The organism is Paenibacillus qinlingensis, from assembly GCF_013204845.1.
Lineage (GTDB): Bacteria > Bacillota > Bacilli > Paenibacillales > NBRC-103111 > Paenibacillus_E > Paenibacillus_E qinlingensis.
Genome location: NZ_JABMKY010000012.1, coordinates 115,344 through 173,014 on the forward strand (window position 1 = coordinate 115,344; position 57,671 = coordinate 173,014).

At 47.0% G+C, this 57,671-nt stretch carries 49 protein-coding genes and 1 pseudogene (2 of these 50 cut by a window edge); 14 read left to right on the plus strand and 36 right to left on the minus strand.

The genetic code is table 11. The features are described from left to right. The 6 genes from HQN88_RS21065 to HQN88_RS21090 all read right to left on the minus strand — a co-directional run. Window positions 1-51, minus strand: the 5' end (the start) of a protein-coding gene (locus HQN88_RS21065; protein WP_173116193.1) for a CLC_0170 family protein. Its footprint begins 150 nt before the window's first position; 51 of the gene's 201 nt are visible here — the first part of the coding sequence; the start codon lies at window positions 49-51; its stop codon lies beyond the left edge, outside the window. A gap of 15 nt (window positions 52-66) precedes the next feature. After that, complete coding sequence (locus tag HQN88_RS21070; protein ID WP_173116195.1) at window positions 67-1,287, minus strand: Ger(x)C family spore germination protein; 1,221 nt, start codon at window positions 1,285-1,287, stop codon at window positions 67-69. Continuing rightward, window positions 1,268-2,383 carry a GerAB/ArcD/ProY family transporter gene (locus HQN88_RS21075; protein ID WP_173116197.1) on the minus strand — a complete coding sequence of 372 codons (1,116 nt, stop codon included), beginning with the start codon at window positions 2,381-2,383 and terminating at the stop codon, window positions 1,268-1,270. The genes HQN88_RS21070 and HQN88_RS21075 overlap by 20 nt, the downstream gene beginning before the upstream one ends. Window positions 2,384-2,386: 3 nt before the next feature. Next, on the minus strand, window positions 2,387-3,949 hold the full coding sequence (locus HQN88_RS21080; protein WP_173116375.1) for a spore germination protein: 1,563 nt from the start codon (window positions 3,947-3,949) through the stop codon (window positions 2,387-2,389). A gap of 328 nt (window positions 3,950-4,277) precedes the next feature. Then, window positions 4,278-4,838 (minus strand): methylated-DNA--[protein]-cysteine S-methyltransferase, encoded by a 561-nt coding sequence (locus HQN88_RS21085; protein ID WP_246320371.1) that lies wholly within the window; start codon window positions 4,836-4,838, stop codon window positions 4,278-4,280. A gap of 30 nt (window positions 4,839-4,868) precedes the next feature. After that, complete coding sequence (locus tag HQN88_RS21090) at window positions 4,869-5,411, minus strand: bifunctional transcriptional activator/DNA repair enzyme AdaA (protein ID WP_173116199.1); 543 nt, start codon at window positions 5,409-5,411, stop codon at window positions 4,869-4,871. A gap of 153 nt (window positions 5,412-5,564) precedes the next feature. On the opposite strand from HQN88_RS21090, the gene HQN88_RS21095 reads away from it, so the two are divergent. Further along, the gene (locus tag HQN88_RS21095; RefSeq protein WP_173116201.1) at window positions 5,565-6,509 is read left to right on the plus strand and encodes a DNA-3-methyladenine glycosylase family protein; all 945 of its coding nucleotides are present in this window, start codon (window positions 5,565-5,567) and stop codon (window positions 6,507-6,509) included. A gap of 817 nt (window positions 6,510-7,326) precedes the next feature. Here the strand turns inward: HQN88_RS21095 and HQN88_RS21100 are convergent. The 5 genes from HQN88_RS21100 to HQN88_RS21120 all read right to left on the minus strand — a co-directional run bounded on the left by HQN88_RS21100 (window position 7,327) and on the right by HQN88_RS21120 (window position 13,822). After that, entirely contained in the window at window positions 7,327-7,485 is a 159-nt protein-coding gene (locus tag HQN88_RS21100; protein ID WP_173116203.1) for a hypothetical protein, read from the minus strand. Window positions 7,486-7,672: 187 nt separating this feature from the next. Beyond that, entirely contained in the window at window positions 7,673-8,539 is an 867-nt protein-coding gene (locus HQN88_RS21105; protein WP_173116205.1) for a hypothetical protein, read from the minus strand. A gap of 100 nt (window positions 8,540-8,639) precedes the next feature. Beyond that, complete coding sequence (locus HQN88_RS21110; protein WP_173116207.1) at window positions 8,640-9,848, minus strand: multidrug effflux MFS transporter; 1,209 nt, start codon at window positions 9,846-9,848, stop codon at window positions 8,640-8,642. A gap of 248 nt (window positions 9,849-10,096) precedes the next feature. After that, window positions 10,097-10,465: a hypothetical protein gene (locus HQN88_RS37375; RefSeq protein WP_216855775.1), complete on the minus strand. Its 369-nt coding sequence runs from the start codon at window positions 10,463-10,465 to the stop codon at window positions 10,097-10,099. A 63-nt stretch (window positions 10,466-10,528) separates the two neighbouring features. Beyond that, window positions 10,529-13,822, minus strand: a complete 3,294-nt coding sequence (locus HQN88_RS21120) for an OmpL47-type beta-barrel domain-containing protein (RefSeq protein WP_173116209.1) — start codon at window positions 13,820-13,822, stop codon at window positions 10,529-10,531. Window positions 13,823-14,564: 742 nt separating this feature from the next. On the opposite strand from HQN88_RS21120, the gene HQN88_RS21125 reads away from it, so the two are divergent. Then, window positions 14,565-15,002, plus strand: coding sequence for an AbfB domain-containing protein (locus tag HQN88_RS21125; RefSeq protein WP_173116211.1), 438 nt, complete (start codon window positions 14,565-14,567; stop codon window positions 15,000-15,002). Window positions 15,003-15,056: 54 nt separating this feature from the next. Here the strand turns inward: HQN88_RS21125 and HQN88_RS21130 are convergent, their stop codons facing one another. Then, complete coding sequence (locus HQN88_RS21130; protein WP_173116213.1) at window positions 15,057-16,190, minus strand: NADH:flavin oxidoreductase; 1,134 nt, start codon at window positions 16,188-16,190, stop codon at window positions 15,057-15,059. Between the two features lie 154 nt (window positions 16,191-16,344). On the opposite strand from HQN88_RS21130, the gene HQN88_RS21135 reads away from it, so the two are divergent. After that, a complete protein-coding gene (locus tag HQN88_RS21135) occupies window positions 16,345-16,680 on the plus strand; it encodes an ArsR/SmtB family transcription factor (RefSeq protein ID WP_173116215.1) in 336 nt (111 codons plus the stop codon). 167 nt (window positions 16,681-16,847) lie between these two features. Beyond that, the gene (locus HQN88_RS21140; RefSeq protein WP_173116217.1) at window positions 16,848-17,879 is read left to right on the plus strand and encodes a glycosyltransferase; all 1,032 of its coding nucleotides are present in this window, start codon (window positions 16,848-16,850) and stop codon (window positions 17,877-17,879) included. 76 nt (window positions 17,880-17,955) lie between these two features. Here the strand turns inward: HQN88_RS21140 and HQN88_RS21145 are convergent, their stop codons facing one another. Continuing rightward, the gene (locus HQN88_RS21145) at window positions 17,956-20,046 is read right to left on the minus strand and encodes a glycosyltransferase (RefSeq protein WP_173116219.1); all 2,091 of its coding nucleotides are present in this window, start codon (window positions 20,044-20,046) and stop codon (window positions 17,956-17,958) included. 258 nt (window positions 20,047-20,304) lie between these two features. Between HQN88_RS21145 and HQN88_RS21150 the strand changes: the two genes are divergently transcribed. From HQN88_RS21150 to gmhB, 4 genes are read left to right on the plus strand one after another with little or no spacing between them, the layout of a single operon-like run. After that, window positions 20,305-21,330 (plus strand): GHMP family kinase ATP-binding protein, encoded by a 1,026-nt coding sequence (locus HQN88_RS21150; protein ID WP_173116221.1) that lies wholly within the window; start codon window positions 20,305-20,307, stop codon window positions 21,328-21,330. 2 nt (window positions 21,331-21,332) lie between these two features. Then, complete coding sequence (locus tag HQN88_RS21155) at window positions 21,333-21,917, plus strand: D-sedoheptulose-7-phosphate isomerase (protein WP_274318779.1); 585 nt, start codon at window positions 21,333-21,335, stop codon at window positions 21,915-21,917. A gap of 4 nt (window positions 21,918-21,921) precedes the next feature. Next, a complete protein-coding gene (locus tag HQN88_RS21160) occupies window positions 21,922-22,626 on the plus strand; it encodes a nucleotidyltransferase family protein (protein ID WP_173116225.1) in 705 nt (234 codons plus the stop codon). After that, entirely contained in the window at window positions 22,623-23,174 is a 552-nt protein-coding gene (gmhB, locus tag HQN88_RS21165) for a D-glycero-beta-D-manno-heptose 1,7-bisphosphate 7-phosphatase (protein WP_173116227.1), read from the plus strand. Before HQN88_RS21160 ends, gmhB begins: the two co-directional genes overlap by 4 nt. A gap of 430 nt (window positions 23,175-23,604) precedes the next feature. Here gmhB and HQN88_RS21170 read toward each other — a convergent pair whose 3' ends face one another. The 6 genes from HQN88_RS21170 to HQN88_RS21195 form a co-directional block, all read right to left on the minus strand. Beyond that, window positions 23,605-25,227 carry a helix-turn-helix domain-containing protein gene (locus HQN88_RS21170; RefSeq protein WP_173116229.1) on the minus strand — a complete coding sequence of 541 codons (1,623 nt, stop codon included), beginning with the start codon at window positions 25,225-25,227 and terminating at the stop codon, window positions 23,605-23,607. A 3-nt stretch (window positions 25,228-25,230) separates the two neighbouring features. Further along, window positions 25,231-27,021 carry a cache domain-containing sensor histidine kinase gene (locus tag HQN88_RS21175; RefSeq protein WP_173116231.1) on the minus strand — a complete coding sequence of 597 codons (1,791 nt, stop codon included), beginning with the start codon at window positions 27,019-27,021 and terminating at the stop codon, window positions 25,231-25,233. 107 nt (window positions 27,022-27,128) lie between these two features. Continuing rightward, window positions 27,129-28,478: an ABC transporter substrate-binding protein gene (locus HQN88_RS21180; protein WP_173116233.1), complete on the minus strand. Its 1,350-nt coding sequence runs from the start codon at window positions 28,476-28,478 to the stop codon at window positions 27,129-27,131. Window positions 28,479-28,624: 146 nt separating this feature from the next. Next, on the minus strand, window positions 28,625-29,452 hold the full coding sequence (locus HQN88_RS21185; protein ID WP_173116235.1) for a carbohydrate ABC transporter permease: 828 nt from the start codon (window positions 29,450-29,452) through the stop codon (window positions 28,625-28,627). A 20-nt stretch (window positions 29,453-29,472) separates the two neighbouring features. After that, window positions 29,473-30,417 carry a carbohydrate ABC transporter permease gene (locus HQN88_RS21190; protein WP_173116237.1) on the minus strand — a complete coding sequence of 315 codons (945 nt, stop codon included), beginning with the start codon at window positions 30,415-30,417 and terminating at the stop codon, window positions 29,473-29,475. A 208-nt stretch (window positions 30,418-30,625) separates the two neighbouring features. Further along, window positions 30,626-32,071, minus strand: coding sequence for a DEAD/DEAH box helicase (locus tag HQN88_RS21195; protein ID WP_173116239.1), 1,446 nt, complete (start codon window positions 32,069-32,071; stop codon window positions 30,626-30,628). Window positions 32,072-32,197: 126 nt separating this feature from the next. Between HQN88_RS21195 and HQN88_RS21200 the strand changes: the two genes are divergently transcribed. The 5 genes from HQN88_RS21200 to HQN88_RS21220 all read left to right on the plus strand — a co-directional run bounded on the left by HQN88_RS21200 (window position 32,198) and on the right by HQN88_RS21220 (window position 39,203). Continuing rightward, entirely contained in the window at window positions 32,198-33,784 is a 1,587-nt protein-coding gene (locus HQN88_RS21200) for a spore germination protein (protein WP_420794142.1), read from the plus strand. A gap of 36 nt (window positions 33,785-33,820) precedes the next feature. Next, the gene (locus HQN88_RS21205) at window positions 33,821-35,008 is read left to right on the plus strand and encodes a Ger(x)C family spore germination protein (RefSeq protein WP_173116241.1); all 1,188 of its coding nucleotides are present in this window, start codon (window positions 33,821-33,823) and stop codon (window positions 35,006-35,008) included. Window positions 35,009-35,270: 262 nt separating this feature from the next. After that, the gene (locus HQN88_RS21210) at window positions 35,271-36,371 is read left to right on the plus strand and encodes a GerAB/ArcD/ProY family transporter (RefSeq protein ID WP_173116243.1); all 1,101 of its coding nucleotides are present in this window, start codon (window positions 35,271-35,273) and stop codon (window positions 36,369-36,371) included. A 121-nt stretch (window positions 36,372-36,492) separates the two neighbouring features. Beyond that, window positions 36,493-37,239, plus strand: a complete 747-nt coding sequence (locus HQN88_RS21215; protein ID WP_173116245.1) for an ABC transporter ATP-binding protein — start codon at window positions 36,493-36,495, stop codon at window positions 37,237-37,239. Continuing rightward, window positions 37,236-39,203, plus strand: coding sequence for an FtsX-like permease family protein (locus HQN88_RS21220; protein WP_173116247.1), 1,968 nt, complete (start codon window positions 37,236-37,238; stop codon window positions 39,201-39,203). Before HQN88_RS21215 ends, HQN88_RS21220 begins: the two co-directional genes overlap by 4 nt. 5 nt (window positions 39,204-39,208) lie before the next feature. Here the strand turns inward: HQN88_RS21220 and HQN88_RS21225 are convergent, their stop codons facing one another. The 4 genes from HQN88_RS21225 to HQN88_RS21240 form a co-directional block, all read right to left on the minus strand. Then, window positions 39,209-40,201, minus strand: coding sequence for a sensor histidine kinase (locus HQN88_RS21225; protein WP_173116249.1), 993 nt, complete (start codon window positions 40,199-40,201; stop codon window positions 39,209-39,211). Further along, the gene (locus HQN88_RS21230; protein WP_173116251.1) at window positions 40,198-40,872 is read right to left on the minus strand and encodes a response regulator transcription factor; all 675 of its coding nucleotides are present in this window, start codon (window positions 40,870-40,872) and stop codon (window positions 40,198-40,200) included. The genes HQN88_RS21225 and HQN88_RS21230 overlap by 4 nt, the downstream gene beginning before the upstream one ends. A 112-nt stretch (window positions 40,873-40,984) precedes the next feature. After that, window positions 40,985-41,452, minus strand: a complete 468-nt coding sequence (locus HQN88_RS21235; protein ID WP_173116253.1) for a GNAT family N-acetyltransferase — start codon at window positions 41,450-41,452, stop codon at window positions 40,985-40,987. Window positions 41,453-41,515: 63 nt separating this feature from the next. After that, a complete protein-coding gene (locus HQN88_RS21240) occupies window positions 41,516-41,947 on the minus strand; it encodes a GNAT family N-acetyltransferase (protein ID WP_173116255.1) in 432 nt (143 codons plus the stop codon). 153 nt (window positions 41,948-42,100) lie between these two features. Here HQN88_RS21240 and HQN88_RS21245 point away from each other — a divergent pair, with 153 nt between their 5' ends. After that, window positions 42,101-42,982, plus strand: a complete 882-nt coding sequence (locus HQN88_RS21245; RefSeq protein WP_173116257.1) for an AraC family transcriptional regulator — start codon at window positions 42,101-42,103, stop codon at window positions 42,980-42,982. Here the strand turns inward: HQN88_RS21245 and HQN88_RS21250 are convergent. From HQN88_RS21250 to HQN88_RS21310, 13 genes and pseudogenes are all read right to left on the minus strand, one after another. Continuing rightward, window positions 42,979-43,533, minus strand: coding sequence for a hypothetical protein (locus HQN88_RS21250; protein WP_173116259.1), 555 nt, complete (start codon window positions 43,531-43,533; stop codon window positions 42,979-42,981). The genes HQN88_RS21245 and HQN88_RS21250 overlap by 4 nt on opposite strands. Before the next feature lie 585 nt (window positions 43,534-44,118). Further along, on the minus strand, window positions 44,119-44,904 hold the full coding sequence (locus HQN88_RS21255; RefSeq protein ID WP_173116261.1) for a (2Fe-2S)-binding protein: 786 nt from the start codon (window positions 44,902-44,904) through the stop codon (window positions 44,119-44,121). A 41-nt stretch (window positions 44,905-44,945) separates the two neighbouring features. Then, the gene (locus HQN88_RS21260; protein ID WP_173116263.1) at window positions 44,946-45,797 is read right to left on the minus strand and encodes a sugar phosphate isomerase/epimerase family protein; all 852 of its coding nucleotides are present in this window, start codon (window positions 45,795-45,797) and stop codon (window positions 44,946-44,948) included. Next, window positions 45,797-46,789, minus strand: coding sequence for a DUF6005 family protein (locus HQN88_RS21265; RefSeq protein ID WP_173116265.1), 993 nt, complete (start codon window positions 46,787-46,789; stop codon window positions 45,797-45,799). The genes HQN88_RS21260 and HQN88_RS21265 overlap by 1 nt, the downstream gene beginning before the upstream one ends. A 17-nt stretch (window positions 46,790-46,806) precedes the next feature. Next, the gene (asbD, locus tag HQN88_RS21270; protein ID WP_173116267.1) at window positions 46,807-47,085 is read right to left on the minus strand and encodes a petrobactin biosynthesis protein AsbD; all 279 of its coding nucleotides are present in this window, start codon (window positions 47,083-47,085) and stop codon (window positions 46,807-46,809) included. Further along, on the minus strand, window positions 47,085-48,359 hold the full coding sequence (locus HQN88_RS21275; RefSeq protein ID WP_173116269.1) for an AMP-binding enzyme: 1,275 nt from the start codon (window positions 48,357-48,359) through the stop codon (window positions 47,085-47,087). The genes asbD and HQN88_RS21275 overlap by 1 nt, the downstream gene beginning before the upstream one ends. Beyond that, window positions 48,356-50,206, minus strand: coding sequence for an IucA/IucC family protein (locus tag HQN88_RS21280; RefSeq protein ID WP_173116271.1), 1,851 nt, complete (start codon window positions 50,204-50,206; stop codon window positions 48,356-48,358). Before HQN88_RS21280 ends, HQN88_RS21275 begins: the two co-directional genes overlap by 4 nt. After that, complete coding sequence (locus HQN88_RS21285) at window positions 50,176-51,426, minus strand: MFS transporter (protein WP_173116273.1); 1,251 nt, start codon at window positions 51,424-51,426, stop codon at window positions 50,176-50,178. The genes HQN88_RS21280 and HQN88_RS21285 overlap by 31 nt, the downstream gene beginning before the upstream one ends. Next, window positions 51,423-52,766, minus strand: a complete 1,344-nt coding sequence (locus tag HQN88_RS21290) for a lysine N(6)-hydroxylase/L-ornithine N(5)-oxygenase family protein (RefSeq protein ID WP_173116275.1) — start codon at window positions 52,764-52,766, stop codon at window positions 51,423-51,425. Before HQN88_RS21290 ends, HQN88_RS21285 begins: the two co-directional genes overlap by 4 nt. Continuing rightward, complete coding sequence (locus tag HQN88_RS21295) at window positions 52,759-53,310, minus strand: GNAT family N-acetyltransferase (RefSeq protein WP_274318783.1); 552 nt, start codon at window positions 53,308-53,310, stop codon at window positions 52,759-52,761. Before HQN88_RS21295 ends, HQN88_RS21290 begins: the two co-directional genes overlap by 8 nt. Before the next feature lie 80 nt (window positions 53,311-53,390). Further along, window positions 53,391-55,190: an IucA/IucC family protein gene (locus HQN88_RS21300; RefSeq protein WP_173116279.1), complete on the minus strand. Its 1,800-nt coding sequence runs from the start codon at window positions 55,188-55,190 to the stop codon at window positions 53,391-53,393. Continuing rightward, window positions 55,187-56,713, minus strand: a complete 1,527-nt coding sequence (locus HQN88_RS21305) for a pyridoxal phosphate-dependent decarboxylase family protein (RefSeq protein WP_246320372.1) — start codon at window positions 56,711-56,713, stop codon at window positions 55,187-55,189. The genes HQN88_RS21300 and HQN88_RS21305 overlap by 4 nt, the downstream gene beginning before the upstream one ends. Then, window positions 56,710-57,671: pseudogene (locus HQN88_RS21310) on the minus strand (diaminobutyrate--2-oxoglutarate transaminase); its annotated part runs 406 nt beyond the window's last position; the annotation flags it as partial. The pseudogene HQN88_RS21310 and the gene HQN88_RS21305, both read right to left, overlap by 4 nt.

Genomic DNA, 57,671 nt, shown 5'->3' on the forward strand with positions numbered 1-57,671 from the left:
CAACCCAGAGATCAACAGCAGCAAAACTGTGTAATAGTTAAAGGTAATCATTCGCCGAATCCTTTCCTAGTTGGTTTTCGTCCCAATTCGTCTAATTTTAACCTGCACCGTGACATCAAAGGACATCTCTTTATATTTCTCTTCCCAGGCTTTCTTTGTTTTGATTTCCTTGTTCCAGTAGGCCGGCCGCGTCGCTCGCACATATTCCCCGAAGCCGAAGATGTCACTTCCAGCCTTCTGTGTCTGCTGGATTAACTTACCAAATCCGGTCGTTGCGTCTTCTTGAATTTTCTCCCCCAATTTCTTCAAACTTTCCTTTGTAACGGGCACGTTCTCATTCGATTTCTCCGTCAAATCTCCTTCGATTTGGCATCTTATGATGGTATGTACGTTCCCATTTCTGATCGTGGTCGTTATTCTCGATTTCCGATGCGTGGTTTTGAACATAACCGTCGTTTTCCCGTTTGGCATTTCCTGAAGGACACTATAACCCCCTGGGTTGATTTGTTTCATCGCCATATAATGGCCGATTTGTAAAGCAGTTGAGGTACCGACCATTTTATCCTTTTTAAAATAGGCCATCCCGACAAGTTCAATATTCGATTCCTTCTTTAAATCCAAATAAGGAAGAGTCCCTTCCTGCCCTTTGGCCGAACTGGCACTGAAAAAGACACCCAAGAAAATGTTGGGCAGCTTCCCCATTTCTCTCGCATGTTCCAGGGTCGCTAGTAAATATAAAGTCGGAACACGCTCCAGTTGCGGAGTCGCCTTCATGATGTCAGCCGCATTTCCTTTCGATACGACCATCCAAACGGTTCTTCTTACTTGAGGTTGACGCCGAAAAAAGTCATTTTCATTCTCAATCCCTTTTTTAGCAATGGCTTCCGAAATCACAATCACCCGTAAATGGCCATAAAACAACCGATCTGCAAGTTGCTGCTGAAGATTCATTAAAGCATCCTCAATGGTATCGCCAATACTGCTAAGTACCCAGACCGGTTTCGCCGCCGAAGTACCGTCAGATCCGCCTCCCCCTGTTCCTAACGGAATGCGGCCGGGAATAGCAATTTGAACAGTGATTCGAATAAGTTCCTTATTCGTCTCTGAATCCTGGTTGAGAATATGTGTAGCATTGCTGGTTTCTTTCTCATCCCCCGGCTTCGCCTTATCAATGCCAATAGCCAGGACGACGGCTCTATCTTCGATTTCTAGGCGATCCCAGCAACCTGTAAGCAAAGGGGCAACCAACACGAAAACAAGAATCTGCTTAATCAGATTTTGCCACAAGTTGATCCCCCCGAGGTTTTTTCTTTCGAATCATTGCTACAACTAATAGGACAAATGGATAAGCAACTGTGAGAATTAGCCCCAAGCGGCCAACAGTTTCTATGATTTCATACATCTGCAACAGATTTTGCGAATACATGGCAATAACATAAATAAAAGGAACAAGAAAGAAGACGAACATTTTATGATCTTGGAGACGTAATAGCTGACTTAATAAATTAATGGCTAAATAAAAACTAGTCAACAATGTCGTAAATACCGCGGTGACCCATATCGCGAGAAATGCGCCATCTAAACGCTCCAGGACGTTGGCAGGCAATGAAGTCGTCTTGGCTAATTCCAACGTTGGCCAAATTAATTTTTTAATTTCCTCTGCTCCGAATACGCCTACTGTAGCAATCACGATAAGCACATATAATCCTCCTGATACGATCATGCCTACATACCCCGCAATCAAGGCTTTCTCCGGCCTTCGCATCGCAGGTATAACGATGGTCATGACAAAAGAGCCTTGAAATAAGGCTGCCATTGTAAAAATCCCCCCTAACATGCCGCTTGCCTCATTTCCCCATAGAGGCAATAGGTTGATTACTTGTGCATTTTTTAACGAGAGCACGACAATTAATAATCCCGGAAATACGATAATGGGGAAATAAAAATGGTGAAAATACGTAAAGGTCATCATGTCTGCGCGAGAAGAAACAGCCGCTAGCAGCAGCATGACGATCACTGTCACCTCTAGCGGTGTTTTGGTTAAGACGGAAGTAACAACAACTTCCCCGAATTCACGCGACGCCATTGCTGTAAGCATGCAAAAAAAAGCGATAATTAACACACTACATCCGCGCGCCGCCCATTTACCTATCAAATCTTCGCTATATTCAATAATCGACTGCGTGGGAAAACGCATACCGAGCTTCGTTAAAAGCCAAAGTCCTAATAAACCAATCAAAAAACCCAGCAGCGTTAGCAGTGGCGCCCCGGAATCAGCAGCTCTGACAGCAAATAGCGAGAGACTTAATACGCCCACCCCAATGATTGTGCTAATCAGTATGATCGCCGCTTGAATGGCTGTGATCTGGCGAGGATTCTCCATCGGTTACGTTCCTCCTTGTATGTCTGACTTCTTAGGGTTTAATGCGTTGTTCGGAGCTTCCTCACTCATTTCTTGCGTTATTTTCCCGATGCGGGTGTCATTCGGTGTGTGTAAAAGTGCCGGTCTCTTGGGCATGCTCCACAGCGGCAGACGAGCTAGCACATCCTTCATTCCTTGAAAATTACCTGGAACTAGCGGGCTCAAGTAAGGAACACCGAACGATTTTAAAGACAGCATATGATTGGCAATCAGAATTAACCCGATCATGACCCCATATAAGCCGAATATGCCAGATAAAATCACTAGTGGGAAGCGCAGCAACCTCAAGGCTAGGGCTGCATTGTAAGCTGGTGTTGCAAAAGAACCTATCGTCGTTAAGGCGATGATAACAACCGTGATTGGAGAGATGAATCCTGCCGCAACCGCTGCCTGCCCAACGACAAGCACACCAACAATCGAGAGCGCTCCACCAACCTGCTGCGGCAGTCGAAGTGTTGCTTCCCTAAGTACTTCCATGGATATCTCCATGATCAACACTTCGATAACAGATGGGAAAGGCACGCCCGCTCTCCCCCCAGCTACCGCTACAGCAAACTCAGTAGGGATTAACTCTGGATTGAACGAAATCAGTGCCACATATAACGATGGGAAAATCAGCGAGAAAATCAGGGCCACTAAGCGTGAAAGTCGTATGAAACTGACGAGAATAAATCTCTCTGAGTAGTCTTCGATCGTTTGATAAAATTGACTGAATACCGTAGGCAATATGAGGGCAAACGGAGATCCGTCTACAAGCAGGATAACTCTACCTTCCAACAGATTGGCGACCGCTTTATCCGGTCGTTCGGTGTTTTGAATTTGCGGGAACGGGGAGAAATGGTTATCTTCAATAAACTGTTCCAGATACCCAACATCCAGGACGCCATCGATATCAATCAACGATAGCCTTCTGAACACTTCCTCTACGAGTGCAGGGTTCACAATGCCATCAATGTAGCAGAGCGCCACTTTGGATTTAGTGATACGCCCTATTCGCATCGTTTTTATCCGTAAATCCGGCGTCGGGAGACGATAACGAAGCAGAGCCAAATTCGTACCCAATATTTCGATAAAACCTTCCCTCGCACCGCGGATCACCTGTTCAGTCTCTGGTTGCGTGATCGCTCGCTTGTCCACATGGCGTGTGCTGAAAATAAATGCATCGGTTACGCCATCAACTAATATAGCGGTTTTCCCTTCTACGATGGCTTGGATAATTTCATTCAGCACCGTTTCCGTTCTTCCCTCACACGCATAAAGCGTATCGTTCAGAAGAAACTCTTTCAAAGGGCGGTTTACTGCTTTTGCATAATCGTGTGAAGACGTTAAAATCAAAGGTTTTAAAATGTGATCGTTCAGATATTGTTTATCAACCAAATCAGGGAAAAACATTGCGACAGCAGGTCGATCCTCAAATATGCAAAACCGGCGGATGATGAAATCGTCATTATCACCGAGTAACTTTTGAACGAATGTAATCGTCGCTTCGAGTTGCGTGCTGACACTTGCCTCTTTATTGGCTTCCATCACCTGGTGAGCGGGTGAATTCTTTAGCGGTATCCTCCGAGGCTGCTGACTTTGGGATGTGTGTTTGGTCCGTAGCTTCTTCCAACTCCAAATGGTCACGCAATTCGCCCCCAGTACATACGCTCATGATGATTTCAGCTACCTATTCCCATTCATTTCCTTCCCCGTATTTTTATCTATATTTAGGATTCTATGCATGGGAGCAAAAACGGGAGTGAATTTATTGTTAATAACGGAGAATAGGAGCCGCTTACTGTCATTGATCCGTGACAATAAACGACTCCCTCATAATTGAAAAAACCATCACACATATACATGCATTGTCCTACTACCCTTGTCGCTCCAGTAGTAAGAGCTTCTCCTTATTCTCAAGCCCACCACGGTAACCCGTTAGCGCTCCATTCTTCCCTACAACGCGATGGCAAGGTACAACGATAAGCACAGGATTTGCACCGATGGCGGTGCCGACCGCTCTCACAGCACTGGATTTATCTAACGATTGGGCTACCTGTGAATAACTTACCGTTACACCATGCGCAATCTCATGCAACGCTCTCCACACCGACTGTTGAAACGCCGTCCCCCGTAAATCCAATGGCAATTCAAAACTTGTTCGTTTCCCGCTCAAATACTCATTCAACTGCTGCATGTAAGGCTTTAATCTATCCTCTTGCCGAATCCATCCGTTCGGTTGTCCAATTTTTCTCGCCCATTGGGTGAATTCTTGCCACGCTTCAACGTCAACGCCATCTCTAGCGTCACCTTTCTGAAACTGCAAATAACCCAACCCTACATCCGTTACTGCCATTACCAAATTACGATCCTGCAACCGAACCGCACCCCAATAGATCATATGGTTTACCGCACTTTCCGTAACTTCTCTCGCCATGTTGCAACCAACCTCCCAACTCGGTTATCGTTAATGAACGGGCTGTTGCCGGAACTCTGTCGGCGTAAGCCCGATTTTCTTCTGAAACAACGTCGCAAAATGGGCAGCATTCGCTATCCCCACCTGCGCCCCAATCAACTGAACGGCCAAGTCAGTGGTGATTAGGAGCTTTTTAGCAGCTTCCAGCCTAACCTCTTGGATATACATTAACGGCGTCACGCCAGCTATTCGTTTAAAAGTCCTCTGTAGATGGTACGTACTTGCATAAAAATGGTCCGAAAGCGTCGCTAACGACAACGGTTCGTCGAAGTGCTCTTCGATATGCGCCTTCATTTCTGCAACCCATGCCTCGTCGGGTAGCCTGACACCGTCAGGCCGACACCTTTTACAAGGACGGAAACTTGCTGCCATTGCCGCTTGTTGATGAGGAAAAATACGCACATGCTCGCGCTTCGGAAGCCTTGATTTGCAGGATGGCCGGCAGAAAATCCCTGTCGTCGCTACCGCATAATAAAACGTCCCATCATACGCTGCATCATTCGCTACAATCGCTTGCCAATACCGCTCCTGCATACCGGATTCCCCTCTCCTTGCGTTCCTTTTATAAGCTCAGTATACCCAATCACGCCTGTGGTTGTAAGGGTTCTGAGATGAGAAAGCAAGATTACAAAAGCCGCTCTCGGCGATAATGCATGTAACGACTTCCTACCGATAAGGAGAATGACGATGCCACACCTGCAAGCTTTTGACCCATCCAACCTGCAATGGGACGAACAATCAAGCACGCTTTCGCTTGTTCTGCCTGGGCCTTTTCGTTACGAACAAAATATCGGCTATTTAAGCCGTTCCACCAATGAGTGCCTATTCGTTGTGGATAACTCCAGCATCTATAAGCTGCTGCCCGTTGGGGATAACCTCGCACTTATCGCTGTCCACAGTGAGGATGATGAGGTGCTTCACATCCGAATTGTCCACTATAGTGGTATTCGTTTAACCGCTGCGGTTCGCGATGATATCGCTCGCTATGTGTGGGAGTGGTTTGATTTGGGGACGGATTTTACGCCATTCTATGAGATGGAGGATCCGATCCTGCGGCAAGTGACGGAGGAATTCCAAGGGCTGCGCCTAGTGGGGATTCCCGATTTATTTGAGGCGATGAGCTGGGGGATTATGGGTCAGCAGATTAATTTGACCTTTGCCTATACGCTCAAGCGGCGTCTAGTCGAAACCTTCGGCACCTCCCTAGATTGGGAGGGTCGAACGTATTGGGCGTTCCCAACGCCAGAGCGCATCGCTGCGCTTACGACTGAGGATCTCACCGCTTTACAATTCACGGGTAAAAAAGCAGAGTACCTCATTGGCGTTGCCAATCTCATGGCGGAAGGTACGTTGTCCAAGGCTGGGCTGCTTGCGATGGGCGATTTCCTCGCCATGGAAAAAGATCTGCTGCGCATTCGCGGCATCGGCCCCTGGACGGCCAACTATGTGTTGATGCGCTGCCTGCGCAACCCCGCCGCGTTCCCGTTGGCCGATGTCGGCCTGCATAACGCGCTGAAGCATGTGCTTGGCCTCGAGGCCAAGCCCTCGCTTGAAGAGATCCGCCAGCTCGCGGAGGGCTGGCGGGGCTGGGAAGCTTACGCCACGTTTTACTTGTGGCGGGTTTTGTATTAGCCGCGGCTGGGGGGCGCGGCGCGGACTGAATGGTGCGCAGCACGCAGCAGGAGCGCGGGGGCATGCGGCGCTTAGCGCTCCCCTTTCGCCGGGGCGCACCATCGCACCATTAAAGTTGATCGCCGTCAGTTGCGTCAACTTGTCGCCACCAGTCGGCACCCAAGTACCCCCGTCGCCGCTGACGCCCCCATACACGTTCACTCCGTCGCCGCTGAAATAACTGTATTTCATGTAGCTAAATTCGCCGAATTTCAGTTATAAATCCATTTAACTGTATTTCATGTAGCTAATTTCTCCGCATTTCACCCTTTTGAGCAAAACTGCTGATAATAACTACATGTTATCCAGTTAAATGTTTATTTCAGCGAAATCCATAAAAAATAGCTGTACTTTTTCCATCTAATGTTGGATGACTTGCACTGTTGGGGGAGTGAAGGAGGAAGTGATGGATTACTTACACTTTTGAGGAGCTAGGGGGGGACTTGTTTTATCCGGGATTGAGAACCAAGGTGCTGGATTACGTTGCAAGTTGGAGAGTGAGAGTGAGAATTGGGTGAAGTGTGGATTAGAGTAGATAAGCGTAGAGAAAAAGAAGATGAAGGGAGCGCCAGTAGCAGGCATAACAAATCCCCCTCGGAACTGGGAATTATGAGCAAGCTAATTTGTTCTGACGGGAATCACCAGTTAGCGCGTCTACGTAGTTCTATCGTGAATCAGTGGTTGGAGCAACTAAGTTGTTCCTTACGAGAATCAACGGTTACTAGTTAATACAGCTAATTAAATCCAACTGGAACTCACTAATTAACTCAACTCCCCCTCACTTTTGGGGCTCTACAGTCACATTTTCCTTCTGCTCCTCACCCGAACACTCAAAACATACTAACGATTTATCCGCCTGTACAACGCCATCCAGAAATCCCATTTTGCAATAGATGGGCCTTTCACATGTGCGACAATGACCGATGAGCTCTTCCATTATGGTAACTCCTCCTTCAAGCTTCTCTTCTCTTTCTTCCCCACATGATCTTCCTGTGAAAAACTTCTACGCCAACTAGCCGCTTCCCTCCATCGCACCCGACTTGGCGCGAAAAAGGTTGCCCTCGCTCGATGTTATCGAATGTGGCAACCTTTTGCTATCTCTATAAGTCGATCATGACTACGAATTATGTAGCCGAAGGCGCCTCTGACGGTGACGGCGGGGATGGCGGTGCAAATCTGTGCTCGCCACCACGTCCTGGCTTACCTTTGAATGAACCACCATCTCCACGTGGTTGTGGAACTGGGCGCTCTCCGCCGCCTTTTCGTTCGACGAAGTTTTTCAGTTCATCCGTCAGGCTGTCTTTGAGCTTAGCGATCAACTGATCCTCCGTTATACCTTTCGCAGCAGCGATCTCGGCAAGGGACTTCCCTGCTTTACGCTCAGTCGCCAGTTCCTCTTCGGTGAGGCCAAGGATAGCTGCGATTTCTTTCGGAGCAACCCCAAAACCGCCAGGCATAGGCATGCTAGGCATGTTGCCGCTGCGAGGCATTGGCTTTTTATCGAAATTCATCGCGTGGGGCTTCGCTTCTACGATTTTTTTCAAGCGATCGGCAAGCCCTGTTTTGAGCTTATCCGCCTGTTCTTGCTTGATTTTGCCCTCGCTTAGTGCTGTATCGATCTTCTTCGTTTCCGCTTCTGTCAGTTTAGCAAGCAACGCGTCTTCACTGAGATTAGCTTTCTCCTGCGCGATTTGAACCAAAGTTTTGCCCGCGTCGATTTCAGCTTTAAGAGCCGCTTTATCCATACCGAGGATCGAAGAAAAATCGATTACGCCTCCAATACCGCCGCCTTTACCATAATCAAACCCACCCCTTGGTGGAGCAGGATGCTTCTCAAGTCTATGTTTATCCTGAAACTTCTTAGGTACTGATGACGTTGTTGTGTCTGTGTCGTTAGCGAACGCTTGATTATGCTGAAGTACGAAGCCGCCACTGATTAATAATCCAGCTGCGAGTGTGCCAATAAGCCACGTTTTATGAATGCGCTTCATGCGTGTTAGCCACCTTTTTCACAAATTGGTCAATTCTTCTTTCAGTATAAACCTTAATTGTGAAAAATCCTTGAATTTTTTAAAATAAAGTGAGTCGCATCTACGCTTTTTCTCTCGTCAAGAAAACGAAACAGAGTACGCCGCCCAGCTCCATGACAGCGATGATTATGCCTAGGGGTACAGCTGTCTGACTACCGCCAAGACCAACAAGCGGTGCTACTAAACCGCCGATGACGAAGGTCATCAAACCGAGCAAGGCTGCCGCGCTGCCGGCAGTTTTGCCTTGATTTTGCAGCGCCAAGGAAGAAGTTGATACCGAAACTGGACCAATACAGGCCACGATAAGGAAGAACGCCGGCAATATCAATATGAGCCCTGCCCCGATAAGCGTTGCAACGAGCAACAACAGGCCTCCTAGAACAGCTATCACTAAGCCCCCAGCAAGCAAACGGTGATTGCTGACTTTGCCCGCAAGTCGTCCCGTAATTTGCCCGGCAAGGATGACGCCAGCCCCATTCACAGCGAAAATCACACTGAACATTTGGGGAGACACATCAAATATATCCTGCAAAACAAACGGCGATCCCGAAATATACGCGAACATCCCCGCGAAAACAAGCCCCTGCGTCAACGCATAGCCCATGAACAAACGGTCTGTGAGCAAACCGCGGAATATACGCAGGGTATTCGTAAGCCCGCCTTTGGAGCGACGTTCCGGCGGATGGGTCTCTTTTAGCCCAAGTATAACAATAATTAGCATCACAACGCCGATCAAGCTGAGCACAAGAAACACGCCGCGCCATGAGGTAAATTGCAGCAGCTGGCCGCCAATAATCGGAGCTAGGATGGGAGCCGAACCGTTCACGAGCATCAGCAGCGCAAAAAACTTCGTCAACGCCACGCCCTCATACATATCACGAACGATCGCTCGGGAAATGACGATCCCAGCAGCTCCCGCCATCCCCTGCACAAAGCGCAGGATCAGGAACGCCCAGATCGATGGAGCAACCATACAAAGTGCGGAGGCGATACCATAAATCAGGAGGCCGACCAACAGAGGCATACGTCTTCCGCGTACATCACTCACCGATCCAGCGATGAGCTGGCCTAGAGAGAGACCGAGCATGCAGGCAGTTAAGCTCATTTGTGCGAGGGAAGTTGTTGTATGGAGGTCACCCGCAATGACAGGCAGCGCCGGTAGGTACATATCGAGAGAAAGTGGCCCGAAGGAGGCCAGTAAACCGAGCACCAGCACCATCCATAATCGGCTGCCACTCGTTGTTTCTTTGGCTTGCGAAGCAATAGACATAATGGGATCACATACTTTCTTAATTATCCATTTAACCTACCATTGGGATAAGGGTTTTGTCTAGCTGGTTCATCAAGGAGGAAATACCTGCCACTTTTGGACCTTGCGGGAACGCGAAGGGGAACCTAGGTGCGCTATTTTTGATTAAAACGGCGCATTCGCTGGGGAGGGGAACGTAGGGGCGCTATTTGGTGCCATTTTTGCTTAAATCGCCCTTTTTCTTAGAAATAGCGCACTCTCGTTCCCCATCAGCCCCAAAAACGGGCAATTTCCCGAAAATAGCGTCCTCTCGTTCCCTTCGGGGTTGGGGTCGGGGTCGGGGTCGGGGTCGGGGTTGGGGTTGGGGTTGGGGTTGGGGTTGGGGTTGGGGTTGGGGTTGGGGTTGGGGTTCGGGTTCGGGTTCGGGTTGGGGTTGGGGTTGGGGTTGGGGTTGGGGTTGGGGTTGCGGTTCCGGTTGCCGTTGCCGTTGCCGCTCCCGCTCCCGTTCCCGTTCCCGTTCCCGTTGCCATTCCCATTTCCGTTCCCGTTGCCGTTGCCGTTCCGGTTCCCATTCCCGTTCCCGTTGGCGTTCCCGTTGCGGTTCCGGTTCGGGTTGAAACTCCCCTCATCCGAAACAAATAACAGCCCCTCTGGTCTAAGACCAGAAGGGCTATTTTCTCTGTACCGTTCAGTACCTCCGCTTACTTCGTAACCGTGACACTTACCACGTCACTCGAAGTCACGCCAGCTGCATTGAACAGCTCGACCCGATATTGATAAACCCCAATTGCGCGCCCAGCGATGGCTGTAACAGCACTTTGTGCACTTGGCGATGCGGCTTGCAAACTTTTCTCGTCAATGAGCACGTCATTTTCGTAGAGGCGATACCCTGTTGCATTAGTGCCCCACCACATGTTCATACTCACATTGTAGTTGCCATCCCCATCCCAATTGTTCTGTGATAGGACAGGCTTACCTGGGGATGCGTCTGTGATCGTTACAACGATAGGCTGACTAGTTGTCGTACCGAATAGATTAATAAGTTCACTGGTGTACGTGTACGTGCCGTTTGATTTGCCGGTTACATCCACTTTGGCAATTTGAGCCGCTGGGGAGGCATCGGAAAGTGTTTTAGTAGAAATAAGAACACCGTTCTCGTATAACTTGAAAGTCGAACCATTATTCCCCCACCACATGTTCATGGTGATCGTGTAGTTGCCATCTTTTAAACCGGAATATCCGGCATTGGAGCTTAAAACAGGCTGACCAGGAACTCCGATGGATAATGGCTTCTTAACTACGTTAAATGTCTGCGAGGCACTCGTCGTGTTCCCTGCAGCATCCGCTACAAGGTACGCCACCGTGTGTGCGCCTACAGCTAAACTGCCTGGGGCAATCGTTTGACCACTTGTAATGGCATGACCATCAAGGGTCAGAGATTGCTCTACAACTCCTGAAATAGCATCGTTGACAGCCAAATTTAAGATAACCGGATTCGTATCGGTCACATCTTTGACGGCATGACCCGACTCGGTAAGAGTCGCTGTTGGCGCTGTTTTATCCAGCTTTACTGCCAAGGACTTTGCCACTTCAACATTGCCCGCAGCATCCTTAGAGGAATAACTCAATGTTGTTGAGCCCTCAGAACTAATCGAGATTGGCGCTGTGTAAGCAACTGGCGTTCCACCATTGATGACATATTCAGTAGTCACCGCTCCCGCTTGATCATCAACTGCAGTTAACGTGACGGTAACGTCTTCCTTGAACCAACCTGCTGCATTCGGTGTACTGGAAAGGATAGCTGTTGTTACTGGCGCTGCGGTATCAGCAGCCACGCTGAAATCGCTCAAACCCCGTGGCTTCAATTGGAATACACCTTTGAAAATAGCGCCAACACCTTGAATCGTCACCTTTTGCCCAGCTGTGTAGGGGAAGGTGCTTAAGGATAAACCTGTTCGTGTATCGACACGAATGTGGTTGCTTACGCCATCTTTGATAGCGTCGAATTCAAAAGAGCCCGCTGGCGTTGCCGTGATGATGTTGCTAATCGTTACATCGTTAAGTGTGAGCAATTGCCCTTGGTTGTCCGCTGTCACAGCGGATACTAGGGTGGATGCTGGGAGCGCAGCGACGCCTGTTTTGGCAATCTCTACAGGATCAGCAAGCTCAAACTCGGTGTTGAATAGCGCTGTTGAAGCTGTTACTTTTACCGTATCCCCTTGGTGGAAGCCACTCAAGCTTTGGAATACATACACGCCGCCTGTTGCATCTTGTAAGTAGAAGGCTTGCCCGCCAAAAGCACCCGGCTCTGTCGTAACGACACCCTCAACTGTCACCAACGTACCTGCTGCTTTCGCACGTGCTTCGGAAATGTCGATCTTGGCAGGAATCGGATTCTCCTCTTCCGGCAAGTTTTCCGCAGGAACGTTTCCAAGCGTTACGGCTTCAGTTTTCAGATTCGTGCCGTTCAGGCGCAATCGGAGATTCGCTGGTGCGGTCGTTCCTGGAACTACGCGTACATTCAGGTCTTTCGTCGCGTGTCCGTTAATATCTGCGGTTACGCTAAACGTGGAGCTATACGCATACGCCGTTGGCCATGTGCCATCTGCATTTTGTACCTTGGCGATTTGTGATCCACCGCTGACTAGGTAAATGCCAAGGCTGAATCCCGTTACAGTTGTTGAAGGCGGTAAGTTATCCACAACGACTCTGATCGGGAAATCCACCGCATTCGGCAATACAGCTTGTTTCACGAAGCTGTATGTGGTGCTCGCCGTTGCCGCAGGGCCACCATAGGAGCCTGGTTTGAACGTGCTGCGGTCATACCATTTGTAGCCGGCGTTTGGTGCTGCCCACGGTTCTGGCTGTGGTTCCGTCGATGCCGCCGGAGCTTCGAACGGCAGCAAAGCCGTTGGCTGGTCCAGCTGCAAGCCGCTTACTTCAGCGAGGCTGGTATAGCTCTCTTTGGTCGAAAGCCAGTTCACCATGTTGACGAGCAGCTTGCCGTCGTCCACTTCTTTAAACCCATCGTACGTCGTCTTCTTCGCGCCAGTATCCTCACGCACATATTTCGGCGTTGCATCCTCGACCGGTGAGGAATCCCCGATGAAGGCCGCCTTCCCTGCGCCTGCTTTTGCAACAGCCACGTAAGGCCCTTCTGCCACTCCGCCGCCATTGTACACACCTTGATCAACCGCATTCGCCCAAGCTTCATTCGTTTGCGGCAAGTACACAATCCCCTTCGCCTTCGTTGGGTCAATAATGGCTAGCGTAGATCCTGCGTGCATCGCCACACTGGAGACACCTGTCGTAATCCCAAATGCTTGCGCAGGCGCAACGATGTTATTAGCATTAATATCGCCGAGGGCGTTATAGCGGAAACGCAGACCGAACTGTGTCGCCAGCCAGTCCGAACTTGCTACATCTTGCATCGCCGACGATGCTGACTCTTCCGCACTCATGCCTGCTGCTGGATTCGTCCAGGCTCCACGGCGATAGCCGTTGAATACCTCGGAGCCATCCCAGCGGTTTTTGTTCCGATCGGCATTGTAATGATCGCCGATGAAGAATATGCTGCCGCCCCCCGCCACGTATTGGGCTAGGGCGTTTTGCTCACTTGTTTTGTACGGAACATTGGACTCCGCTACCACGAACACATCATAACCGCTCAAATCGGCCAACGTGATTGGCGTCGTTTTGCGCAGTTCTTTGACATAATAACCATTATTCGCTAACGCATTGCCGAAATCCGAAAAAGCCCCATCAATGACCCAATCCGCTGCGCCAGCTGTCTGCTCATGTGTATTGTCAAAAAGCACTTTCTTCCCTGCATTTCCGTTAACAACTTTGGCTTCAATGAACGGCGCTGGATCTGTCGGTCCCTCCGCCATCACGGCCTGCCAGCTGCTTGTCGCCAGTACTTGGAACGGTATTGCTACTGTCAACGCCAACGTTGTCTTCCATAATCTCGTCTTCCATCCCTTGAGCTTACTCATTACAATTCCTCCTTAGCTTAGTGGCTGAGTCAAAATCTTTTCTACATAAGCGCTTGCTTATCGGACAGACAAGCTATCTAAGAACCATCTTATTTTACCATAGGATAATTGCGAAATTTGCTATTTTATTGTAAAGACATGGAAATTTGTGCAGGATACCAAATAACTAGATACTTTTCCAAAAGAGCTTAGATTCTGCCTACCCACCCGCTATTCTCATCTCCACTAAGCCTTCTGCCACCAATTAATCTCCTCCTCACCTTCCACCCTAATCGCATCTACTCTCGTCTTCACCTACTTGCCTCCATTTACCCTTACCCATTCTCATCACTCCTCCCACACCTGCCTCCATCTACTCTCATCACTCCTCCCCCCACCTAACCCTATCTACTCTCATACCACCTCTCCCGCCTATAGTTAGATGGAAATTCTCCAGTTATTTCAAGCAATTACCCCATTAAATTGGATTTAGATGGAAAAAGTACAGGTAATTCTGCCCGATTCAGTGAAAATGGCGAGAATGACCAAATTTAGCTGCATGTTTTCCAGTTAGTTCATCAAACACCTCGTAAATCATAAATTTAGATGGAGGTTTTCCAGTTATTCCGATGCGGGAGGAAGAGTCAGCCAACCCACATATCAGTTAATTAAAGTTTCCTTCACAAACTTCACTTGTCGCTGAGCAACATTGTTCATGAATATCACTTTCGTTTATTTGTAACCGCTTACATATTTTCGTACGATGAAGTGGAGACCCGATCTCAGAGCATTTGCGTCGTACAATTTCCCTACGTACTTCATACGTCACTCTAATTATACACTTCGCGTAGATCCTAACGTTTCACCAGCTCTGGATTCACAGTTCCGCGTGGTGCCAGGCTTAGCTAATGCATCTAGCGTTTCACTCGAATCGATCAATTTCCCAGGCTATTTTATCCGGAAAAATGCGAGTAATGGGATCGTCCTTGCGCAATTTGACGGCACGACGACCTTTAATCAGGATGCTACTTTCAACCTCGTAGCTGGATGGGCAGACAGCAGCAAGGTCTCGTTCCAATCCTATAGTGCGCCTACCTATTACATCCGCCATTATAATTACGTGCTGCGTGCGGAAGTCATCAACGCCTCTAGCACGGCAACGGTGAAAAGTGATGCGACGTTTACGCGTACAAATTACTAAAGTCGAAAAAAGAGATGACAGGGATGTCATCTCTTTTCTTTGTATATATGAGGATTAGTACAATCGTTGCAGCGCGTCAGGTGAAAAAGGTAGTAATTCATTAAAACGTCCGTCTCGCACTTTTTCAACCCACGCAGGGTCAACCAAGAGCGCGCGTCCAATGGCTACGAGGTCGAACTCGTTCTGCTCTAGGCGTACAAGCAACTCGTTGATGTCTGCCGTGCCTGCGCTCTTCCCTCTGAAGGAGCCCATGAATTCATCATCTAAACCAACGGATCCCACTGCAATCGTAGGTTTGCCCGTTAACTGCTTCACCCAGCCTGCAAAATTGAGATTAGATCCTTCGAACTCAGGTTCCCAGAACCTGCGGGTCGAACAGTGGAATATGTCTACGCCAGCTTCTACGAGTGGTGCAAGCAATTCTCCGAGCAACTCTGGCGTAGTGGCAAGTTTGGCCGTATACTCGGCCGATTTCCATTGCGACAGCCTAATGATAATCGGGAAATCAGGCCCTACTGCGCGGCGGCAAGCTTCAATGACTTCCACGGCAAATCGTGTGCGAGCCAACATACTGCCACCGTATTTATCCGTGCGCTGATTCGTTTTCTCCCATAGGAACTGATCGATCAAGTAACCGTGGGCGCCATGAAGCTCGATGCCGTCGAAGCCGATTCGTTTGGCATCCGCTGCCGCTTGTGCGAAAGCTTGCACGACTTGATCGATGTCCGCCTGCGTCATCGGCTCATTCACTTGTTCGCCCGTTAACGTAAGGCCTGACGGTCCAATCGATGGCGCCTCTGGGTGCGGAAGCGAACCGTTTTTGCGGGTCATCCCGACATGCCAGAGCTGCGGAACAATGCGCCCTCCCGCTTCATGCACAGCGTCAACCACGCGTTTCCAACCTGCGAGCGCTTCTTCGCCATGGATGTTAGGGATACTGGGATTGTCCGTTGCCGCTAGATGATTGATCAGCGTACCTTCGGTAATAATAAGACCAACGCCATTCTCGGCGCGGCGACGGTAATAATCCACCACGTCCTGTCCAGGTACGCCATTCGGTGAGAAGGCTCGCGTCATCGGTGCCATCACTACGCGATTCGCAAGATGGAGATTGCCTAGTGTAAAAGGTTGGAATAACGCTTCTACAGAATGAGATTGCGTCGTTTGATTGGTATCGGTAGTAGACATGGTCATTCCTCCGTTTCAATTGGGGGTAGGGTTTGTTTATGCTATGGGTTCCCCGCACTTATTGTTTTATTAATTCGATTGTTATCGAACAATAGAAATATAACATGCAGTATGGTAAAATGCAATCACTACGCTTTAACAAGGAGGAAGCATCATGAAAGTACTATTTCACCCAGACAAAGCGGATATGCATCTCTCATCCGTCCTCTATGCGTTAAGCGATCCCGTCCGATTATCGATCGTCTCCGACATCCATAAATTAGGGGAATGCACCTGCGGCGGCATTGAAGTGAGTGTTGTGAAATCAACATTGTCTCATCATGTGCGCACCATGCGTGAAGCTGGCGTTGTCCATGTCCGCGTGCAGGGGACTCAGCGCTTCTTGTCCTTACGAAGGGATGATTTAGAAGAAAGATTCCCTGGCTTACTCAATTCGATCCTCCATGCTTACGAAAACTCTCACGAACCTATCGAGAACCAAAATGAATGAGATGAGTCGCTTTCATTCACTGTGATTGGGCCTGCAAAAACGCATACGTAGTTATTCGTCCATTCGTAGGCAGAGACGCCTGAATATACTAAGTTGGATTACAGGAATGGCCCTGTAAACAATTGGTGATTCAAGATCGCTCAACCATACAGCGAAGGAGGTCCTCTATGAAAAAAGTTCTCCGACAGGTAATAAGAAAGGCGGCCAAAACGAACCGGAAACAAAAGCTGCTTAAGAGAAGTCGCAGGAAAATTGGAATCGCATTTCCACGAACGCGGAGAACAATAAAATTACGCAAGCGTCCTTTGCGAACTATAAAACTTCGCAAGCGCCTACTGCGAAAAGTTAAAAAACGCCTGCGTAGAAGCAGATCATTACGATCGACTCCCCAGGCCAAGCAGCCTCCTCCTTTAATAAACGTTCCTATCGTTTACGCACCACTGGATGTTCCGCACGCTCCGCTAATTGAGACGAAGCCCAAGCTTTCGGTCATTGTGCCAATTTTGAATGAGGAAAAGTATCTCCCGCTATTTCTAGCAAATGTGGCTTCCTATGCCGATGAAATTCTTATTGTGGACGGAGGAAGCACCGACGACAGTGTAAATATCATCAATCAGTGGAAAAACCGTGCGAATATTAGGCTATTCCATATTAAACAAACGGGATTACCCTATTCCGATGATTGGAACGAGTCTATCGTAAGGAATTTCCTAGTCGACCAAGCTATTGGAGATTGGATTATGGCGATCGATGCAGATGAGATCATGGATGATAGCTTCCGTGATGCCTTGCCCCGGCTTATGGCCCAGCAAGAAGCAGATGCTATCTCATTTCCGTGGGTGCAATTCTGGATGAATCCCCAAACCATTCGAATAAGTGCACCGAACGACGAACACTGGTCTGTCAACAAATGGTTCATGTGGCGCAATCATATAGGTATACGATACGACGATGCCAAGAATCACTGCAAAGTGCATCTGTTCGGACGTTACATGTGGGAAATTCCCAATAGAGCTGAGCCGATTTCAGCCTTCCATTACCATTATGCTTTCGGTTCCCAAGTTAAAGCGAATGATAACCGCCGCCGTGATGTCGATCAATACTTAGGGAAACCGGTAGATCGTATCGAATATGATATTGTGACGAAGCCTTTTACTGGGAAACACCCAGCTGTTATGGAACATTATTTTACTAAATAGGTGTGAAAAACAAATAAAAGTGACTGAAAGTCGAAACTTTCAGTCACTTTTTATCAAAATATAAGAATTTCCTGCATTATAAAGCCGACATCATACTCTCTAAAGCTTTGGATTTAGAGAAGTAAGTTTCCACGTACATCCTACTTTGTTCGGCCTTATGCGCTAATAGACTGTGATTGTGGTATAACTGGATGATTTGCTCAGCAAATGCATGAGGTGCATTCATAGGTTCAATAATCTGCCTAATATCCTGCAGTCCTTCTATCCCCGTGCTGGTCGTAACTAATGGCATCTGATGGCGCATAGCTTCCACTGTTTTACCCTTCACGCCTGCGCCGTACCGAAGTGGAACGACAGCAATTCTCGTATTTCCATACAGCTGTACAAGTTCTTGGTCTGGTATAAATCCGGTGACTGTAATTCGATCGGATTGTAAGCCAACTACAGCAGGCGGTGGGTTGGAGCCAGCGACGAACATGTGTATATCAGGAATCGCCTGTTGCACAATAGGCAGGATATCGCGACAAAACCACAAAATACCGTCAGTGTTAGGACTATGACCGAAGCCGCCAACAAACAGTAGACCATTGCGTTCACTCCATTGCTTTGTTGTCGGTATCGTATGGTCAAAGTAGTAAGCTGGAAGCAACACAGTCGTTTTATTTGGAAAATTACCTTCGATAATTCGTTTTTCTGAGTCGCTGCAGGTCAAAACGGTATCCGCTTTGCTGAACATGTCAAACTCCAACCTTTTAATGAACTCGGATGCTTGCAGCAGTTCACGATTGTTCTCCAATCCGAATCGCTTCAGTTCCCGGATATAATGCATGTCATGACCATAATACAGAATTTTCGCACGGGTATGGGTTTTAATTAGATCCATATAGTGATGTGCAGTGTTGGGCCGGTTCAACATAACATAATCAATGTAATCTTTGTGCCTAACAATCCAGTGCTCGTAATACCCACGGTCCTGTGGTCCGTGAAGAATCTCAATGCCGAGCTGTTCGAGTTCTGAGCCATAAGGCTCTGGTTTGATGAAGTTGTCTGGTAAAAATTTGACATTAAAGCCCATGTCCACAAAGAGTTTCAGATACATGAATGTCGTTCGGCTGCCCGCATCTTTATCGAAACTTGGAACACCGTAGTCAATAACTAGAATTGTTTTTTTATTCCTTGAGCGTTCCCTCGCCCAGAAGAGGTGCTCACCATAAGCAACTTGATCACGAAGCAACACGCCCGCCCATTTTTCCCTAAATTTCTGCTGGTTAATCACCTGATATCTCTTTATTCCTTTATTAGTGTCTGTACCGTGGGATACGCCCTCGTAGTGCACGACAACGGATTTGGGTTGGTAAATAACCTTGTACCCGTGTTGTCTTGCTTTGAATGCAATATCCACATCCTCGGAGTAAGCCGGTGCGAAATGTTGGTCAAATCCGCCTATTCTATGCCATACGTCTTTGCGAATCATGATTGATGCCCCTGAGATGTAATCCACTTCCTTGACATAGTTGTATTCATGTTTGTCCGGGTTATCTAATCGACCGAAATTAATAGCATACCCGTTGTTATAGACAATACCGCCAGCCTCCTGAAGTCTTCCATCTGGATATATCAACTTAGAGCCTACGATTCCAATAGTTGGATCTTTCTCCGGTAAAGACAATAGATGTGCCAACCAACCGGGAGTCACTACCGTATCGTTATTTAAGAATAATACATACTTTCCTCTGGACGTCGCTGCCCCATGATTACAATTATGAAGGAATCCTCTCTTCACCTTATTGCGGATGACAGTGATTCCTCTGACGAAATGACCAATACGTGCTGTTACGTCGTTTGAACGATCGTCCATCACGATGATCTCATAAGGAATTCCATGTGTGTTCTGAACGATAGACATCAAACATTTGTAAGTAAAACTCCATTTGTTGTAGACCGGAATAATAATGCTGACCAATGGCTGAGATGAGCTTGGTACCACCAGCTTATTCACGAGTCGTAATCCTTTACGGATCCGGCGAGGTCTCAAATGACGGATCTTGTTGCGTTGGTAGAGCTTCATAACTGACCGTTTTCTCCGATTCTTCCACCTTGCACGTACGGATTTCCCACGTTTGAGCACTAGTCGCCGACCTGGTTTATATCTACGTAGCTTACGCACGCGTATGGACCCCAATATCTTTCTCTTCGTTCTCCTAGCCTTTAGCTTCACCGGTACCCCTCCTAGGCGCAATTCATTATCACATAGCTATACTATTCCCTCCGTAAAAGGTCTGAATGGGACAAACGTTTATTTTCAAAAAGCACAAAGGGTGGAAAATATTCAACCCTGCACCATCCGTCCATACAAGTTGTCTTACTCCTACATATGCTGAATTGGTTATGAAGTATATTGGACAACATGGAACGGAGGTAGCACATGATCATTAGATCAAAAGCTCCTTTAAGATTGGGGCTAGCCGGAGGCGGAACAGATGTGTCGCCCTACTGCGACTTATTCGGAGGATGCGTATTGAATGCGACGATTGATTTATACGCCTATTGCACGATAGAGGTCATCGATGATGGTAACCTTACTTTTGTCGCTGCAGATCTTAATGAAGAATTCCATACAGTCGCTCTTCCAGAGTTGGAATTGGATGGTCGTCTAAGCTTGCATAAAGGCGTGTATAACCGGGTTATCAAACAATTTAGGCAGGACGAGCCTCTCTCATTTCGGATGACCACCTATTCTGATGCTCCAGCAGGATCCGGTCTTGGTTCATCATCCACGATGGTGGTCGCTATGCTAAAGGCTTTTGTAGAATGGCTTAATCTGCCGCTCGGGGAGTATGAAATTGCTCAACTTGCCTATGACATCGAGCGTATCGATGTCGGATGGGGTGGCGGGAAGCAGGATCAATACGCAGCTACCTTTGGTGGATTCAACTTTATTGAGTTTTACGACAATAATCGGGTTATTGTGAACCCACTTCGGGTAAAAAACTGGATTATCAGTGAATTGGAGAGCTCTATGATTTTATATTACACAGGAGCATCAAGGGAATCTGCCAAGATTATTGACGAACAAGTCCGTAATACACGCGATAACAAACCGTCAGCCCTCAAAGCAACCCATATCGTGAAAGCAGAGGCATATGCGATCAAGGAATGCATCCTAAAAGGAGAAATCAACAAGTTTGCTGAGCACTTGGGAAAATCCTGGAGTGCCAAAAAAAAGATGGCAGCCTCTATTACGAACGAACGAATTGACTTCATATACGATACAGCAATGAATGCCGGTGCACTAGCAGGCAAGGTATCCGGAGCAGGGGGAGGCGGATTTATGATGTTTATCGTGGATCCCGTCAAACGCATACAGGTTGTACAACGCTTGAACGAATTAGGAGGCAAGGTGTTTCAATTCCATTTTACAAAGAGCGGAACGCAAGGATGGAGGGTATAAGTGTGAAAACCTATATTAGCAGTGAAATTTTACGGGCAATGGAGATTAAACGGGCTATTGCAAAGGATAGAGATCTACTCCGTTTCATCGAGCAGGCAGCAAGAAAAATGATCGAGGTTTACCGAAATGGCAATAAAATAATGCTCGGCGGCAATGGAGGAAGTGCAGCCGATGCCCAGCATATTGCAGGCGAATTCGTCAGCCGTTTTTATTTCGACCGCCCTGGCCTGCCGTGCATCGCGCTTACGACGGATACCTCCATTCTTACTGCAATCGGAAACGACTACGGATATGAACAGTTGTTTGCACGACAAATTCAAGCTAACGGCCAAAGTGGAGACTTATTTATTGGCATCTCTACATCCGGTAACTCCCCCAATGTGATCAGAGGTTTAGAAATGTGCCGTGCTATGGGGATCACAACCATTGGTCTGACCGGTGAATTGGGAGGCCGCATGGCTGCCCTTTGCGATATCTGTATACGGATACCCTCCCAAGAAACCCCGAGAATTCAAGAAGCGCACATACTAATTGGCCATATTTTATGCGCAATCGTAGAAGAATCTATATTTGGTAAGGGATTTTAACCCTATGGAAGCCATCATTTTAGCTGGTGGACTAGGAACACGTTTGCGTGAGGTTATATGGGATTTGCCCAAACCAATGGCTCCGGTAGGGGGCAAACCATTTCTGCATTACATTCTTGAGCGATTGGAGATGCAAGGGGTTCGCAGGGTAATACTTGCGGTAGGCTACAAACATGCAACCATTAGCTCTTATTTTGGCCATCGTTTCGGAGCAATAGATATTGCCTATTCGGTGGAAGAAGAACCGCTAGGAACCGGAGGAGCGCTTAAGAAGGCGATGACTCAGATTTCCAGCGATCAGGTCCTTCTAGTAAATGGAGACACGTTGTTCCACGTCGATATCCCGCATTTGGTACAGGTTCATAATAACCGCGCTGCTGACCTCACGCTTTCGCTTAAGCCGATGAAACGCTTTGACCGATACGGTGCTGTTATCGTCAGTTCGGACTGTAAGGTGCTGAGCTTTCAAGAGAAACGAATGTGCGAATCCGGCTTGATCAATGGTGGTGTGTACGTAGCTCGTACCGATTTATGGGATCCGTTCGAGCTGCCAGTCCCATTTTCATTTGAGCAATTTCTAGGAGATTCTGGCGCACAGAAACTTAACATGTATGGCTTCCTAAGTGAAGGTTATTTTATCGATATTGGCATGCCGGAAGACTATGAGCGTGCGAAGTCTGAGCTTGGAACCGGAAGTGGGAACGGATGAGATCGAAGGCGCTTTTGCTCGACCGAGACGGTGTAATTAACGTTGATAAATCGTATGTTTACAAAGTAGAGGATTTCGAGTTTAGCAAGGATATATTTGAAGCACTCTTACGTTTTCAGCAGGCTGGGTTTTTACTCGTCATCGTGACTAACCAAGCGGGCATTGGGCGTGGATATTACACGGAGGAAGACTTTCGGACGTTAACGACATGGATGACGGAGCAATTCGAGGCACATGGAATCCTGATCACCAAAGTCTATTTTTGTCCCTATCACCCGGTACACGGCGTCGGTGAATACAAACAAGATGCATTCTGCCGAAAACCGAATCCGGGTATGATTTTACAAGCAAAACGGGAGTTCCAGCTGGATCTTGCCTCATCGGTGATCATAGGTGATAAAGAGAGTGACATCGAAGCAGGTTTGCGTGTTGGAGTCGGAACCACGATCTTGATCCGCAACGGTGAGGCAAGTACTGCTACAGCGGCTACGTTTACTGTGAAGCATGTAGGCGAGGCGGCTGAGCGTTTTTTCGAAACATGTAAATAAGCCATCACATGTGAAAAAAAACGCCGCCGTCCTTCAAGGACGAAGCGTTAATGGAGAAATACAAGAAAAGGGACTGTACTTGAGAAGTACGTCCCTTTTTGTATGCGGCAGCCGCGTTGGTGCTCCTCTCTCGTGCAGGGGGCAGCCGTGGACCAAACACTAGAGTAACTGTATTTTGTACAGCTAATCTCACGTTTTAATTCGTGTTACAGTGAATTAACTGGAAATAATCCATGTAATTTCAAGATTTCAAGAGAATACGGATGAAATTCGATGATTTAACTGCGTAAATTCCATCTAATCGTGAAATTAGGAGGAATTTGCGAGAATTAGCTGTATGTTCTCCATTTATCCAAGTGGGAAAGTCGAAATCAGATAAATTGAAGTGTGATTATACATGAAATAAGGGAAAGCTTCGCTGTGAGGATAACTAACTCCCCTTCGTCTGTCCCCGATACACATTGGGCACGAAGCCGGTATGCGCCTTGAACAGCTTGCCGAAGTAGTTCTTATTCTCGTAGCCGAGCATATCCGAGATTTGTTCCACGCTTTTATCCGTGATCTCCAGAAGCTCCTTTGCTTTCTCCATCTTCATCCGCGTCACGTACTCGATGAAGTTCTCGCCAGTCTCCCGCTTGAACAAGCGGCTCAAGTAGCTCGGGTGCAGATGCAGATGCGCCGCGGCATCTTCCAGTGATATTTTCGTATCGAGATGGTTGTACACGAACCGCTGACATTCGAGAATCTCGCGATTATGCGACTCCCGATACACTTGTCCCGCCCACTCGATGGCTTGCTGCAAATAATCCTTGAGCCACAACTCCATTTCGCGGATGGACGACAATTCGTGCACATCATGATGCAGCAACTCCGAGGAAAACGTCGATTGATAGTGCTGCAGCGACTTGAGGCGCATCCGCACATCGAGGATCATTTTGAGCAGCCAATCCTTCACTTCTAGGGGGCGGAAGCGGTTGTACTGGATGAAATCGACCCACTTCGAGACGAAGGCATCAATCCCTTCTGCACGCTCATCGAACACCACACCGCGAAATTCATCTAACGCCTGGGCATACTGAGCGAGCAGCTCCCCGCCATCCCCGAAACCTTCCCGCAGATGCTCAAGCTTGCTAACCGAGGACTCTGGCATATAGAATCGGATCGCCTTCGCCTCTACCATGCGAATTAATTGATCCTTCAACGCCCGTACATCCTTCACCGGAGTCCCGGTGATGAACGAGAAAGAGATTTTCGCATACTTCTGCAAGCATGCCTGCAACTGCCGAAGCGTCTGCTCCATCTTCTGGCTGTTGTTTACATGCAGCTCTGAGAAATGGGGAAATAACAACACAATTTCACCCGTACCGTAGGTGAACAAGGTCACTTCCTTTTGATCCACGAGCAGCTCTTCCACGATATTCTGAATCGTATATTCGAAGAGATCTGTCGACTGGAACCGACTATTCGCTTCTTTCACCCGATTGGCATAGCCGAATACAGGCAGGACTGCATGCTTATTCAGCTGAATACCGAAGTCACTTGCTTTAGCGCTCCACTCCGCAGCATCAAATAACGGTTCGTTCACAGTGCTTCGGATGAACTGGCGCTTGGACGCGCCGCGTTGCTGGGAGACTTCTTTCTCTAACTTGCGGCTCTTCGACTGCTGACGATTCTCCGCATCCAATTGCTCCTTTAGCCTGGTCAATACTTCCGTGATATTGCTGACATTCATCGTTTCCTTCAAAATATATTCACTCACCGAAAGCTTAACTGCCGCCTGCGCATAGTGAAATTCATCATGGCAAGAGAGAATCACAGCCTTCACGTTCGGATCCTCCTCCCGGAGGGACTTGATTAACTCTAGCCCATTGATCTCAGGCATCCCAATGTCGCTAATCAACACATCTATTTTGGTTCGCTGACCCGCCTTCAGTGCATCCAAGGGACTCGCATAAACGCCAGTCAATTGATAGCCGAGCTCTTCCCATTGGATCGTCGTTTTTAGAAATTCAAGAACCGGAATATCATCATCTACAATCATGACGGTGTACATAGGTCACACCTCCTTCTCTGGTTGCTGTGGAAAGAGCAGAATAATCTGAGTACCGTGTCCCAGACTGCTTTCAATACTGTAATCAAAATAATGACCATAAATCATCCGAAGCCGCTCAAACACATTATGTATACCAATCCCCGATAGGGAAGGACTGCTTCCTTCTTCCTCTACAGGCATTATTGGGGTGGCTTCTAAATGATTGCGAAGCGTGAGCAACCGCTCTGGCGTCATGCCAACACCGGAATCCTGGACCTCTACCTGCAGCCTGCCATCCTCAACAAGTCGGGAAATAATCGTTATTTCACCTGCTTTACTTTTAAGGCCATGAATATACGCATTCTCAATAAGCGGCTGCAGCAGGAAACGCGGAATTTGAACAAGAAGGGTGTCGGAAGCCGCTGATACTCGCAGGACAACCCGATCCCCGTGCCTCGAATTCAACAAACGAACATAGTGCTCGTTGATCCCAATCTCTTCATGGAGCGTTATGTATTCGTTATTGCGGTTGATGGTCATACGCAAAAGGGCAGACAATGAGCTAATCAGTTCTGCATTCTCTTCGTCGCCTTTCATCATGATCTTCAACCGAATGGAATTCAATACGTTAAAAAGAAAATGCGGATTAATCTGTGCCTGAAGCATCGCCAGTTCTGCCTTCCGCTTGAGCTCTTGCTCTCGCTTATTCTCGAAGAGCGTCAGCTCGATCCGATCGATCATGCGGTCAAATACATAGCCGAGCCGGCCGACTTCGTCACCGCCACTAATGTTAGATCGTTCACTCAATTGACCTGACTCGATTCGAACAACGGTTTGTACAAGCCTGGCGATAGGTTTCGTCAATGTACGGACCACATAGAGCAGCACAACGGCGAACAAGAGTAAAAAGAAGAGCTGGATAATGAAATCTGTCTCCCGGAACGACTCAATTTGTTGGGCCGCAGACTTGTATGGCGCCATACTGACGAGCTTCCAATTGGGCGAAATTTGATTACTCTGCATAATATACTCTTCACCTGCTACCTTGACAAAGGAGGAACCCTCTTCGGAAGGAAGCTTATCGAAATTAGCAAATTGCGTGCCAATCCGACTAGTGTCCTGATCAACCAAGATGCGGCCATTCTCATCAATAATGACCATCGTTTCATTTTCCTTATATTGTGCAAACAAGTTCTGAAGAACATTCAGCTCAAGTCCAACAATGACATAGCCATAGGTTGTACCATTCAATCCGAGTGGCTTAGCTGCTGCTAGTAAATACGGTTGCGTTGACTCACTATTGTAATTGTGTTCAGTTCCAATCCAATGTACATTATAACCCTTAATCTGATTAACTTCCTTCATCCACTCTTTTGCCAAAAAAGATTTCGGGTCGAAATTAATGGTCGTATAGGAAGCTACATATTGACCATTGGGAAGTAATAATGTCACATTCATATTCCCCAGCGGATTCATGACGGTTGAAATCCTTTTATTAATTGTAAGCTTAGCTTGAAAAATGTCCCCTATGGTCGTCGTATCATCCACATGGCCTAGGCTGAGGATAGGCTTTTGTAGCTCCTCATCAAATTGAATGAAATTCATCATATATACCATGTTCTTCAATTGTCCAGTTACAATCTGACTCGTGATACGCATCGATTGCCTTGCGTTGTCCGCCACTTGTGTACGAACCGCATCCCGTGTGAATAGATTCGAAACATTCATCGACACGATGGACGGTAACACCAGACAAATTAGAATCGTTAGTACTAATTTATTACGAAGAGATAATGTGCGAAACCATTGCAGCACTAACGTTTCCCGCCTTTTCCAATAAAATGGGAAAAAAGAGGGGCCGGGTGGCCTCCTCTTGCTTCCTATACACATTATACCAGTAAAGCTAGTCTAACCGTTACCGATTACTTGGCATTACTTTTTCTGATTTCTTCAATTTTAGCTTTGGATGTTGCAATTGTTTTCTCAAGATCTTGCTTACCTGTTAGGAACAACTCAACTTGCGTTGTGTATTCTTTCTCTTGTTGCAGCGCATACGTTGGAGGAACAACCAATTTTGTAGATTTGTTCACTTTCAAAGTAGATAGCAAAGAAGTTTTATCAATGAATTTAACTTGATCTGGCTTGCCGCTTGCAAGGATCGCTTCTACGTTTTTGTTAATATCTGCTTTTTTCCAACCGGAGAAGAACAAACCTTGTGTTTGGATACCTTCTGTTGTGTACCATTTCACGAAGTCGTAAGCAGCTTGTTTGTTTTTGGAGTTCGCAGCAACACCCATGAAGTCAGCGCCAACTTCAGTCAGACCGTTTGTATCTTTCGCATCATATTTCGGATACGGAGCAAATACCGTGTTGAACTTCGCGTTTAGTGCAAGCTCACCAACCATCCAGTTACCTGTTGCTAGCATAGCTGTTTTACCTGCGTAGAATACGTCACGGTAAGCCATTTTTTGCGAAACAACTTCAAAGTAAGGAACGGATGATTTATCCACGTTTTCCATTTGGTTACGTAGGTTCAAAGAGAAACGAACCTGTGGGTTATCAATATTTTCTGTACCATCGGATTTCACTAGGTACGGGTTATCCATGTTGTTGTTCAAAGCAAGAAGCGCATAGTCTTTCCAGTTATGGAAGTAGGAACCGTATTGTTTCGCTGCGCCTTCACCGGAAGTCATCTTCTTCGCGTATTCTGCGTAGTCATTCCATGTCCATTCTGTCGGAACTGGAAGCTTAGCAGCGTCTAATTTGTCTTTGTTCAAAAGAACGAACCATTCGATCATTTTACCAGGCAACGCATAGTATTTGCCGTTAACAATCGGATCAAGTTTATACTCGTCTTTAACGACGATGTTATCTTTTTTCAAATACTCATCTAGTGGCTCAAGAATCCCTGCACCCACACGTTGTGCAAAGTCAGAAGCACTGGAGTACATCACAACGTCCATTTGCTCGCCGGAAGCTGCTAGTAGATCAAGCTTTTTCATACCTTCTTGGGAATCGCCCTTCTCGGACATGCTCTCGTAAACGACTTTTACGTTCGGGTGAGTTGCATTATAGGCTTCAACTGTTTTGTTCCAGTTCCCTTGTGCTTCTGTGTACCAACCTTGTACTTTAATCGTAACAGGTGCTTTTGTTGATGAAGTTGCTGCACCGCCAGCCGTTTCTGCTGGTTTATCTTCACTTTTGCTTCCACAGCCTGCAAGCGCAGCACTGATCGCTAGAACACCACTTAAAACGAGTAAACTCTTTTTCATATAAACCCCTCCAAGAAGATATTTGTATATGCTGCGAATTACTGAAAACCTTTACATGACGAATCGTAACAAACTTAGTTCGAGTACACGAGGCAATATTTTAACCTCATGCACTCTTATTTTGACATCTTGCTTGTAACTGGTGTTTAACCTTTCACACCGCCCATGGAGATCCCTTCGATAACTTGCTTCTGTCCAATGATGAAAATGATCAACAAAGGCAAGATTGCAGAAACGGATGCGGCCATGATCAGGGAGTAGAACTCGCCATTTAAATCAGCAAAGGAATGAATCCCTAGCGGAAGCGTGAATAACGACTTGTCTCTTAGGAAAATCAATGGATTCTGGTAATCATTCCAAGTCCAGATAAAGCGCAGAATCGCATATGTTGCAATCGCCGGGCGTACAAGCGGTGTACAGATAGTCCAGAAAATGCGGGCATGACCAGCGCCATCAATCCTTGCAGATTCCATGTACTCATCATGAATACCTAGATAGAACTGACGGAGCATAAATGTACCTAGTACACTAAAAGATCCTAGAAGAATAAGTCCTAAATGTGTATCATACAGGTGCATGGAGCGGAGCAAAAGGAATTGTGGTACCAGAATTGCCTGACTCGGAACCATATAAATAATAAGAACGAGAACGAAGAGAATACTCGAGCCGCGGAACTTAATTTTAGAAAAGGCATAAGCCGCCATCGATGAAAATAGTACGGATAATGCGGTCGTGATGACAGCTACCTTAATGGAATTCCAGTAATACAAGGGGAATTTCGTCGTCCATACCGTTTTATAATTTTCAATCAGGCTAAAATGTTTAGGAATCCACTGTATCGGGAAAATGAATACATCGGCCTCTGGCTTCATGGAAGCTGAGATCATCCAAAGGAATGGCGTCATGAACAGGATGCCGAAGAGGGCCATTAATATCGTTATAATAATCTTTTTGAGACTTTTTTTGTTATCCATGTTTGAACCTCCATTCTATTTTAGTAGTTGACCCATTTACGTTGGCCGAACCATTGAATTAACGTAATCAAGAGAACGAGTACGAGAAGCACAATCGCCATTGCAGATGCATAGCCGGATTGCAGATTAACGAAAGCTGTTTCGTATAAGCGGTACACGACCACACTTGTTGAGTTAGCTGGTCCACCATTGGTCAATACGGAAATGACATCGAATACTTTGAACGTTCCAATAATGCCGGAAACGAGCAAGAAGAATGTTGTAGGTGACAGTAATGGCACGGTAATGCTATAAAATTGCTTCCATTTGGATGCACCGTCAATATCGGCTGCTTCATAAAGATCTTTCGGGATGGATTGAAGTCCCGCCATGAAAATAATCATGTTGTACCCAATGTTGATCCACACCATGAGTCCCATTACACAATACAAGGCATAATCAGGGTCAGCAAGCCATTTCGGTGGATTGGCAATGCCCCAGTCGATTAAGGTTTGGTTAATCGGTCCATATGTTGGGTGGAAAAGTACTTGGAATACTATCGCTACTGCAACAACACTTGAAATATAAGGAATGAAGTAAATAACTTTGAAAACACCTTTGAAATAAACCTGCTTATCAATCAGCACCGCTAAAACTAGTGAAACAATGAGTGTTAACGGAACAACGATCATCAAGATCATATTGTTTTTAAGTGAGAGTAGAAAGACACTATCATGAATTAGTTTAATAAAGTTGTCCAATCCGAGGAATTTCACCTTCGAAAACCCGGCAACAAAGTTCCAATCGGTAAAGCTCAAGAAGAAGGAAGCGATGATTGGAAATAACGTGAATACGAATAAGCCGATCACCATGGGACTAACAAAAAGATATCCGGCCAAATTCTCTCGAATTTGTTGTTTGGACTGTTTAGATTTCACTTTGGTTCTTGGGATACTACCTGCTTGCGATTGTATATGGTTAGCCATGAAATTCACCCCATGTCGTGTTTTCTATAGTCTACCTCGTGAGCGATTCATGGATAAGTCACAGAATTGACCCTTTCGAGTAATATTTTAACCTGCAGTGTCGATTTCTATTAAAAATGGAGCATGTAGTCGGCTTATTAGACGTGGAACCAATGTTACAGCTCACGGCAAAAAACCAGAAAGCCACGAGGCCCTCTGGTTCACATCCTTACTTATTCGCTTCATGCACCTTCAACAATTTCCCCTTGATGGTTGTGTTTCTCATGATTTTGAGCACCATCGGCCCTTTACCATTCAAAATGTCGACATACGACACATTATCCTGAATCGTGATGATGCCGATATCCTCCGCGGTGACACCTTCAATTTTAGCGAGGGTGCCGACGAAGTCGACAGCGCGAATCTTTTTCTTTTTGCCCCCGTTAAAATAGAGCTTCATGATGCCCTTGTTTAACTGGTCACTGCGATCCCGCTTGATGACAGGCGTAGCCTGCATCTTCTGATCGAAGGCAGCTTGCTTCGCGGCAACCTCCTCGGAATCCGGGGCATCCTTCCTTGGAATTTCGAAGCCTAGATAGCCCTCGATATCCGCAAGGAACTTGTCCTCGTGCGGCGTTACGAACGTAATCGCCTTCCCCGTCTTGCCTGCTCGACCTGTCCGGCCGATCCGGTGCACGTAGCTCTCCTTCTCCATGGGAAGATCGTAGTTGATGACATGCGTGATATCCTCCACATCGATCCCACGCGCCGCGACATCCGTAGCCACGAGGAATCGGAACTCTCCGCGCTTGAAGGCATTCATGACTAGGAATCGGTCATCCTGCACCATGCCGCCGTGGATTTTATCACACGGGAAATCCAACTGATCGAGCTGCGTGAACAGTTTATCGACATGCTCTTGTGTCCGGCAGAAAATAATGCAGTTGTCCGGATTCTCCATCACGAGCACGTTCTGAAGCAATGGCCACTTCTCGTTCTCCCGCACCGTGATGAGTGAGTGCTCGATTTGAACCTTCGCGGCTTCCGGCGTTTCGATCTCGATATCGATCGGCTTCCGCAGATACTGATGACACAGCTGCTCTACATCTTTCGGCAAGGTTGCCGAGAAGAGCATCGTCATCCGATCCGTCGGCAGCTCATCTATGATTGCGCCAACCTGCTCAATGAAGCCCATCCGCAGCATTTCGTCCGCCTCGTCGATGACCAGATATTTCAGGCGCTCTACGTCCAGCGTCCCTTTCTGAATATGATCTAGTACACGACCTGGTGTACCCACGACCACGTGACACTTCTGATGCAGCTCTATCTTCTGTTTGGCAAATGGCTGCTTCCCATACAAAGCTACCGCCTTAATCCGCTTGAAACGTCCAATGTTCGTCATATCTTGCTTCACTTGATCGGCAAGCTCCCGTGTTGGCGTCAGAATGAGTGCCTGCGGCCTGTTCTCTTCCCACTCTACCAGCTCGCAGATCGGTATGCCGAATGCCGCCGTTTTCCCGCTCCCCGTGCGAGATTTGACCGTCAGGTCCCGCTCCTGCAGTGCGATCGGAATTACCTTATGCTGCACATCTGTCGGCTGCGTGTAACCTAGTGTAGTTAGTGCGCGCGTAATATCCTCACTTAATAGATAATCATTAAAGCTTCTTGTCGTCACGATTTGACTCCCCTTCTTGTTGCTGTGGCTCTATTCTACTACATCTGGAGACGTAAAAGAAAAAACATGAGTGAAATACCCAACATTAGGAAATAGTAACAAAAACAATTCAAGGTGGTACGCTTCATGAAGAACTCCATCTTTACGTTCATGCAAAAATTACTGAAACAAAAGTACCAACCCGATACAGCTACAATCCGTGAAGACAATCTCATTCACACCTTGCCAGATCATCTGGAAGAGATGCTGTTCATAATCGGAGAAGGATTGGGCCATAGCACTGATCTCATAATTCGGAGATTGACGATTCCAACCAATCCCCCCTGTAAAGCTGCCATCATTTATATGGATGGACTTGCCAATGTCAAAGACATTTTGGACTCCCTCTTAGTCGATTTTCGATCTGGGGATATCCTTCTACCTCAATTAGATGACATACCACCGTTATCTCTCATCAAAGAATATTTATTAAAATCAGGTGAGATTACAGGGACAGCCGACTTTAATACACTCTATCATACAGTTTTATCTGGCGATACAGTCATCGTAGTGGATGGTTATAATGAAGGGATTTGCGCGAGCACACGTGAATGGAAAGATCGCGGGGTCACCGAACCCTCTTCTCAGACTGTTGTAAGGGGCCCTCGTGAGGGCTTTTCTGAATCATTGCGCACGAACACCGCCTTAGTTCGAAGGAAAATTAAAGATCCTCATCTATGGATGGAAACCAGACAGATTGGTCGCGTGACCCAAACCGATGTTGCCATCATGTATATCAAAGGGCTTGTAGATGATACCGTTGTAGTTGAAGTACGTACTCGCTTAGCACGGATCGATATTGATGGGATTCTCGAGAGTGGTTATATCGAAGAGCTTGTCCAAGATGAAGCCTATACGCCATTTCCTACCATATTTAATACAGAACGGCCGGATGTTGTTGCCGCAGCACTCCTAGAGGGACGAATCGCAATCTTGGTAGATGGCACACCATTTGTCCTCATTGTACCTGCCGTATTCACGCACTTTATGCAAGCAGCGGAGGATTCATACCAGAGAGCAGATATTAGTTCCTTAATCCGTCTTCTTCGTTATGTAGCACTGATGATTGCCTTACTGGCTCCTGCTTCCTATATTGCGGTAACGACCTTTCACCAAGAGATGATTCCAACAACACTTCTTATTAATATTGCCGCCCATCGGGAAGGGATCCCTTTTCCTGCATTTGTTGAAGCATTTCTCATGGAAGTTACATTTGAAATCCTGCGGGAAGCTGGCATCAGAATGCCTCGGGCCATCGGGCAAGCCGTATCCATTGTCGGTGCGCTTGTCATTGGACAAGCCGCCGTTGAGGCTGGATTAGTGGGTCCAGCGATGGTCATCATTGTCGCGATAACAGCCATCTCTACATTTATTATCCCTTCTTTTAACATGGGGATATCCATTCGAATGATCCGTTTTATCCTGATGATTTTCGCTGCTTCTCTTGGTCTATATGGGATACTCATAGGCATTATTGCCTTGGTGCTGCATTTATGCAGTTTGCGTTCTTTTGGCGTTCCTTACCTATCCCCATTCGCACCCTACAATCTCGGGGATCAGAAGGATAATGTCATTCGCCTCCCACATTGGGCCTTACTGAAACGTCCCAGCTACATAAGTCCTAACAATAGACAGAAACAAACAAATAATCCCCCGCACAAACCAGAATCCTAAGCGTGTTCAGCCAAATTCGGGGAAGGTGATTTACCAATGATGAAACGAGCTGTACTTATTATCCTCCTCTTGATGATTGTAACGGGTTGTTGGAACCGTAAGGAGCTTGATCAAATTTCCTTAGCAACAGCTATTGGCATCGATAAACAAGGGGATCATTATAATATTTCCGTCCAATTACTCAACTCTGATGAAATCACGTCATCGAAAGGTGTTGGCCAGCGCCAACCCGTTGTGACACTCCAGATTAGCAGTGGGAGTACGATTTTCGAGTCATTTCGCAAGTTGACAACGAGCTCACCACGTAAGATTCTATCCTCCCATTTACGTATCCTTGTCCTAGGAGAAGAGCTAGCTGGAGAGGGTATCTCCAAAGTGCTGGATATTTTGTCACGAGATCACGAACTGCGTTCAGACTTCAATATCTTATTAGCTAGAAATGCTACGGCTAATGATATCTTACAAGTGTTGACACCACTCGAGAAAATTCCAGCTAACAAGCTCTATACTTCTCTTGTCTCTTCCGAGAAAAATTGGGGAGTTACCACAAATGTTGACTTGCATCAACTTATTTACGATCTCGTCGATCCTGGTAAAGATCCCGTGCTTTCAAGTATTCATATCAAAGGGGACGTGGCGAAAGCGAAGTCCCGCGAAAATTTAAATTCTGTTCTTCCTCCTGCAACATTAGAGTATAAGAGCCTTGGTGTTTTTCATAAAGATCAGTTTGTTGGATGGTTAACGGACAGAGAAAGCAAAGGTTACAATTACGCTCTAGGAAACCTTCAAAGTACGGTCGTTGCGCTTCCGTGTCAAGCTGGTGGCAAAATGTCCATAGAATTAATGAGTACAAGGTCCAAACTCAGAGCAAGATTTGTAGATCAACAGCCTCAAGCCTTCGTCAATGTTCGAGTCGAGGCAAATATCGGAGAGGTAGCCTGTCAATTAAACTTAGATTCCACCTTTACGATACAGACCATCGAAGAACAGCTAAATGAAGAAATTAAGCAGTCCATCCTAGACGCCGTGTCTAAAGCAAAGTCTTACAAGGCAGATATTTTCGGATTCGGATCCGCCATTCATCGCGACAATTATAAGCAATGGAATCTCTTGAAAAATAACTGGGATCAAGCTTTTATTGATCTTCCTGTTCAAGTGACTGTGCAATCCAGAATCCGCCGTACAGGCTCAGTTGTTGAATCTTTTATAGATCAAATGGAGTGAATATGTATGATTTGGAGTCTTATTATTGTTCTTGTCTCACTTTGGACACTGAAAGTTCAGATTTCTCATTTAAGAGCAAAACAACAGCATCGAGAAATCTGGTTTTTTATTTTATTTCTTAGCATTTCCGCCCTAATGAGTATAGCTATTAGTTTAAACTTACCCCTGCTCAATCCATTAGATGTGATCTCTTACGTATTCAGACCCGTTGGGAAAATGGTCACAAACCTGCTCACGTAGCTGCAAGTCAAAGGAGTCAGCGATGTTAGAAAAAGAAAAAATCAGTCTTCGTCAATTTAAAATTTTAGTTTTACTATTCAGCTTGGGAAGCACGATCATCATCGTGCCTTCCGTTCTATCGGCTTTTGCCCATCAAGATGGCTGGTTATCTGCTGCTCTAGGTATCACAATAGGGGGAGCTGTGATAAGCCTCTATGTGAAGCTAGCTAATCGGTATCCGAATCAATCTTTCATGGCTTATAGCGAATTAATTCTAGGCAAATGGTTAGGTAAATGCATAAGCATCATCCTTTATTTATATATCCTTATCATCGCTTCATTGGTTCTTCGTAATGTTGGTGACTTTATTACAACCATCATCATGCCAGAGACACCGATCCAAGTAATTCATTTTGCCTTCTTGCTAATCATTATGCTCGGAGCAGGGTTGGGCCTAGAAGTGATTGCCCGCGCTGGGGAGGTTTTCCTGCCTTGGGTTCTGTTGTGCATTGGTGTGCTGGTTGGCTTTCTGATTCCACAGATTAAAGTTGAACGCTTACCACCTATACTTGAAATAAGTACCAAAGCTATTATTCACGGAAGCTTGTCGGTTCTCTCTATTCCCTATTTGGAAATGATCGTCTTTCTTATGATCTACCCTGCTATTCACACAAATTTGAAAAAAGGCAAAGGATTTATTCAAGCAGGCTTTATGGGAGGCATGATCATTTTTTCCATAACCCTGTTATGTATCGTTGTACTGGGCTGGGACTTCACCGCACGCCATACTTTTCCCAGTTACACCTTAGCTAAGAAAATCCACATCGGCGGATTCATCCAACGCATCGAAGTATTGGTCGCCATCATTTGGTTTGTCACCATCTATTTCAAACTCGTCATTTGCTTCTACAGCTCACTGGTTGGATTGCAGCAGATCCTGGGCTTGCGTACCTATCGTCCTTTCATCGTGCCAAGTGCGCTTATCCTGTTTGCGTTGTCCTTCCTCGTGTACCCCAATATCATCTATTTTCGAGATTTCGCTTCCAATATATGGCCTCCATTTGCCCTAACCATTGGGCTGTTCCTTCCTTTAGGTTTGTTGATCGTTTCATTTCTTAGACCTGTAAGCAGATTGAACAAATAAATAGAGGGATCGTTGTCGTTTCATCCTGCAATATGACAAAATCGTCACTTTAGATCGCGGTATATCGATGGTTGACAAGTCCCTTAATCGGTATAGTAAGGTGGAGAAGGAGGGCGAAACCATGGCTACAATTATTCAAACCAAAAATCTATCCAAATCATATGGCAAAACACAAGTCTTAAAAAATATTGATTTAACGATTAATCAAGGGGAATTCACGGCTATTATGGGGCCATCTGGCTCAGGGAAGACAACATTGATGAATACCCTTTCCACGATTGACAGCTTTACCGGCGGGGAGGTTTGGATCGAAGGGAAATCACTGTTAGATTTGAAAAAGAAAGCCTTACGCGAATTTCGCCAGAAACGTATGGGGTTTATATTTCAAGATTTCAACCTACTCGATACGTTAACAGTGAAAGAAAATATCCTGCTGCCACTCTCCCTACAACGAACACCTGTCGCGGAAATGGAGCAGCGATTAGCCAACATAATAGAAGCTTTAAACATGGAATCGATCCTATCCCAATACCCATCTGAAATATCTGGTGGTCAGAAGCAGCGTACGGCCGCAGCGCGAGCGATTATCACCAATCCAGCGATTGTGTTTGCCGATGAACCGACGGGCTCACTTGATTCCCGATCTGCTACCCAGCTGCTAGAACAAATACAATTGCTCAATCAAACGTTTAAGGCAACGGTTCTGATGATTACCCACGATTCGTATGCTGCAAGCTACTGCCAGCGTGTCATATTTCTGCGTGACGGCAAAATCGTCAATGAAATGTTTAAAGGCGAACAAACCGAGAAGGAATTCTTCGATCGCATCCTAACGATTCAAAGTGCCATAGGGGGCGACCGGCGATGAGCTTGCTCGATTTATCATGGCGCAACTTGAAACGAAGTTTTCGGCTGTATGCGATCTATTTCATTTCCATGCTGATCGGCGTTATCATTCATTTTACGTTTTCTGCTTTAATGTTTAATGCCGATATCTTAGCAGCCATTGAACAAAAACGAAATTACCAACTCGGTCTATCCATTACATCTCTTGTCATCTTCCTGTTCATCATTTTCTTTATCCTGTATGCGAATTCGTTTTTTATGAAACAACGCAAAAAGGAATTTGGCATGTATTTACTGTACGGCATGAGCGAGCGGCAAATTACCTTCATGGTCTTTCTCGAGACCTGTTTTCTTAGTGTGATTTCTGTCGTCAGCGGGATTGTGATTGGCGGGCTGCTATCCAAATTCTTCGGCATGCTGCTCATGAATCTAATGCAATACGATGATGTAATTTCTTTCTCCTTCCCGATTGAGGCAGTCGGATCAACCCTGCTATTATTCGTTATTCTCATCGGCATCATTAGCGCGCAGTGTTACCTGAGTGTACGCCGAGTACAATTGGTGGAATTATTTCATGCCGTGGCCAAAAGGGACAAGCCGCTTACATTCTCCCCCTGGCTTGCGTTGCTATCCATCTTGTTATTAGGCGCAGCCTATTTTCTCATTAGTCAAAAAGGCGATTCGGTTTTCTGGAAAGATTACCTCTTGGCCAGCATGCTTACCGTGACTGTTGGAATCATCGGTGGGACGTACTTATTCTTTCGTCAATTTCTCGGTTGGGTATTGGAGAAGATTAGCAACGGGAAAACATATATGGAGGGCAATAAGGTGTTGTGGATTTCCTCGCTGCGTTTCTCCATTCGTGGAAATACGTTAAATCTTACCTTCATTTCACTATTCAGTACGGTCGTCATCTTCTTGGTCGGGTTCGTTGCGATAAACTATACCGTTCAAATTTTCTCGGCTGGAAAAGAATTTCCAAACCATATTGCCTTTGCATCGCAGGATCCTAACACGCAAAAAGAAATTGAACAAGTGATTGAAGAAGATCATCGCATTACGGGGCATGAAAGAATCGAAGCACTATCTGCAGAGCCGGTTACAGACAGTGGAACCGCTACTGGGAGTGTCAACGGAGACAATTTTCAAGATAGCTACCTGCTGTTCTCAGCTTCACATTATAATAATGTCGTCCGTATGCGCGGTGACAAAGAACAAGTGAATTTGCAGAATCAAGAAGCGGTAACTCTTTTACAAGGAGCTAGACCCAAACTCTTTTCAGCAAACAACACTGAGAAATTCACAGTAAACCTGAATCAAGAAATAACATTCCATCTTGTTGAACAAAAAGACTATGCCTTGCTTAGTAAGGCTACCAATGCAAGTGGCGACATAGGTTTGAAACCGTCCGTCGTGATTATTTCGGATGAAGCCTTCAAAAGGCTACAGCCAGGGGAAGTCCTTACCTCGTTCGACATCTATCAAATCGACGATGCCAAACATTCGAATGCTTTATCACACAAGGTTCATGATATGGTTTCAAGAACGCCAGGGACGTACTACGCTGCATTCATTGATCTCTATTCCATTGATGTAGAAACTTCATCCTTGCTGCTATTCTCAGCTGCTTTTCTCGCTGCCATCGCCGTATTCGCCATGGGAAGCATCATCTATTTCAAACAATTGCGAGAAGCGACGGAAGAACAGCGACACTATGCAATTTTACGAAAACTTGGCGTCGATGAACATCAACTGAAATGGGTCATTCGCAAACAATTGCTGTTTGTGTTCTTGCCGCCGCTCCTCTTGGGCATGCTACATAGCTGGTTTATTACGTATTATCCAACCTTGCATGAGGTAAGAAACTTCCCGCAGCTCACATCCATTATTTCTGCCATCTTGATCCTGTATGTTGTCATCTACTTCCTGTTCTATGTCTCCTCCACGAGCGTGTACTATCGAATCGTAAACGAAAAAACGCAATGAGCTGATCATTGCGTTTTTTGCTGCACATTGATGTAAGGATCTTCATCTTTCGGAAAATGAAGGATGCATTGCGTATAGACGCCAACTTCAGACGTACACGTAATATAATGACCTAGCTTATTGGATAATTGCTGAGCCAAATATAAGCCCATTCCTGTCGACAACGCAAATGTTCTTCCCGTTTCTCCCGTAAACCCGCGATTGAAAATTCGTGGAAGATCTTGTTGGCTTATGCCAATTCCGTTGTCCCGAATGAACAATTGCTTTTCTTGCGGTGTTTCGCAGGTAGAAATGGTAATCTCGCCGCCATTTTCTGTATACTTCAAACTATTCGTTACGAGCTGATTCACGATAAACAGCAGCCATTTCGGATCACTTTGAACCACAAGCGTTTCTGCTTGCAAATGAATGCGGATTTTTTTGGAGAAAAACGTTTTCGCATGTGCCTTCACGATTTCTTTGGAAATCTGGATAACATCACTATGCTGAATCGCGTAATCCTGATTAAAACTATCCAACTTGGCGTAATAGAGTGCTTGATCCACGTAATTCTCAATCTTCGCAATCTCTTCCCTTAAACTATTCGCGTCCATATCCGTTTGCTGCAGCAACCGAAGCACTGCGATTGGAGTTTTGATTTCATGGAACCACGAGACGATAAAGTCATAATGCTCCCGTTGCCTCTCCTGAACGCGATTCATTTCATGAATATGCTGCTTTCGGAGTTCCTCGATGTGTTGCTGGGCAAACTCGCCTTCCAGCGAGAGGCTCTCATAATCCTCACTTTTCATTTGGCGGATCACACGTACGTTTTGCTGGTAGCGGATTATGATATAACCAAGCAACACCACCAACGAAAGGATGAAGGCATAGAAGAAAGTTCCCCATGATATGCCGCCATTGCTATCCGTAAGGAGCACCGCAGCCGCGATCAGGAACCCCACCAGATACAGATAAATATAAGACTTTTCATAGGCGAGATAGCGCAGAAAGGTCATTCGATCAGATACCCCATTCCTTTCCGGGTGACAATGAAGTCCTCCAGTCCAAGCGCAGCGATTTTCCTTCGCATCCGGTTCACGTTCACGGTCAATGTGTTATCGTCCACGAACTGGTCTTCATTCCATAGTGCTTGCATAAAGTCCTCACGGGAAATAATTTTCCCAATATTGCGCATGATGAGTTGTAAAAGGATGAATTCATTCCGGCTTAACTCCGTTACTTGCCCCTGATATTCAATGGTAGAATTCGTTACATGTAATTTCAAACCTCGATGTGTGAATCGAAGGCTCTCTTCTTCCTGATACGTATATTTCCGGCGGATGAGCGCACTGATTTTGGCGACCAGAATATCCAAATCAAATGGTTTCTGGATAAAATCATCCCCACCCATATTAATCGCCATGATGATATCCATATTCTGATTTCTAGATGACAGAAATATGATCGGTACTTTGGACACTGCACGTATTTGCTGACACCAATAGAATCCATCAAACACCGGAAGATTAATATCTAATAGAATGAGGTGTGGTTCTGTCTGCTTAAATTCCGTGATAACCTGGTCAAAGTGGGTCACTTCCACCACATCATACTGCCACTTTTTCAACATGTCCGCGACAATCCGCCTAATCTTCACATCGTCTTCAATCATCATGATTCGATACATGAAATACCTCTTTATTTTAAGAGTGCGAGCATCCTTATTTTAGCATAAACGTTCAAGACGAATCGCATACAGGGATATCAACCTACTGAAGAACATTTCATGTTATTAACCTTTATAGCTTTTTGCGCATGACATACCAACTGTCCGTTTGATCTGGATAAAATTTATGTTCGATTGCCTCGTACTCCAACCGCTCGTACAGCCGAATATTCTCTGGAATAGACAGTCGCACACCGACCCTCGTTTCCTTGAACCCTTGTGCACGCGCCTTGTTTTCCACGAAATGTAATAGCGCTTTGCAGACACCCCTTCCCCGAAACTCAGGAAGTACGGATACCCTGCCTATATACATATAGTCGGATGCTGGTTCATACCTTGCTGACCCAACCAACCTGTCGCCTTCATGTGCGAGTGCTGCTCCACCGCCGACGTGAAAGGTATGGATGGTACGTTCTACCGTTTCCAATAGCGCACCTGAGGGTGGATTGAGCTTACCGTCGTATTCTTGAAAGGATTTTATCATGACTTGAAAAATAAGTTCCGATTCATCAATGGCTGCTTCTCTGATAGGTAGAGTCATCGTTGATTAGCTCCTTATAGAGAGTTAAATAACAGGTGGTTGTTTCACATAAAACGCGGCTCCTTACCGATTCATGTTCCTTACATAATCAGGCGTTCTACGCATAAAGCGCTCCGCATCATGCTCAAAGTTATATTGCTCATACAACTCATGTGCATCCTTCGTTCCCAATAAACCCATAAGATCTTTATACTCATCCGAGGTGACTATGCTTTCAACTAATTTTTTGCCGATGCCCATGCCTCTGTAATCTTCATCAATAAATACATCGCATAAATAAAACATGGTCGCATGATCCGTTATTACTCTTGCGTAGCCTACTTGTTTGCGCCCCTCATACACGCCATAGCATACGGAGTTCTCGATGGAGCGTAACGTTCTTTCTTCCGGACGCTTATTCGCCCAATAGCTTCGTGCCAGGAAACCTTTAATTACATCAAAGTCTAGCCGTTCTTTGTTATCACTGATGACAAATTGGTTCCAAGTAATCTCCATCGTTTCTACTCCTCTACTTCTATTTGTGTTAACTACCATACTATCTCAGATCTCCACGCTCGTCATCTCAGAAAAGTCCTGCAAACTTGTGCACGAAATGTCGGATAGCCATCAGCAATTACTGCTATTCTATGAATAGAGGAGGTCGGAATCATGGATTTGCTTAAAAATATGAACAGAGCTCTCAAGTATGTCGAAGACAACCTGACAGAGACAATTGACACGAATGAAGTAGCTCGGATAGCCTTATGCTCCGAATATCATTTCAAGCGTATGTTTTCCTTTCTCGCGGGCATCCCGCTATCCGAGTATATCCGCCGCAGAAGGCTAAGCCTTGCTGCTTTTGAGCTCAGAGACAGCCATATCAAAGTCATTGATATCGCCATCAAATACGGGTATAACTCACCGGATTCATTCACACGATCTTTTCAAAATTTACACGGCATTACACCGTCAGAAGCCAGACTGAATGGGCAATCATTGAAAGCCTATCCGCCTATGACCTTCCAAATCACGATTCAAGGGGGAAATGAAATGAATTATCGTATTGAGGAAAAAGAGGCATTTCATATTGTTGGTATCCATAAACGAGTGCCCATTATCTTTAACGGTGTTAATCCTGAAATAGCCGCGATGTGGCAAAGCTTGAACATGGACTTAATTAACACCCTTAAACAACTCTCCAATGTCGAGCCCATTGGTCTGGTAAGTGCCTCCACCAACTTCTCCGAGGGCCGCATGGAGGAAAAAGGAGAGCTTGACCACTATATTGGCGTCGCTACAACGAATTCATGTCCCGACAATCTCACACAACTCGACGTTTCTGCCTCGACGTGGGCGGTTTTCGAAGCCATCGGACCGTTCCCCGAAACGTTGCAAAATATATGGGGACGCATCTACTCCGAGTGGTTTCCTTCCTCTGGCTATGAACAAGTCGCTGGACCGGAAATGCTGTGGAACGCAGATAAGGATACAACTTCACCAACGTTCCGGAGTGAAATCTGGATACCCGTGAAGCGAAATCAGAGTAGCTAAAGCCCCTTGCGGCCGACGGCCTTGTAACTCTCTTGCGCACATTTTTTGTGCGCTAGCGTGCGGCCGACGGCTTCGTTCCTCTCTTGCGCACATTTTTTGTGCGCTAGCGGGCGGCTGACAGCCGTGCACCTCTCTTGCGCACATTTTTTGTGCGCTAGCGTACGGCTGACGGCCTCGCACCTCTCTTGCGCACATTTTTTGTGCGCTAGCGTGCGGCCGACGGCTTCGCTCCCCTCTTGCGCACATTTTTTGTGCGCTAGCGTACGGCTGACGGCCTCGCACCTCTCTTGCGCACATTTTTTGTGCGCTAGCGGGCGGCTGACGGCTTCGCACCCCTCTTGCGCACATTTTTTGTGCGCTAGCGGGCGGCCGACGGCTTCGTTCCTATCTTGCGCACATTTTTTGTGCGCTAGCGTGCGGCCGACGGCTTCGCTCCTCTCTTGCGCACATATTTTGTGCGCTAGCGTGCGGCCGACGGCTTCGCTCCTCTCTTGCGCACATTTTTTGTGCGCTAGCGTGCGGCCGACGGCTTCGGATCCTCTCCTGCGCACATTTTTTGTGCGCTAGCGGGCGGCTGACGGCTTCGGATCCTCTCCTGTGCACATTTTTTGTGCGCTAGCGGGCGGCCGACTGCATCGCTCCTCTCTTGCGCACATTTTTTGTGCGCTAGCGTGCGGCTGACGGCCTCGCTCCTCTCTTGCGCACATTTTTTGTGCGCTAGCGTGCGGCTGACGGCTTCGGATCCCTCTTGCGCACATTTTTTGTGCGCTAGCGTGCGGCCGACGGCTTCGGATCCTCTCTTGCGCACATTTTTTGTGCGCTAGCGTGCGGACGACGGCTTCGGATCCTCTCTTGCGCACATTTTTTGTGCGCTAGCGTGCGGCCGACGGCATCGCTCCCCTCTTGCGCACATTTTTTGTGCGCTAGCGGGCGGCCGACGGCATCCCTCTAACTCTTTGAATCTTAATTAATAAAGCTCCCTAATCCTGCAAAAGTGCAGGAATTAGGGAGCTTTTTGGCTTAATCACGAGCTTTCTTGCCGCTTAATCCGCTAAACGCGTGTAACCCTTCCATATACTTGGCTAGGGATCCTTTGTATGATGGCAATGATTCCTTTGCATTAGGGCTTCTCTGTATTAATGATGGTGCGCCATATGCGCAAAGTACTTATCTATTCTACGATCATCTTTGATCGTAGGACACGTGTAGCAATAATTATCGTCGCCCGGCATGAGGAAGTGCAGACAGCATTTCGAGCGGATCATAATCTTGTCCTCGTCAACTCCCGGTATATCTACGCAGCGAAATGCACCCGTTAACGGGTTCGCCCTGCCCCCGAACACCCGGATGGCATCCGCCTCCTGTACTAAATAGCGGAAATTATCCTCGATGTACGCTTTCTCCGAGGCAGTTTCAGCTGCTGTGCGCCATTCATCTCGATAATACATTAAATTATAAGAAATCGTTGCCCACAACGTTTTGTCATCGATCCCGCTCCAGTCCACGATTTGCTTCACAAAGGGAAAAGCATGATCCATAAATAGGTGGCGAGCATAACTTTCTCTTTCCACAGCATAAGGGCCACTTCCCGCCCAATTCTCCAGCGAGTCTGGAAACAGCAGACGGTAGTACAGATGTTTGTTTTTGAGCGAAATCGCAACATTACTAGGAGCTACATTCAAACAACGTCCATAGCGTACCCAAGCGTCCCATGCACCTGTAATGAAATGACTGTACCGCTTAACGAACAAAGAACTCGCTACTTTACGATTGGGGGCGCCAATTTGCTGAGCAAACTGTTCTAGCAGCTCTGCGATCCCTTTCTCGTCGTCCAGCCTATATTCCCTGATAAGCTCTGAGCTCTCTGAGGAATCGAGTAGTAAATGATAGTGTTTAAGCGAAGTTACGATGTCGTTGCTCATGTTCAGCCATCCTCCAGAATTATTCAATACCGACTTAGTCTCTACACCGAGTGTAATCGATTCAGCCGTTGATGCAGCCAGCCGATCTCCTCTTTGAGCACACGCATAGGATCTGCGCCAAACCACTCCACAGACGCGAACTTACCGCTCTGACTAATTCGATCTATAATCGGGCGATAATTTACCGCTCCCTTTTCCAATGATACCATACCTTTACGACTGCCGTTCGCTGCATACACTTGATGAGGTTGGAACACGCTGCAGTGGGCCAGTGAACTCACATTTTTCAGATGAAAATAGGCTACCCAAGGCGCCAGCAACTCGTAACTTTCTAATGGATCATCACCGGCTTCCCACATATGAAGAAAGTCCAAGTTCAACCTAACGGCTTCATGGTTAACCTCCATCATTAGTCTATAAGCAGCCCCCTTATGATCGGCCAACGTTCCAGGGTGTGTTTCCACAAGCAATTCGATGCCCTGATTCATACACAGGTCTCCAAGAATTCGTAATTGACGGACCGTCTCTTCGAACTCCACCGTGTCTACCTCTCTGCTCCCACGCATGCCTGCAAAAGTACGAATTTTGCTGGTTCCAAGCCAATCCGCGATAACTAGCAATTCCTTGCACTTGGCAATCGTATCTACGAAATTAACTTGAGTGCCCACATCCAGATAGTCGCTGATCATCGAAACAGTCAAACCAGCCCCCTCAAGATTTGCTTTCTCCGAGCCATCCCTTTCCTTATATAAGTGACCGGCATGAGCTCCCCATACCTCTAGCCCATCGAAGCCTTCCTTTCGGGCGAACTGGACCAGTTCCTCGAATGAAATCAACGTGTGACGAAAGGTAATGGTGCAGAGCGAGCATCGTAGTCTAGACAGTTCTGACATCAAATAGTCCCCCCTTTCACATTTGCATACTGAGCCGCAGACCATAAGGTTAACTCACGTTCCAATTCAGCCTTAATGCCTCGTTCAATGGCTTCTGCCTTATCCAATGTTTCCAAAATGGAGGCAAGCTGCTTCGTACTTCCTGTAAGCGACATTTTAACAGCCTGGAATTGTAGAGTCGTAAAGGCTTGAACCAAATCACGGATTTGCTGCGCCCAGTACTCATAATTATCCCTAGGCAGTTGCAGTTCATCATGAAAAAACATCAGGGCATAGTCATACCCGTATTTGCGTATCACAATGACATAGAGATGCTTAAGGGCATCTCCTAGAGAGGCAATCTTGGCCGAGTCCTCTGTTAGCCCTGCGACAAGCGTCCGAAGTCCAGTAACCAACTCATTCTTATCGAGATGAAAGGCATCATAAAAGAAAGCGACGACTTTCTCCGGCGTTGGCGGTTGAATGGCCAGAGCATCCATATAAAATCCGTCAGGGTAAGCATTTTGAACAAAAGCTTGAAGCAACTGCTCGCGGCTAACAGTCCCCTCCCATTTCATATCCGCATCCAGCATGAACCATTCATCTTCACGTTCGGTTGCCGAAACAATCACATAATGAGGGAACGGATTCATGTTAAACTTATTTTCCCGTTCTGGCATCAGGGACATGTCAATTTGAACAACGACGTGGCGATGACGAGGTGCTTGCTCAACAAGCTCGACTAGTTTGGCCGCATTCGTTGCCGTATCTTGAAGAGAGTCGTGCCATTGCACGGCCTGAATACCAAACAAACGTTCGTACCACTCCATTAATCGCGTAGGTTTAAATGAGTCTGAATAATAGGATAAGCCCGATTCATGCCATCCAAACTGCTCTTCCCATACGTTGAAATAAAAAGGGCGATAATCGACGTTGCTATGTCTTTTGACCACTTCGCACATGCAGCTGAGCACACAATGAACCTTGATGCGTTGATCTTTCCAACCGAACATGACCGTGCCTCCTTCCTTCACTTCCCTAGTTCCTCAGCTATACCGACTGGAGTCAATCTATCCATGAAATCAAGCAGCGTTCCTACGGTGCCAAACACTCGCGGATCGACTTCTTCCTCCGGAATGCTTAGGCAAAATTCAACCTCAATCCAGACCAGCAGCTGCATCATCATGACAGAATCGATGCGAAGATCCTCGTTCAATCTGTGCGATTCTTCTAGGATAGGCAGCTGTGTCAGCAGCAACTTGGTTGACATAATGGTGTGCAGCTTTTCAATACGTTGTCCCCTTGTCATTAGCTTAATTCTGCCTCCTCTAGCAATTTACGACTAATTTTCCCTGTTGCATTTCGTGGGAGCTTCGTCACGCATACAACTTTGGATGGCACTTTGTAGGGAGGCAATTTCTGAATACACCACTCTCGGATGGTTTCCGACTTTATCTCAGGATCTGCCACGACCATGCAGCAAACAATTTCTCCCATGACGGGGTGGCTGCCACGGTAGACGACACACTCCCCAATACCTGGCAACTGGGAGATTACGTTCTCTACTTCAAGGGGGTATACTTTTAAGCCCGATACGTTGATCACGTCGTCAGCTCTAGATAAAAGATGTAACACTTCTTGATCTTGATAGGCAAGATCACCGGTATAGATCACCTGATTCTGAATAGCAATGACTAACTCCTTTGGCACATCGGGTGATGATCCTGTTTCCACAAGTTGAATGTGCCCTAGCAGCTTGCCAATATCTGCACTGTGGCGAAGAGAACGATTCATACTAATACATCCAGCTTCCGAGCAGCCATACTGCTGAAGTAAGCCACCAAACGCCATTGGAGTCAGCCTATCAATCAAACCTTGGGGCATCGGAGCGCCAGAACTCATGAATTGGTAAAAACGAATATCCGACGGAAACGAAGTCAGAACATGCAGCGTCATAGGGACGCCATAAACGATATGTTTCGGTGTGTCCCGCAGCAGAGCGAGCGTCAGCTTAGGATTGGTATAAGCGGCTACATGAGGTACAACTTGACGCTCCATAGCGGAAAGCACACCACTGATAAGGCCGTAAGAATGACTCACGGGGGAAATTACGATCGGTGTGATCGAACTATCCAATTCAATTGCTGCATTATATGCGGTAATTTCAACCTCAATAGCCGACCAGCTTCTGCTAATCAATTTTGGCTTGCCTGTTGTGCCCGAACTGAACATACAGATGGAAGGCTCCTGCACGGGGACGATATCTGCTTCACTTTGAGGAATAGGCAGGTACCCGTCCTCCACGGATTGGTACACAAGACCGATGCAACCAGCTTCTTGGCTGAGCGTCTTCGCCGTTTCTAGCGGTGTCTCTCCGTGAAGCAGCAGTGCTGATACACCTAACTCCTTCAGATAAAGCACAAGCGGAATCAACTCTGCAGCATTCGCGATGCATAGTCCAATCCTTTTACCCGATTTCCAAGCTTCCCGTGTGTGTGGTAAAAGTCCCCATGCTTTCCAGCGAGCCTCTAGATCATCCCGGCCGAAATACGTTTGATTATAGGCAAACAATTTCTTATTCAAAGACGAATCTCCTCTCTGTTTGTACGGTACGAATTGGGAAGGAAGGCAGACAATGGATTCGGCACTTCATGCGACAACCCTTTGGTTTGCAGGGCAAGCCGCTTATGCGTTAACTGCTCGACACGCGTTGTCGGGGCAAATAAATCCAACGTGTCAAAGCGCTCCTGGAGATGCGCATCTCGTTCGATATGGCGATGAATGCAAGCAGCCGTCATTTGCCAGAACTGCCCCTCATCAAAGCCGTAACGATCGTGCAGCATCATCGCCAGCTCCCCCAAATTAACAAAGAATAACGCACCTAGGGTCAAATAACGCAACGGTGCTATATCCTCCACTTCGAAGTTCGCCCGTTCCTCCTTCAACGCATATCGTTCATGAACTAGTGTTAAATCTGGACACAACTCTGGTCTGCTCAGGAAGGAGCGATTATACAGGACATCCTCATGGAAATCCTTTAATGCCAATCGCTCAGGCAAGCCGTCTCGATGCACCATCACCATATTTTGCGCATGTGATTCTGTCGCCACGCCATGAACAGCAGCCAAATGGAGAACAGGCAGCACACACCGCTCAAGCAGTCGGTTCAACCAAGCCTCGATACCATAAGTTTGCAGCCAAGGCTGGATGAAAGGAGTCCCGTCCCGTTCCAACGTGCAAAGTGCATAGAAAGGGACGGATTCCTCGCCAGCTCGTAAATACCCGTGCAAGCTTTCTCGCCAAATGCAGCCGATAGCTGCGTACAATGGGGATGGCGTGCTCCCTTGTGGGTCATACGAAAGGGCAGCAATTTCCCGCAGTAAAATAAGCTTCGCTTCATCCTTTAAATAAGGATCTTCGTCTACCAATGTTTGCAGCCAGGACGATAAGACTGGCGCCGTAACCGTATAGTGCGGGAGCAATTGACGGGAACTTGATGTATTCAGTAAATTCATGGAAAGTTTGACATATGTTTTCTGCGGTGCTGTTCGGTTAGATAGCGTTCGAATAGACTGCTGAGCGCGATACACGTCCTTCGAAGGCGATAGCAGCATCATGCGCTTCTTGTTAAGCTCTTCTGCATAAGCAGGTGCTATAATCCGGCGCCACTGCCAGGGATGTACGGGCACGAACGCATACCCCCCAGGGTCCCAACCTTCACTTTGCAGGAATTCGCGAAAAGACTCCACTTCTTCATTTCCCAACTCTTCACGCAGTATGCCGTCAAATGTAAGATGGGGCAGTACAGCGATCCGACTCTCCACTTTGCTTACTGCTAGCCATAAAGGCTTCACATCTTGAGCAAATTCAGGACCATACGTGAGATGATCCCCGTAGTCGAACCCGATCCGAGACTTATAACTTGGGTGATAACGATGTCCATCCATCACGGCCGATTCCAGCTCTTCACCGCTCAGTTGATGCAGATTGGTATCTCCCAGCATACGAACATACTGCGCCATCGTATCTTTGAGGAGCGTGTGTTCCAGTTCTTCTGTGAACGAGCCCAACTTGTTACGATCCGTCCCCGACACATTCAGAACTTCCTGAATAAATAATCGCAGCGAGAACGCCTCTGCCTCACCATCGCTTCCAAGTCGAATAAGCGGAGTGTCTTCCTGCAATCGAATGCGGCCAAATGTCAGCTTTCGTTTCCCTAGACACCAGTATGTAACCGCCCGACCTTCGGTATCCTGACCCTGCAGACCGAATCGTGTAGCATCTCCAGCTGGTTCCGAAAGCGGTACGACGATTTCTTCATAAATGACCGATTCCACCAATTGTCGAAAAATTCTTCTACGCACTTGTACGCAGCTCTCGGATTTCAGAGCTTCAAGCGCTATGAGGTCTTGCTGCCATGTACTTGCCATGTGGTTGCCTCCTTCGGTGTGCTATAGATATTGGACCATTTAAACAGCATGCCATTCACAACACACAGCAAAGCGGCTGCCAATAGCGGCGCATTCAATCCAACTTGGATTGACAGAAACGATGAAATTAGCGGTGATAATAACTCTCCTGCAGTCTGAAAAGATACCATGACACTGAAAGCTATTGCCGCTGATGCTCCTTGTTCCCGCTGGAACAAAATGACATCAAGCACGGCCATTGTGATAGCTAGAAACATACCATACAGCATACGGCCTGCAATCAATCCGCCTATACTCTCCGTCATTCCTTGTGTAATCAAGCCGATAGCCATGGCTCCAACGCCAACCATATACGCGATGGGCAGCCTCCCTGGTTTGGCTATACTGCGAAGAAACGGCAGTAGAATGAGCGCACAGACATGAGGGAGAAGAAACAGCATACCCGCTAGTTCTATGGATAAGCCAAAATCCTTTTCCACATATGGGGTAAAAAAGGGTCTGACAACTTGATTCGCGATCGTTAATGTAAGAAACAATAGTCCCAGCATCACAATCGTTCGATCATGGAGCAAGTTGCGTAACACCCCTTTTGAACCTCCAGATTTACGTCGATCTTCCTTCTTTGCAGCACTATTCCATCCCCAAAGAACCACAACGCATACGCACAATTGAATGACATCGGCAGCTGCTGCCCCATAAAACAACGTTAGTGGATGTTCCATCTGAAGCATATGAGCACCCACCAACGCAGCGATCAGAACCGCTGTATGATGAACGGCATGAAACTTTGCCGCAGATCCCGCTTGAGCTCCTTTATCGCTAAGTTCCATAATAATTGGATAAATCAACATATAACTGCTTTTAAAAATGAGCAAACAAATCGTCAGAATGAGGAATTCTGTCGCACTATCCGCCTGCGCCAGCAACGCTGTCGATACGGCCGTTCCTGCCTGACCGATGAGCAGCAGCCGCTTAGCTTCCCATTTGCGGGTCAGCCAGCCCCATAATGGCGAGAAGAGAACGACTGTTAGCCGGCAGACAAACAAATATAAACCCGTGTAACTGTAGTCCTCGATTCCGAAAACCTGGTGGAAAAACTGCGGATAATAAGGTGATAGCAGCACTTCTGTAAACAGTCCTAGAAACATGCAGCCAAGAAGGGCAGCCTGCATGCCTGTTCGCGATCTACGACTGAGCGCTTGTGGACTCAGTATCTTCATCGGTTAACCCCGAATTGTTGAAATACATTTCTACTCCTAATCGGATAAACCTCACGCTGGGTTAACTGCTTAATGATCACGCTATTCCGGTGAGCGCCTAGACCAAGATCAGGTGCACCGACACCATGCGTATGGAGTTCCCCATTTTGAATAAAAATCTGGTTCTCCCCGCCGGCTCGCAACTTCAGTGAATAATTCTCAGCGATGTCCAAGCGTCCTTTCGCGTCTCGATAAATAAAGGGCTCCAATGGACTTAAGCAAGCCGGTTCGGCATGCTCGTAGCCCGTCGCCAGTATGACGATCTCGCTGGTATGCTCAAATGCAGCATCCTGCTGCAATTGTCGGCAATGCAGTTGGAAGCCATTATTGCCTCGGTCTGAAGTCGGAAGCAGCCCCTCCACTTCGGTTAGGGACAACAGTCTAACACCTGGCCCTTCCTGCCCGCCGACTCCGGCCTCGTACAATGTATCGTATATATCTGCAATGGTGTACGCGCTAATCCCTTTATACAGTAAGCCCTGCCCTGCCCTGATGCTATCCTTGCGTTCGGGAGCAAGATCATAGAAGTACTTCGTATATTCAGGAGAAAAATGTTCAAGCCCGAGCTTGGAATACTCCATCGGGAAGAAGCCTGATGAACGTGTAAACCAATCCAAGCGATACCCATTTTCACTCTGTGCTCTTAGCAAATCCAACACAACTTCGGCCGCACTTTGTCCAGAACCCACGACCGTGATCGACTGCGCTTTCAAGCATCGTTCCCGATTCGTTAAATAATCGGCTGAGTGAAAAACATTCGGCCCGCTTACGTGCTGAAACCGTTTCGGAATATGTGGTCTGCTCCCAACACCTAGTACCAAGTTACGGGCAACATAGGTTTTTGTTTGCTCTGTCTGAAGCTCTTTCGCCTCCACGACAAAATGGGAACTCGATTCCCCTTCTTCCAAATGGATTCCGCTCACTTCGTAGCCAAAACGGCAGGAGGCTAATCGCTCTGCCGCCCATTTGCAATAATGGTTATATTCCTTACGAGGAATTTGGAACTTCTCTAGAAAGTAAAAGTGATACAATCTGCCATGCTCATGCAAATAATTTAGAAAGCTGAGCGGATGTGTCGGATCAGCCATCGTCACCAAGTCCGCGAAGAAAGGAACTTGCAGTGTCGTCCCCTCAATTAACATACCTGGATGCCAATCGAACTGTGGCTTTCGTTCCAAGAATTGCGCCTTCAACTCGGGCACGCGCGTAAGCAGCGCAGCAAGACCGAGATTGAAAGGACCGACTCCGACGCCCAGCACATCCCATTCATCTGAATGATTCGGAACAACTTGCCTAGCCAATAGGAATCTCCCTCGTTTCTCTATCTATCACTTCAAAAGCTTCTCGCTCACACAGCATCAACGCTGCCTTCTTATCCGGAAGCTGCACTTCCTGCTCAAAACGGAAGCCGCATTTTTCGAAAATATGATGCATCTTCGCATTGCGAATGTCTGGCTCGGCCACGACTCGCTTGGTATCTGAATGCATAAACTGCACACGTATGAGAGCTTTCAACAACGGAAATGCATAACCCTTACCAAGATAGCTTGGCGGACCAATCAGCAGATGTACCCCTTGATCATCCGGAGCTGCCTCATAATAGGGTTCAATGACATCAGACTCCACCCAATAGGATTCAAAATAACTCATCGGCTCCCCATCCAGCTCCCCGATGCAAAGTGTCTGATGCGGATCTGCCAAGAAACGCTCCAAGTGGCTACGATAGGCATCCAGAGAAATGTTCAGTTGCCAGAAGGGAACGACATGCGGCTCCTGCTGCCAACTATGCAGCATCAACAAATCGCGCTCCAGGTCGACCGGACGAAACGAAATCGTCCTGCCAATCGTTGGATCTTCGTAGGTTACCAGAGCAGATTCTTCAAAAATCTGTTTTAAATTGCGATTCATATGACCCGACACTTTCGCTACACCTCCAGAACTAGCGGATTGTCCACGAGGACATAGACCGACTGGTTTTCGAGAGAACCAACTAACTCATCCATATCGTAAAGTCGAGTGAGCAAATTTGCCTTACACGGGATCTTGGCTTCCGTCAACAAGCTTTGTAGGAAAATCGAAGGCTCTCTGTTCAACGGAAGGAATTCAACCAACACAGAACGCAACTCACGCAGCAGATCACGTTCATCAGCAAGTCCCGCTGTACCGAAACCATTAATTAAACCGAATAAATGATTAAAAATGACATAATAGCGAAAACGCTCATCGGCAATCGCATCATCGCAAAACGTGTGGCTCCTATCTCCAATACCAGGTAACTCATTGTTCAAGTGTTCTTTCATGGAATTACAGAAATAATAACCCTGATTATCCCGATAATAATAACGGTTTGGATACCCGTTGTTCAGCTGGACAACACTGTTCTGCTGATGAGCTTCCAGCGCGATGCCATGCGTGACATACAGCCAAATCATTGGCTTCAGTGAGATATTCAAATATAGGCGGAACCAATCTAAACTTACCGCTGAGGTTGAGCGAGCCTCCTGCTTAGCCAATCGGTGAATAATCGCGCTTAGACGCGATTCAGAGCCAGGCAACGGATCCTGCACGAGAGAAGCAACCAGTGTAGCTTGCCCAGCCTGTTTCCCTTGAAAAGGATTTTCGCGTAGAACGACTTCGAATCCAGACTCTTCTTGCCCTTCCAAAGCAATCGACACATAGGCAGGATCCTTCACAATAGCAAACGCTGGATATCGCTTGGATACCTCGCCGACTTTGGTTTGCAGCATACGGGACACCTCAACGCCCCGTTCCAATTCTTTAAATAAATTTACACGTACCGAGTTGGTAATTCGCACAGGGACGGACCCTTTTGGCATAAAGGGCGACTCCGGATGGTACATCGTGCGGAACGATGAAGTTGCCGAATAATAACGCCCTATTGGACCTACATCTTGAAGCAAACCCGCTTCGAGCAGCTTCTGAACAGCCGGTTTCGCTAGTACTTCCTCCGCCTGCAAAGGATGCAGTGGAATCAATGTGTATTCATCGCTCTCTGTGTAGGGTGTCTGAATATCCGCGCGACGGAGATCCGATTTAATCCACTCCGTTGCTGTCGTATGCGCAAGTGCAGAATCCTCACGTACGATACTGTGATGTGCACGGAAATAATGCAGTTGGAACTGCCCTTTCAACTCAGGGGAAAATACCGATTGCATGCTGGCTGGAACCCCGTCCCGACATTTCGGTGTAGGATGGAGCAAATGTCCGAACAACAAGGATTGCTCTGCGGTAATAAAGTCGCCATCAAAGCCATACAACTGGTCCCGATCTCCGTCACGGGCAGCAACAAACTGCTCGATGCTGGCACAACTTTCTTCGATTCGCTGCAACAAATCCTCTGTGCGTTCCGGCGAGTCCACTTTGACGATATGACCTAATTCAAGAACTAGTCTCCGTGCGAACACCAACTCATCTTCGCCAGTTCCTTCATGCTCCGTGCTTCCCTTCCAGTGCAAGGGGAACTGAAACAAATGTCTGCCTGTCAGAGATTTATATTTGACGGAAACGATGATACTGCCTCCTTGACTGACCAAAGGCACTTCCAACACCCACGTACCTTCAACTTCATGCCACTCTCCCAATCCAGTTTCCCTGAGAAAGCTGTTAAGCAAGCTTTGCAGCGTAGCTCTAGCTGCCGTCCGATACGAGTCTCCCCCCTTATCCTCAAAAGTTTGTATGTTTTCCAGTAATCCATCCTGGATCATGATTGAACTCCCCTCAGAGCATGCTGCTCGATCACATATTGTTGTTCTAATTCCATACCCATGCGTACGACATGAGCTAAAATATCAGCAGTATCCTGCGGTGTCGTTAACGGATTGAGCAGCGTAAACTTCAGACATGCCTTCTCCTTCGCTCTCGTTCGGGCAATAACGGCAATACCACTCGCAAGTAGACGATCTCGAATACGGTGATTTAACTCATCCACCCGAGAGGAGTCGATCTCCCTGGAAGGTACATAACGGAAAACGACAGCATTTAAAGTCGGGTCCGCCAACAGTTCGAGTGCTTTTGCTTGCCGTATTTGTTCTGCTGTATCCAAGGCTAGCTGCAACGTGTAATCAATCATGGCCGCGAACCTTTCACGACCCAGGTGCTGCAGTGACATGTACAGCTTCAGCGCATCAAACCTGCGCGTTGTCTGAATGGACTTGCCCACAAGATTGGGCACCCCTGCCTGATCGTCTTCTTGCGGATTTAAATAGTCGGCGTTCAACCGTAAATAACGATAGTGCACCGAATCCCGCAATAAGAACGCTCCGCAGCTGATCGGTTGATAAAATAATTTATGGAAATCGACAGTAATCGAATCCGCTAAGGCAATTCCCTCTAGCAAGCTGGCGTGCTTATCGCTTAGAGCAAGCGCACCTCCATAAGCTGCGTCTATGTGAAACCAAATGCCGTGTTTGCGGGCAAGAACAGCAAGCTCAGGCAGAGGATCGATACTGCCGAAGTCCGTTGTTCCAGCTGTCCCCACTAAGGCAAACGGAAGTAATCCATCTTGAAGCAAACGGTTGATTGTATGTTCAAGAACATGACATTGCATTCGCCCTAGCGAATCTACAGGGATCGTGATAACCGCATGTTGGCCCAAACCTAACAGAGCCGCCGATTGCTTGACTGTAAAATGAGCCGCTTCCGAGCATAGAATTCGCAGGCGGTCTCCCTGTGGAGGTAAGCCCCACTGTTGCACATTCCAGTTCCATTTCGTATAAGCATAATGATCCCTCGCCAGCAGTAGACCCATGAAGTTGGACTGCGTTCCCCCGCTGGTGAATACCCCATCGCTAGTGCCCTTGTTATAACCGAACAGCTCACATAACCAGCCAATCATTTCTTCCTCCAGCATGGTTGCCGACATGCTCTGATCCCAAGAATCCATGGACTGGTTCATCGTTGCCAGTATGGTCTCCGCCATAAGTGAAGCTTGAAGCGGCGGGCAATGAAGATGCGCTACACACGCAGGATGATTCACAACTGCTGCATGTTTCACCACAGTGGTGCCGATGAAATGAAGCAATTCCTCCATGTCCACGCCCTGCTCGGGACAAACCTGCCGATTGCGAAATGCCGCTGCCAAATCAAGTGGCGCAGCCCCGCTGTAAGGCTTCTCTAATGCTGCGAAATCGCGAATGAGCACCTCGACTGTTGCCTGCATATGCTTACGAAAGAGCGCTTGGCTCTCCACCGTGGTGTTCAAGAAGTCGGATGCGAATTCCCTGTTCAACCGAGCACCCCCTGAAGGCTTAACGACTGACGTTCTGCTGCCATGACGGACTCATGGAAAATTTCAGCAATCCGATCAATCTCTTGTTCAGTTACATTGAGCGGCGGCAGGAACCGAACAACACTGCCATGACGTCCGCCAAGTTCTAGAATGAGGCCACGTTTTAGACATTGCTGTTGAATTTCACGAGCGAGCTCTGGATTAGCTGGAAAGCTGCCAATTCGGTCAGCATCCCGTTCGGTATCCACAATCTCAGCACCGATCATTAAGCCTCTGCCTCTGACTTGACCAATGCATGTCACAGCCGACTTGGTTTGCTCTAAGTGCTTGCAGAGTCGTTCACCAACGATTGCCGCATGTTCAACTAGCCGTTCTTCCCGAATGATTCGCAGTGTTGCTGCACCAGCTGCCATCGCTAACTGATTGCCACGGAATGTGCCTGCATGTGCTCCAGGCTCCCATTTATCCAGTTCTTCACGATAGACGATGACCGACAATGGCAGACCTCCGCCGATAGCTTTGGAGATAACGATCACATCAGGAATTATGCCCGCATGTTCGAACGCGAACATCCGGCCCGTTCTGCCTATTCCGGTCTGCACTTCGTCAATAATTAAAGGAATTTCCCGTTCTTTCGTCATTCTACGAATTTCCCTGGCCCATGCATGAGGTGCTGGAATAACACCGCCCTCCCCCTGCACTAACTCCATAATCATGCCTGCCGGTGACAGCACGCCACTTTCTGGATCGTCTAACAAGTGTTCAATATAGCGGCTGCCAATTTGATGCCCTTGCTCTCCACCAATGCCAAATGGACAGCGATAGTCATACGGATATGGCAAAAATTGCGTACCTGGCAACAATCCGCCCACATGCCGTTTCGGACCCAGATTACCCGTCAAGCTAAGCGCACCGCTGGTCATCCCATGATATCCTCCATGGAAAGACATCATCCCGC

Coding starts and splice junctions, on each gene's coding strand:
- HQN88_RS21075 (WP_173116197.1), bottom strand. CDS start 2,383: ATGGAGAATCCTCGCCAGATCACAGCCATTCAAGCGGCGATCATACTG.
- HQN88_RS21080 (WP_173116375.1), bottom strand. CDS start 3,949: ATGGAAGCCAATAAAGAGGCAAGTGTCAGCACGCAACTCGAAGCGACG.
- HQN88_RS21085 (WP_246320371.1), bottom strand. CDS start 4,838: ATGGCGAGAGAAGTTACGGAAAGTGCGGTAAACCATATGATCTATTGG.
- HQN88_RS21090 (WP_173116199.1), bottom strand. CDS start 5,411: ATGCAGGAGCGGTATTGGCAAGCGATTGTAGCGAATGATGCAGCGTAT.
- HQN88_RS21095 (WP_173116201.1), top strand. CDS start 5,565: ATGCCACACCTGCAAGCTTTTGACCCATCCAACCTGCAATGGGACGAA.
- HQN88_RS21100 (WP_173116203.1), bottom strand. CDS start 7,485: ATGGAAGAGCTCATCGGTCATTGTCGCACATGTGAAAGGCCCATCTAT.
- HQN88_RS21105 (WP_173116205.1), bottom strand. CDS start 8,539: ATGAAGCGCATTCATAAAACGTGGCTTATTGGCACACTCGCAGCTGGA.
- HQN88_RS21110 (WP_173116207.1), bottom strand. CDS start 9,848: ATGTCTATTGCTTCGCAAGCCAAAGAAACAACGAGTGGCAGCCGATTA.
- HQN88_RS21120 (WP_173116209.1), bottom strand. CDS start 13,822: ATGAGTAAGCTCAAGGGATGGAAGACGAGATTATGGAAGACAACGTTG.
- HQN88_RS21125 (WP_173116211.1), top strand. CDS start 14,565: ATGAAGTGGAGACCCGATCTCAGAGCATTTGCGTCGTACAATTTCCCT.
- HQN88_RS21130 (WP_173116213.1), bottom strand. CDS start 16,190: ATGTCTACTACCGATACCAATCAAACGACGCAATCTCATTCTGTAGAA.
- HQN88_RS21135 (WP_173116215.1), top strand. CDS start 16,345: ATGAAAGTACTATTTCACCCAGACAAAGCGGATATGCATCTCTCATCC.
- HQN88_RS21140 (WP_173116217.1), top strand. CDS start 16,848: ATGAAAAAAGTTCTCCGACAGGTAATAAGAAAGGCGGCCAAAACGAAC.
- HQN88_RS21150 (WP_173116221.1), top strand. CDS start 20,305: ATGATCATTAGATCAAAAGCTCCTTTAAGATTGGGGCTAGCCGGAGGC.
- HQN88_RS21160 (WP_173116225.1), top strand. CDS start 21,922: ATGGAAGCCATCATTTTAGCTGGTGGACTAGGAACACGTTTGCGTGAG.
- gmhB (WP_173116227.1), top strand. CDS start 22,623: ATGAGATCGAAGGCGCTTTTGCTCGACCGAGACGGTGTAATTAACGTT.
- HQN88_RS21170 (WP_173116229.1), bottom strand. CDS start 25,227: ATGTACACCGTCATGATTGTAGATGATGATATTCCGGTTCTTGAATTT.
- HQN88_RS21180 (WP_173116233.1), bottom strand. CDS start 28,478: ATGAAAAAGAGTTTACTCGTTTTAAGTGGTGTTCTAGCGATCAGTGCT.
- HQN88_RS21185 (WP_173116235.1), bottom strand. CDS start 29,452: ATGGATAACAAAAAAAGTCTCAAAAAGATTATTATAACGATATTAATG.
- HQN88_RS21190 (WP_173116237.1), bottom strand. CDS start 30,417: ATGGCTAACCATATACAATCGCAAGCAGGTAGTATCCCAAGAACCAAA.
- HQN88_RS21200 (WP_420794142.1), top strand. CDS start 32,198: ATGAAGAACTCCATCTTTACGTTCATGCAAAAATTACTGAAACAAAAG.
- HQN88_RS21205 (WP_173116241.1), top strand. CDS start 33,821: ATGATGAAACGAGCTGTACTTATTATCCTCCTCTTGATGATTGTAACG.
- HQN88_RS21210 (WP_173116243.1), top strand. CDS start 35,271: ATGTTAGAAAAAGAAAAAATCAGTCTTCGTCAATTTAAAATTTTAGTT.
- HQN88_RS21215 (WP_173116245.1), top strand. CDS start 36,493: ATGGCTACAATTATTCAAACCAAAAATCTATCCAAATCATATGGCAAA.
- HQN88_RS21220 (WP_173116247.1), top strand. CDS start 37,236: ATGAGCTTGCTCGATTTATCATGGCGCAACTTGAAACGAAGTTTTCGG.
- HQN88_RS21225 (WP_173116249.1), bottom strand. CDS start 40,201: ATGACCTTTCTGCGCTATCTCGCCTATGAAAAGTCTTATATTTATCTG.
- HQN88_RS21230 (WP_173116251.1), bottom strand. CDS start 40,872: ATGTATCGAATCATGATGATTGAAGACGATGTGAAGATTAGGCGGATT.
- HQN88_RS21235 (WP_173116253.1), bottom strand. CDS start 41,452: ATGACTCTACCTATCAGAGAAGCAGCCATTGATGAATCGGAACTTATT.
- HQN88_RS21240 (WP_173116255.1), bottom strand. CDS start 41,947: ATGGAGATTACTTGGAACCAATTTGTCATCAGTGATAACAAAGAACGG.
- HQN88_RS21245 (WP_173116257.1), top strand. CDS start 42,101: ATGGATTTGCTTAAAAATATGAACAGAGCTCTCAAGTATGTCGAAGAC.
- HQN88_RS21255 (WP_173116261.1), bottom strand. CDS start 44,904: ATGAGCAACGACATCGTAACTTCGCTTAAACACTATCATTTACTACTC.
- HQN88_RS21260 (WP_173116263.1), bottom strand. CDS start 45,797: ATGTCAGAACTGTCTAGACTACGATGCTCGCTCTGCACCATTACCTTT.
- HQN88_RS21265 (WP_173116265.1), bottom strand. CDS start 46,789: ATGTTCGGTTGGAAAGATCAACGCATCAAGGTTCATTGTGTGCTCAGC.
- asbD (WP_173116267.1), bottom strand. CDS start 47,085: ATGACAAGGGGACAACGTATTGAAAAGCTGCACACCATTATGTCAACC.
- HQN88_RS21280 (WP_173116271.1), bottom strand. CDS start 50,206: ATGGCAAGTACATGGCAGCAAGACCTCATAGCGCTTGAAGCTCTGAAA.
- HQN88_RS21285 (WP_173116273.1), bottom strand. CDS start 51,426: ATGAAGATACTGAGTCCACAAGCGCTCAGTCGTAGATCGCGAACAGGC.
- HQN88_RS21300 (WP_173116279.1), bottom strand. CDS start 55,190: ATGATCCAGGATGGATTACTGGAAAACATACAAACTTTTGAGGATAAG.